The organism is Corynebacterium sp. HMSC04H06 (assembly GCF_001815935.1).
Lineage (GTDB): Bacteria > Actinomycetota > Actinomycetes > Mycobacteriales > Mycobacteriaceae > Corynebacterium.
The window spans coordinates 387-48,769 of the sequence record NZ_KV823425.1 but is presented as its reverse complement, the minus strand read 5'-3'; the positions used below and the strand labels follow the sequence as shown (position 1 = coordinate 48,769).

Sequence of the window (48,383 nt, the reverse complement as noted above, 5' to 3'; positions counted from 1 at the left end):
TCGGCTCATCCCCGCTTGCGCGGGGAACACACTTCGCGAGCAGCGAAAACTCGAGCCGACTATCTATAGTACATACGACTTCACATGCCTAGAGGCTGAGCACCCCCGCAACACTTCGGCATGCGCAACAGATCCCTACTATGCCTACACCCCTCACTCTTGCACTGGCTTTCCCATCACAACTTGTCGGGCTAATTGAGGTAATTCTGAAAATTGTTCACATTGCCTTTTAGCCGGAAATTTTCCGGAACGTATGCGGCCCCAAGAGGACTCAGTCGAGCATTAAAATCTTCATCAACCATACAAGAGAGACGCTCATACCCGAGCACCTATTTCCCATAGACCCGCTTATCCTCTCATTCGATGCACCCCCAAAAAGTAATCCTAACTTAATTTTTGAATAAGGTTTTACATCTTCCCCAGCAAGCTTACTGCCACACGTGTAACATACCTCCCGAGTCCCACCCCAGGTTTTACTAGGCACGCTAGGATGAAACATGCTTGCGCGCCCTTTACTTCTATTGCAAAGGATTTCCATGTCGAAAGCTCACGTCGCATTCGTCGGGCTTGGCTATATTGGCCTGCCCACTGCCGTTGTTCTAGCTAATTCTGGTGTAGAAGTCACTGGTGTCGATGTCAACGGTCCGAACGTTGACCGCATCAACCGCGGCGAGGTAACCATCGTTGAGCCGGGGCTGGAAGAAGAGCTGCGCTCGGCACTCGAGTCTGGCCGCTTCAAGGCCACCACGGAGCAGGTACACGCGGATGCCTACATCATTGCGGTGCCCACGCCGTTTACTAAGTCTTACGACGTCGACATGAAATTCATCTACTCGGCAGCTGAGGCCATCGCGCCGCAGCTGGAGGGCGATGAGCTGGTCATCTTGGAATCCACTTCCCCGCCGCTGACCACCAAGAAGATGGCCGACAAGATTCTCGAGCTCCGCCCCGACCTTGTCGCCGACGGCACCGATAACCCTGAGGGCAAGCCGGTGGTCTACTTCGCCCACTGCCCAGAGCGCATCCTTCCGGGCAAGGCTATGGAAGAGCTGCGTACTAATGACCGCATCATCGGCGGCCAGACCCCGGAGGCAACGAAGCGCGCCACCGCTATCTACTCCTCCTTCTGCAAGGGCGAGCTCTTGCCGACCAACGACGTCACTGCGGAGATGGCCAAGCTGACTGAGAACTCCTTCCGCGACGTCAACATCGCCTTCGCCAACGAGCTTTCCCTCATTGCTGACAAACTCGGCATCGACGTCTGGGAGCTCATCGAACTGGCGAACCACCACCCGCGCGTCAACATCCTGCAGCCCGGCCCCGGCGTCGGCGGTCACTGCATCGCCGTGGACCCGTGGTTCATCGTGTCTGCGGATCCGGAAAACTCCAAGCTCATCCAAACCGCGCGCAACGTCAACGATGGAAAGCCGGCCTGGGTTATCAGCAAGGTGAAGGAAGCCATCGAACGCACCGGCGCGTCGAAGATCGCCGTCCTCGGCCTCGCCTTCAAAGCAGACATCGACGACCTGCGCGAATCACCGGCCCTCAACATCGCGGTTGACCTCGCCGAAGAGCTGGAAGACACCACGTTCCTGGTCGCTGAGCCGAACGTCAACGAGCTGCCCAAGCACCTCAAGGGCTTCGACAACGCGCAGCTTACCGAGTACACCCAGGCAATTAACGACGCCGATGTCATCCTGTTGCTGGTCGACCACAAGGAGTTCAAGGACCTTGAACCAAACCGACTAGCTGGAAAATATATCGTGGACACAAAGGGTATTTGGCGCAACTAGCCTTTTCAAAGCCGTACGAGTGTAACTAGCGAAAGACTCATCAATGGAACTTCTCAGAAAGCCTAAAACTCAAATCAGCGTAGTAGTAGCGCTATTTGTTGCCGCGATCATCTTTTTGATTTTGGACACTCTAACGCACCTCACGGGCTTCCAGGTTCTGTTCGAAGCAACTTCTGTCCTCCTACTCGCCGTAGCCAGCTTGTCGACGATCCGAGGAATGAACGCAGCAATCAAGTCGTTCCATCAGTTGCGTCTTGTGGCGGATAGCACTCAGGACTTAGAGAATTCTCTAGGAGCCGTCAATTCGAAGATTGAGAAAAATACAGAAGAGCTCTCGGAAGTAACGCGTAAAGTCGCGCTACTAAACCCAATTATTCGCAACACCGCTGGCTCAGTCGGGCGAATGGCTCCTCTGGTACGAGGACTTTCTCAGGGAGATTCTTCCCAAGCAGCCGCCCTTACTAAAGCAGTCGGAGCTCCAAACACTCCAGCACAGAGCACGACGGAGACGACCCGTTCGCAGGGAAAGATTACTTTTCCTCCGGTTAGGCCAGTTAAACCGGCTGCTCCCTCTTCTGACATTACCGCAATGGTGATTGCCGATCCCTTTACCGCCGAGGCCTTTGCGTACGAGTGGAACCAAATCCTGCCGACAAAGACTTCTTGGAAACAGATTCTCGACGAACAGCGCATCGATTTACTTTTTGTCGAAAGTGCTTGGGAAGGCAACAATGGGGAATGGAAGTACCAGTTCACTGGTTCTCTAGCACCCCGAGCTGAAATTGTTGCTCTCGTGGAAGAATGCAAGAAGAGGGGGATCCCGACTTGCTTCTGGAACAAGGAAGATCCGCCGCACTTCGAAGACTTCCTAGACACCGCGAAGCTTTTCGACTACGTTTTTACGACGGATATCAATATGGTCCCTGAGTACCGCAAGCGACTGCGACACGACAGAATCGAAGTCCTTCCGTTTGCCGCTCAGCCGCGCATTCACAATCCTGCGAAAATACGCGGCGTTGCTCGCGACAAAGACGTTACCTTTGGTGGGATGTACTTTCGGGACAAGTACCCCGAGCGCCGCGCCCAGATGGATTTTCTGCTTCCGGCCGCCGCAAAATTCAACTTCGATATCTTTTCCCGTCAGCTCGGCGGTGCACCGCAGTACCAGTTCCCAGCCCAATATGACAAGGCAGTACGGAACAGCCTCCCCTACGACCAGATGCTGACTGCTTACCATGCGTACAAAACTGTTCTAAACGTAAATTCAGTTACTAACTCTGCCAGTATGTGTGCACGCCGTATCTTCGAGGCAACAGCTTGCGGCGCAGCGGTGGTGTCCGCTCCTAGCCCCGCTATCTCACAGTTTTACCCAAATGACCTCGTTACAGTCGCGGACGACGAAAAATCCGCATACCAAAAGCTCCGTATTTTGACTCGATCTGACGAGTTCCGGGAGCGTCAGGTACATCTGGCCCAACGCCTAACTTGGAGCCATTACACCTACGAAAAGCGCGTCGATACAGTACTCGAGACGATTGGAATTACTCCTGCGAGGAAACGTCAGACGATCTCGATCATTAGTCCGACTATCCGCCCTGAAAACCTTTCGATCATCTTCGAAAATTTTGGTCGCCAATCCTACGGCGATAAACAGCTGCTCATCTCTTGCCATGGTTTTGAACCCGATGAGAATCAACTTAGAAACTTGTCAACGAAACATGGCATCGACAACTGCAAAGTTGTAGCTTCGCCGCCGGAGAACTCTCTAGCCGATAACCTTAACGAGCTAATTGAACTTGCCGACGGTGACGTCATCGCTCGAATGGACGACGACGATTGGTACGGTGAGAACTACCTTCTTGACTTGTACAACGCGCTGGTATTCTCACAGGCCGACGTAGTCGGCAAGGCGGCCAGCTACATCTACTTCGAAGAACCAGACATGACTGTCTTAACGATGCCTCAGATGGAGCACAAGTACACGGAGTTTGTTCGAGGTGCGACCTTAATGGGCTTGAAGTCCACGTTTCTGCAGTTCCCTTTCCCTAATGGAACGCGCGGAGAAGATAGTGACTTCCTGACATCGCTTGTAAAAGCGAATAAGCTTATCTACAGCGCCGATCGTTTCAATTTCTCCGTTACCCGAAACAAGTCGAAAGATTCTCACACTTGGAATGCAGCGGATGATTTCCTATTTGGAACCGGTGTAATGAAGTACATAGGACGGTCCATAGAGCAGATTTCGCTGTAGGTCCTTGGGGTTCGATACCGAGTCGAGGGCCCAAGCTCTACAGCGACTTCACCGCAGGGATTTGACTTGTACACCTGCAGGATTCGGAAGAATCAAGAATGCACGCTATATTCCTACGGCTTAATTGGTTTAATAACACCAGCGCCGACACGGCAAAGAAGTCATGTTTCGGTAAACACGCGAGTATTCATCCGCCACCGGGTATAAGTTCAGAGTTTTTTCCTGTCCCCAGATCAACCCGGTTGGTCGACCTTCCAGTTGGTCCATAGTTAACCGGGCTTTTGCCTGCAACCACTGCTCTCCCATAGCCTGGTTGTGCTCTTCGATATAAGTCTGAGTGCCACCTGGTGCCCGAGTGATTTCGCCGAATACTATTCCCCTATTAACTCGGTACAAATCGACTCGACAGAAAGGCAGCCCCATTGCTTTCGAAAGATGTCGCGCTGTCTCTGAGACTTCTCCGAAATTATCGGGAAGCGTCAACCCCTCATCGATGTTGACAGACGGATTCACCTTTCCCAGGTTCTCCCCATTTTCCCCGAAATAGGCTGACCTGACGGACTGGTCCAATCCATTCAACTTATCTACCCGTCGGACCAAAACTTGCATGATCTCACCGTAGGCCATATAAAATTTCAGGTCATCAGGGATAATCTCACCGTTGTCTTGTTCTAAGAATTCTTCCGCAAAGATAGGGCCATACGCTTGTCCTTTGCTGTACGCTTCAGAGAAAAAGGAAATTACTTCCGCTTCGTTAAGTCGCATCTGCCCGTCCATCGAGAGGAACATGCCGTCCTCCTCTTTTTTGAGAGCCAAAACTCCTCGCGCGGAAGACCCGCCGTCCGATTTAAGAACGAATTTCTGCGGCAAATTTGCCAAAGACTCAATCTTCCTGGGTGAAGACCAAACTGCAAATATCTTTGGGATTGAAACCCCATGGCTGGCAGCAAATTCGTACATCCGTAGCTTTCTTGGGATGCCCCGGAGTGGATGGTTCACGAAAGTTTTGTCCGCCCCGACTACGCTGATGAGCTGTTTTAGAGACTCGAGCTCTTTCGTGTAACTAGGGTGGTAGAGCTTCCTCTTTACGGATTTAAAGGAAGCCTTAAAATTATCTAATTCGCGTGACAATTCTTCTTCAGTCATAAATTCGATTCCGTTCATTTTTAGAATTCAATTTGATTGGCCGCTTCCGCCAGGTGTTCGATGTCAACGGACTAGAACGTATTAACAAATTCTCCTCAATCATACCCTTTTCAAGATGAACTCGAGAGTAAAGATCACTCTCTACGCTACGTAAGTACGGTCCCAGGCACCTGCTACCCGAAAACCACGTTCGGAGCCCGATACGCCGCGGTGACTTCCTGGAGGTACTCGTGCGCGGGGTCTTTGTTGTCCTTGCCCATCAGGCGTGCCCACTCATGGTACTGGGGAGAAACCACGTCGGTGGGGCCGTCGGCGATGATGTGTCCCTTGCTGATCCAGATGCAGCGCTTACAGTTCTTCTCTACCTGGCCGATGGAGTGGGAGACCAGGAAGAGATTGCCGGCGCGCTCTAGGACCTCGGCCATGCGCGCCTTGGCCTTGGCGCCGAAGGCAGCGTCGCCGGTGGAAAGGGCCTCGTCGATGAGGAGGATATCCGGTTTGACGGCGGTGGAGATGGCAAAGCCCAGGCGGGAGCTCATGCCGGAGGAATAGGTCGACATGGGGCGTTTGATGGCATCGCCTAGCTCGGTCCACTCGGCGATGAGCGGGATCTGCGCGCGGGCCTCGTCCGGCTTCATTCCCAGGGCCAGGCAGCCCAGGTAAATGTTTGTCTCCCCGGACAGGGACTTTTGCAGGGCGGGGCTGACGCCCATGAGCATCGGCTGCGAGCGCACCAGGATCTTGCCGCTGGTGGGTGATTCGCCCCCGGCGATGAGGTTGAGTAGCGTGGATTTTCCGGAGCCGTTCAGGCCGATGATGCCGACCGACTCGCCGGGTGCTGCGACCAAGGAGGCATCGGTAAGCGCGTCGACGACCATCTTGTTCTTGCCCGCCCGCACGGTTCGGGCGTCGTCGGAGCGGGACTGGCTGATGACGTAGCGCTTAGAGACGTTCTGGACGACGACGTTTGCTTCCTCCACGTAGTCGACCGCACCGTCAGCGCCTGCTTGGTCGGTCTTATGCAAGTCGGACATATTTGTGCTCCGCTCCCCAGAAGTAGATAAAACCCACCACGAAGGTGCCGAAGGTCCAGGCCAGTAAGGTCAGCCAGGTGGAAAGGTCCGGGCAGGTGCCATAGATGGTGGAATTACGAATCGCCATGAGAAAGATATACGCCGGGTTGTGCGACATTACTTCCTGGACGACCGGCGTGTGCGAGAAACGATCCAGCGAGAACATCACGCCGGACAGGAAAAACCAGGCCTGCGTAACAATCCCCATCAGCGCCTTGACGTCGGGGATTTCCGCGGTCAGGCGCGCCGAAATCATCATCAGCCCGCAGCCGAAGATGTGCAGCATCAGGTAGAGCGGCACCACCAGGATGATGGTCCAGTTAGGTGGCGTGCCCCACTGCGCTAAGAAGGCTAGGATCATGCCGATGAGTGCGGGCAGGAGGTTATCGATGCCGGCGCGCAGGGTCTGCGAAAACGCCAGCGAGGCCCGCGGGAAGGCAAAGGTGCGGATCATCCCGCGGGACTTGGTAATCAGGCCGCTGCCGGCGGAGAACAGGCCGGTAATCATGCGCATGAACATGATACCAAGGATGAGGTAACCAATGAAGTTCTCGATGCCGCGGGAAGTCTTGAACAGGTAGCCGAACAGGAAGCCGTAGAAGGCCACGTCCAGGATCGGGTTGGCCACCAGCCACAGCTTCCACAAGCGGTAGTCGCGCGTGGAGCGCAGGGCCTTGGAGCGGGCTTCCGCGATGACGAAAAAACGGCGCTCCCAGAGCTGCTGGAGGTAGATCGACAGGCTGGGTCGGGGGTTGAGCGGTTTCAGCCCCTCCGGGGACACGATCTGGACCGGGCCGTCGGAATGGGTGATCTGCTCGTTGAGCTTCTGGAAATAATCGACGCTCCGGGAGTTCTCCCGCTTTCGGTGACGACTCATTTACTTCGGCCCCCTTTCCGTTGCCTCATTGTCTTAACGTACCTCTTTGTTTTCACTTGAAACTTCAACCAGCCTAGTCAACTTCCCTTAGCAAATGATAAAGGGTTTTTACTATCGCATCCGTGTCGCCGGATTGGCTGCGATAGTCCAGTGGCAGCCCCGACAGCGGTGAGTCGGCGGCGACGATTCCCCACACGGGCGTGGTGGACGCAGAATAATCGGAGTACTTCGACGGCAGGAACGGGTTGACGGTAAAGGCGGACCCGGTCGTCTTCGCGTCGTTGACCAGCAGGACGTCGTAGTCCTCCGTAGTAGCCAAAAAGTCCAGGTAATCCGCATAAGGGTAGGCGCGCACATCGACGGGAGCGCCTGGCGCCTCGGCGGCCTGCTGCCACCAGAGGGCATCGACAGCCGCAGGGTCGCCGCAATAGATGTGCAGGACAAAGCGCTGGCGCGCGTTATCCGGCAGGGTGGCCAGCGCCTGCAGAACCGGGCCCATGCCGCGGTTGGCGTAGAAGTTGCCGAAGTAGGCGATGTTGATGTTGCCCGGGACTGCCTGGGCCCGCGAGGTACCCAAGGAAAACAGCTCGCGCGGCGGCGGGGTGTGCGGCCGGATGACGGACTTCGCCCGGGCTTCTTCTTGTAACCCCTCCGGGTACGGGGCCAGCATGACCTCGCGCTGGTTGGAGTTGGTAAAGACCAGACGGTCGGCATGGAGGAGGGTTACGGCCTCCGTCAGGGCGAAGTGGGTATCCAGGGTAATCCCCGGCCACCGGCTGGACGAGACCGCCCGCCGCAGCTCCAGCGTGGTCAGCCCCGGGGTGATAGCACCCTCCCGCGGCTGGCCATCAACGCCGAAGCGCAGGGGATCGGAAAACTCCGCCTCCCAGTAAAGCCCCGGGTGCTTCAGTTTGACCAGGGCTGCGGCCACGTGGGAGCCGGACCACAGGGCACGCGAGTACAGCTGCTCATAAGGCGCGGCGGATGCCATCCGCTTGCCAGCCACCCGCGCGGCCTTCCGGGCGAAGCTGGAGATCAGCGGCCACGCCGCGAAGGAAGGATCGACCCGGATTTCGGTGTGCTGAGCCAGGTAGGGCTCGACGATAAGCTGCGTGGAGGAATCCTTGTCCCGCACGCGGGACATATCCGCAAAGATGGCGTCGACCAGCTCGCCGCGTGCGGCAATGTGCTTGGCCACGACGTTAGCCGCGGTATCCGCATACGGCGGGAAGCAATAGGAGATCACCAGCCGGCGAGCCTTCTCCGTGCGCAACTCTGCCCACGGCAGGCCCGGCACCTTGAGGTCTACTGCCTCCGAGATTGCGCTGTCCACGTCCCCCGGGTTGGTTTTCAGGTAATCGCGGACGAAGGAGAACTGGGCGGCCTCCAGGCTCTCGCGCGCCTGGGCGGAGGCCTCCGGGACTTTGATGCCGCGCAGGCTAGCGATGCAGGCCAGGCGCTGGCGCACGCTAAATTCGTACGAGCTGGCCTGCCGGCTGACCGACCCGGCGCGCTGGGTACGCAGGTAGGCGGCCCCGGCGAGCTCTTGCGGCACGCGCAGGGCCAGGTCCGGGTGCTTGAGCAGGTGCGCGAAGAAGACCACGTCCTCGCCGGAGTCCAGGCTTTCGGCGTAGCGGTAGCGGGTCAGGACCGCGCTGGGGACCACCTTGCAGGCGTTAAAGCCCAAGGCCCAGGCGGTGCCGCGCGCAAGCTGCGTGGTCCCCGCCAGGGCTTTGATGCGCACGCCCAGGCTCGTGGATTCCTCGCGCTGCCCGGCGCGCACGTCCACTATGGGCAGCAGCGCGCAGACTCCCGGCCCGGCCATGCCCACCCCCACCTCGAGGAATCGCGGCTCGAGGCAGTCGTCATCGTCGAGGAAGGTGACGTATTCCCGCCGCACCGCGGCCAGGCCGAGGTTGCGGGCGCGGCTGGCGCCTGGGGCATCGCTAGTCAACACCCGCAGGTTCAGCCCCGGGTGTTCCGCGCGCGCCTGGGCTAGGACCTCGTAGCTGCCGTCAGCCGGACCGTTGAGCACCACGATGACCTCGAAGAGCTCCGGCGCAAGTGTCTGGGCCGACAGGGATGCCACCATGGCCGGCAAACGCTGGCAGCCCTGGTATGAGGGCACGATGACGCTGATGCCCGGCTGGAATGCTCCGCGGCTCATCGCAGCTTCTCCAATCCCTTGTAGAGGTAGGCCACGAGCGTGGCCGGTAGGTACTGTTTGATGGGCTTAGCCAGCGGCACCACCTTCTTAACCACCAGCGAGCCCAGGCTGGGCTCCGACAGCGTCGGCTCGGTAGGCTTCGGCTCGCGCTCCACGCTAGCCCCTGCCTGGGCGGCCAGCCCCCGCACGAAGTCCTCGCTGGAGCGGGTCGGGCTCAAAGCCGTGCCCAGGCGCAGGCGCAACCAACCTTCGTCAGCGTCGAACCCGGTTACGCACACCTGCTCTTCAGGAACGTCTGTCCGCAGCAGCCCCACCATCCGCGCCACGTGTTCGTGATCTACCCAGAACTCCGCCTGCTCGTGGCCGGTGCTGAGCCACCGCGAGACGGCGTCCAGGGTGAGCGGCTCGGGAGTGTTGACCAGAATGAGCCGGCTGCCCTCGGCGGGCCACGTGTCTGGAAGCCCCGACAGGAAGATGGTATCCCCGGCCACGGATGCCAGGGAGACCGGTGCCTCGGAGTCATCCAGCACGACGACTGGCCGCGCGGGTTGCGCGGTGGATCGCTCTGGGGCTTGGGTGTTAGTGCCGTATGCCGCCTGGTAGGCGTCTAGGCTGCTGATACGCATGGTGAATGTGCCGCCTACCTGGTCGAGTTCTGCGGGTTGCGCTTCATGCGGGCGTTGTTGCGCTCGATCCGGTCGAGGATGTCGAGCAGGTTGTCCGGCACCACCTCGTCGCGCTGGTGCTCGACCCAAGCCCTGCCGGCCTCCCCGACCTGGAGCATCTCCGGGTTCTGAGCGAGGCTAAGCCACAGGTCCGCCAGGGCCTGCGGGTTCTCCGGCTCCACGACGTGGCCGGCGTGCAGCTGGTGGATGAGCGAGGCGGCCTCCCCGGCCACGGCCGCGCTGATATGGACGCCTAACTGCATGAGCTCGTAGGTCTTGGACGGGATGGCGCGTTCCAGGGCGTCCCAATCGGTCAGGTGCACCAGGGCGGTATCCGCCCACTCGTAGTATTCCCGGAGCTGATCGGCCGGCAGCCGGTGGTGGAATTCGACGTCGAGGCCCAATTCTTCCGCGCGCTCGTTCAGAGCGAACCAGGTAGCGCCATCACCGATCATGCGCAGGTGCACGTCCAGGCCCTTGTCCCGGGCAATCTTGGTGGCCTCCAGGGCGTTTTCCAGCTTCTGTGCCCGCCCCAGCGTGCCGGCGTACAGCACGTTCAGTCCGCCTTCTCGCGGTGCCTTGACCTGCCGGTCGTAGTCCGATCGGGGCGCGAAGACATTGCGGATGGTGGTCAATTCCGGTTTCGGCCCAGGCATAGTCCGGGCGAAGTAGTTGGCCAGGTAGTCGCTCTCCCGCTGGGTGGTGGTGATGACCCCGGCCGACTTGCGCAGCGCCGAGTACATAACTTTCTCGGTGGCCTTGGTCAGCACTTGCAGCGGGCCGCGGCTCAAGATCTTTTCGCGCAAGGTCCTCCGGCCTGTCCCGGAATTCCAGTCGCGGCTCTCGCGCAGTAGGTCCGGCCAGGCGTCACGCAGGTCGATGACGTAGGGCACGCGATGGATCCCCGCCACCAGCCGCGTCACCGCCGAGGTCGGCAGGGCCGGCACGGTACCGATGACCAAGTCCGGCCGCAACTTGCGGACCTGGTGCGAGGAGTTCAGGTGCATCAGCACCATCGATGCCGCCACCGAAGCCTGGTTGAAGATCCGCTGCGTCAGCGAGCGACCCGCGGGAAAGAATCCCGAGCGGATGACCCGCTCCCCTGCGGGACCTTCCTCGGTGTGGCGCGCGGAACGGAAGCTGCGCTGGTCCACCCACTGCCGGAGCGGAATCTTGCGCTGGTAGTGCGGGGGCGGCGCGATGACGGTGATCTGGTGCCCGTTGCGAATCAGGATCCGCGAGAGCCACGCCCACCGCCGCTGCGGTACCCCGTTTTCCGGATACCAATACTGGGAAAGGACAAGGATCTTCACGGCAAAACTAGGTGCTTTCTCTCACGGCGGGATGTCGGGCTCTCTGCGCCTCCGGGCTCTTGGCCCAGAGTATCTAAGATTATCTAGATTTCTTGGTAGCCACTTTGTCTACTTTAGTTCCGATTGCTCGCTCGGAAAGCTCAATTCAGCACTCCGAAGGAAAAACGGGAGAGATTTGCCGAAACGGCGCACCCCCAGCCCCACCACGCGGTAGCCGTCTGGGAGGAAAACCTCCACCGTGCTTGACCCGTTCCCCGGTCGGGAGTCCAGGTATTTGTAGTAGCCCACCTCTGCTTGCACGGACTTCGGCACGCCCGGCAACGAGGCGCCGCCGGGGACCGGGTGGCCGTCCGCGGTCTGGATGTCCAAGGTGACCAGCCCTTGGTGGGGCCTGGCAGTCGGCGCGAAAAAATGGTCAAGCTCCAGGCGGAAGGCCTGCAACGGCCGGGGCATTTCTAGCCGGGCTGCTGCCCACACCAGAGTGGGCCGGGGCAGAGCATTGGCAGTGTGCTCATCCACGACCAGCGGCGCCACCGTGGGGAACAGGCGCTCCAGGGTGTCGCCGTCCTCGAAGCGCGGGTATTTGGACATCGCCTTGACCAGGCTCGACATGGAGGGCCCGTCCTTGGCGCGCAAGGCGTTGTCCTGGGACAGGTGGTTGAAGCGGACATAGCCCAGCTTGCGCGAATCCAGGATGACCGGGCTCTTCCGGTCCACCATGTTGTGTGGGGCCGGGCGGGGAGATTGCAGCTTCCCTCCCTCGCCAAACTGGCAGACGTACATCAGCCCCATGGAATTCATGGGGAAATGCGCCTGCCGCAGGTTCGTCACGCGCCCCCGGTGGAGGATGCCCTCCACCCCGAGCGGCAAGCTGACGGCCATCCCGCAGTACTCCGGCCGCACGTAGCGCGCCATGGTGGCGAAGTACTCGGTGCTCAGCACGTCGTCATCGTCGAGCCGGTACTGTCCGAAGGCCTCGCCCGCGGCCACGTGCTCGCGCGCGATATCTGCCAACGGGGTCCCAGCCTTGCCGTCGGGCCGCTTGTCGAGGTGCAGAAAATCGTAGCGCTGCGCCGCCGCGGCGAGACTGCGCTGGTATTTTTCCGGCAGCGACTCCGAGTAGGAGACCACGTGCACCACGTCGAAATCCCGCGCGGCCGCAGCCAAGGCCGGCAGCGTGTGCTGGATGAAGATCTCCTCCCGCAGGTCCAAGCGGGCCGGGGCGTAGAGTTCTTTCTTGTAATTCTCCACGCTCTTGGCGGTTTTGGCAGGGGATTTGGCGCCTGTGGTCGCGGCGCCGTCCTGCTGGGTCAGCCGCCACGACGTCGAGGTCGGGTTGAACAGGCTGTACCGCGTGCGTCCGATGAAAAACATGTTGTGCTTTCCCTGCCCTAGTCCTCGTCTGCTTCCCGGCCCACGAAGACGTGGTCCCGGTTGAGCCCGTAGCTTTCCACGATCCCGTTGCGCTTGAGCGTCGAGGCCTCCACGTCCCAGGTGTGCCCGTGGGCGGCGCGGACCTGGATGTAGTTGAAACGGTCGGCCGAGTAAATCCTGCCGCCCGCGGCGGCCACGTCGCGCAGGAACTGGGTGTCCTCGCCCCTGCCGAGCTCCCGGAAGGGATGATCCACGAAGGTCTCCCGCCTGCCGGTCAGCGTCGCACCTAAGACCAAGTCGGTCCACAGGTGCTCGCGCCACGGTTTACGCAGCACCAGCTCATCGGTGCCGGCCAGGTACAGGTAGGACGCCTGCTTGCCCACGACCTCGGCCCCGGAATAGCGCAGGGCGTTGACCTGGTCGCGCAGGTAGTCCGGCCCGTAGCAATCGTCATCGTCCATCTTGGCCACGTAGTCACCGCTCGCCTCGCCTACCAGCCCGTTGAGGACCTCGCCCAGGCTCGCCTCCGCGGGAAATTCGCGGAAGAGCACACCCGCCGGGGCCTGCTCCGGGGCAGCAATCCCGTGAAGTCCCACCAGGACCTCCAGCTCGATCTCGCGCTGCGCCACGATCTGCGTCAGGGCCCCTGTCACCCGTTCCGGCCGGTTGGTAGCCATGATGACCGTGACCTTCGGCCGGCCGGTCCAGCCGTTGGCCGCAGGCAGGCCTACCGCTTGGATGATCTGCTCGGCGCGGTGGGTATAGGTGTGCCCCTCCCAGATGATCCGCTGGGCCTTATGCACCATCCGGTCCCGCGCGAGCGGGGAACGCACTAGGGCCTCGATGCTCGCGGCCGCCGCATCGATGGCGTCCTCCGCCTCCTCGCCCGGCTGTTCCGCGGGGCTGTCGATGGTCAGGGCCTCGCCGGGGCCGAACAGGCGGGATATCCCCGCCGCCGGCGTGGTCGCGACCGCGGTGCCGGCGGCGAGCAGCTCCACGACGCGGCGGGAAAACATGGTCGGGCTATCTGTGACGGTGTTGACGTTGAGGAAGACCTTGTAGCCGCGGTAGGCGCTGAGCATCCGGCCGTAGGGCAACGCGCCTACGACCCACTCATCAAACGGCGCCGGGAAGGTGTACTTGTCGTCCACGTCCTGGTTGCGCGAATAGATGGTGAGCGCCGAATGCAGGTTGTCGCTGGCTAGCAGCCCGGCGCGCAGGATGAACTCCATCTGCCGGGCACGGTCTGGGAACTTGTGGCGGAAATAGGTTCCGGCAAAGCAGAGGTCCCCGCGCTGGTAGCGCCCGCTGACCGCGGTGCGGATGGGATTGTGCACCCGGGGCTGGGCGGCGAAGGGGGCGACCACCACGCGGCTACCCGGCAGCGCCGCCTGGTAGCGGGGCGCGCAGGCGGCATCGGTAGTAGCGACGACCTCAAAAAGCTCCGCGGAAGCGAGGAAGTCGTCGAAGTGGGCCGGGTCCTCCTTGTTCCAGAACACCGTGGGGATGCCGGATGCCCGGCAGTGCGCGACCAACTCGCGCAGGTTGTCCGAGGGGGCGTTGCTGCCGACGACCTGGTAGCGCCAGGCCCCGGAGTTTCCCTGCCAGGCGGACTCAACCAGCAGGAAATCAATACCTTCAGCGATCTCCTCGCGCCAGCTCTCCGGGGACAATGGCACCAGGTCGAATTCCCCTCCCCAGGCCAGGTGCGAGAAATCATCCAGGATGGCGCCCACCCGGTAATGGCCAAAAGGCTTGGGCCGGGACGTGTTTTCCGGGAACTCCTCAAAATCCAGCGGATCGAAACCGCGGAGCTCGGCGCGCTTCATCTCCTCTACCCGCTGCTTATCCGCCGCGTCCTGCGAGGCCTTCAGCCGGAGATTCTCCCGGTGCTCCAGGTGCCTTCCCAGCTGCCGGAAACCGCCCTTGCGCAGGTGCCACAAGGCGGTCCGTAATTCGGAAAGGTTCATCGCTGGACTCGTTTTCGGTTCGGGGGATAGTTGGGTTTTCGGTGGGTTTCCGCTGGGTTACAGCGCCACAGAAAAATGTTAACTGCGAACATCTTAAACGAAGCCCGCTCACTTCCGCAGGGTTGTGGCTTAAGCCTGCACCCGTTTTCGCGAGCGTGTACAGGGTGGGACACGTGGACGCGGCAAAGCGCTAGACTTGTGCGCATGCCTTTCGTCAGAAACTACCGGCGCTACCGCGCGGATACCGTGCTTCACCGGTCCCTCGACGATTTTTGCCACGCTGCGCTCACCCCCGGTATCCAGGTCATCGGTTACGAGGACGCGCTGTTGGAACTGATGGTGGTCGACCGGCAGGCGGCCACCACCATCGTGGTCTTCCACGCCGCCGCCGACCCGACGACGACCAGTCTGCCGCTATTTGTGGGCCAGCAGTTGACCGAAAACCTGGACGCCAACCTTATTTTTGTCTCCGATCCGATGCTGGGGCGCAGCACCGCCATCGGGTGGTTCACTGGGTCGCCGTCCCTGCCCCTGCAGGACGACCTAGTCCGCGCCATTTCCCACATCCAGGACGGGCTGGACAATGCAGAAAACCTCATCTTCTACGGCTCTTCCGCCGGGGCCTTCGCCGCGTTGTACTACTCCCACCGCTTCCCCGGTTCCCTAGCCATCGTGGCGAACCCGCAGACCACCATCGCCGGCTACTACCCCGGACACGTCAAGGCTTTTCTGGACAGCAGCTGGGCGGGCGCGCCGATTGAGGACATCCCCGCCGTCACCGACGTCACCCCGCTCTACGCCGAGTCCTTTCCGAACCACGTGGCCTACCTGCAGTGCAGCGACGACGATCTGCACCTGACCCAGCACTGCCGGCCCTGGAAGGACGCTACCGCCGACCACGCCGCGCGCCGCCGCTTCCTGGTCGGCGACTGGGGCTCGGGGCATGCCCCGCCCCCGTTTTATCTCCTCCAGGGAATCCTGGAATTCGCGGTCTCCCTGGGCGGGCATTGGGACGAGCTGCTGGCCGACGACATGTTCAGCGACAGCATCACTGGCTAGCCCGCCTGCTTGGCCTTGAAGGCCTGCCAGTAGCGCAGGAACTCCGCGTTGGCTTCCGCATCCTGGGCCGAGTAGTACTCGATGCCGGCCTGGTCCAGCCCCGCGGTCAGCATGGCGTGCAGCGGCTCCGGGTAGTTGCGGTACATCCGCCCGTCTGCCTTGCGCATGAAGTCAAAATCCATGCCCCGCACGTCACGCACGATCTGCTGGCTGAACCCGCGCACCAGCTGCCGGGCCAGGTCGGGGCGCCCCAGCCAGCTCAAATACATCGCGGTCAGGTCCGTGGTGAAGTTGTCTCCGAACGTGAAATAAGGCTCCGCGGGCATCTCGATGCGCGGGAGTGTGACCGGCGTGCCCGCCGCCGCCAGTACCGCCTCGACGAGCGCCCGCTTGCGCACCAGCTTCTCCTCGCGGGGTCCCGCCAGGGACTGCAACGAATCTGCCAGCAGCTCCGGCGCGTTGTGCGCGAGCACCAAGACCGTGCCGGCCTCGGTCAGGCCCAGCGTCGGCGCCGCATTCGTCATCCCCGCCGCCGCAAACGGCGGGAACGTGAAGTTGTTCTCATAGGCGCTGCCCCGCTTGAACCTGGTCGATTCCAGGATGGAGCCAAACGAGCAGTACTCCGCGCGCGTCGTGGCCACGGTCAGCAGGGTGCCCAGGCCGATAAACGACCACGAGTTCGCCCACAGCGGGGTGCGCACCACATTGGTCTCCACGCGGATCGGGTCGAAGCGTTGAAAGAACTCCCGCTCGCGGCTAAACCTCCCACCGAAATCCAACGAGACCAACGCATGGTCTTCCGGCAGCAGATAGCGCGCCGCCAGCGAGTCAAACCCGCCGGAAAAATTCAGCACCACCTTGCCTGGGGTAGGTTCCGCCACCCCACCCGGCGCGGCCCCCTCCCCGCCAGGCACGCCTTCGGCGTTGACCTCCGCCTGCGTCCACTCGGCTATCGCCTCCCGCACACCCGCGGATACCTCGAAACCGAAATCGATGCGCTCGAAGTTCTTGCCCGTCAGCGTCGATAGCGCCAGCGCCAAGCCATCACCCGTGACCGCGACATCACGATTAAACGCGAAGCTCACGCGCACCGGCCGCTGCGCCCGCGCGGGAAGCAGACGCCACAGCTGCTCCGGCCCCCATTCCCGCGGCCCCGGCAGGTCCGTGTGCACCACTAGGGCCCGCTTGGTCCACGTGTGCGGGTGAAAACTAATTCGCGAAGTCACCCCTCTAATCTACCTGCCGCAACCCACTCCTTCCGCGCCGCCAAGACAATTCCAGAAAACCTCGACTGCCTGGCGATTTGTGTTCTTCGGAGGTTTCCTAATATAGTTATGTCTCGTTGCAGCGAGCAGTCGTTGCAGCGAATGGATATTCCTCCATAGCTCAGTTGGCAGAGCATTCGACTGTTAATCGAAGGGTCACTGGTTCGAGCCCAGTTGGAGGAGCAATTTCATCGCCCCGCTGGCTAGTGTTTTACTAGCCAGCGGGGTTTTGTCGATCCAAAGACACTAACCAACTTGCCCCACCCCAGTTCTCCGACCACAAAAGAAAACACAGTATGTCTGGCCCATGAGCAAATGCCTGACAGCATTTGAGAAGGCGGTGAACTCATACGTGAGGCGACTGTTTCCAGAATGGAAAATGTTGCCCTTAAACAGGGACGATCAGTGCGTTCTCAAATCGAGTTTCAAGGTCGATTCAAGCGCGGAGCAGACAAACTTCTAAAGAAGACAAATGAGGAGTGGGACTCCTACCTAGCTGCACGGGATACCCAAGTCACTGAAAAAGACATGGCTCAGCTATCCCGGGAAGTCAAGGCACTGAAAGCGAGCCACCGCGACGAGTAAGAACTTCATCGGTGGGGCAGCCCGCCTACTCAATAATCGATCTTGCACTTGGCTCCTGCCCCCAAGGCCCGAGAAATCAGGAATACAACCCCACCGATGGTTTCTATTCGGGGCAACCGCGTTTACCCCGTGATTACCCCCGGTATAGGGCATTGTTGCAGCATAGGGGTGTGTGAAAGCGTTAGTGGGCAAACGTAGAGTGCAATAGACATATTCGCCTGGTTTCGGTGCAGGGTAAAACGCAAAGTGGGTACGGCGCGTGGGTGGCTTCTATACGCTGGGCCGTACGACCTTGGATTCCGCAGTCGCGCCTTCGCGGGTGAGCCAAGGAAGCTTTTCGCCGCGAGCCCGCAAGCGCGCTCAACACAGAAAGCAGGCCCATGACAGCAAGTGAACAACCTGATCCCCGCATAGACCTCATCTGGTTGTCCGAACAAGACATGATCGACGCCGGCGTGACGGATGCCGCCAAGTGCGTCGAAACGATGGAAGAAACCCTCATCCTGCTCGACAAGGGTGACTACCGCATGGCTGGTGCCTCCGCAAACAGCCACGGCGCGCAGATCAACTTCCCCGATGACCCGGAGTTCGAGGGCATGCCGGCCAACGGCCCCGACCGCCGCTTCATGGCCATGCCGGCCTATATCGGCGGCCGCTTCAACAACACCGGGGTGAAGTGGTACGGATCCAACGCGGACAACCGAAACCACGGGCTGCCGCGTTCTATCCACGTCTTTGTCCTCAACGACACGGTCACGGGAGCGCCGAAGGCCATCATGTCCGCGAATTTGCTCTCGGCCTACCGCACCGGCGCCGTGCCGGCCGTTGGCGTGAAGCACCTGGCCCTGGACAATGCCGAGGAGGTCGGCATCATCGGGCCGGGCGTGATGTCACGGACGATCCTGGCTTCCTCGATTACCCAGCGCCCGTCCATCAAGCGCGTCAAGATCAAGGGGCGCACGGCAGCCTCCACTGAGCGCACCGCGAACTACCTGCGCGAGCAGCACCCGGATATTGAGTTCACCGTCGTCGACAGCGAGCAGGAGGCGGTGGAAGGTTCCGATATCCTCATCGCGGGCACCTCGACCTCCCAGGACGGCCCGCAGGGCTTCCCGTATTTCAACAAGGACTGGCTCAAGCCCGGCGCGCTGGTGCTGGCCCCGGCCGCCGCCCGCTTCGACGATGACTTCGTCGCCTCCGGCGGCGCCCGCCTCGTGGTGGACTACAAGGGCCTGTACGCCGAGTGGTTCAACGAGAACGGCCCCGACGTGACCTACGAGCGCCTGCTCGGCATTCCCGGCAACCGCTGGTGGGACATGGTCCAGGAGGGCAAGCTGGAAGAGTCCGACATTGCCAATATCGGCGCCATCGCCGACGGCCAGGCCCCCGGCCGCACCAACGACGACGAAATCTTCTTCTACTCCATCGGCGGCATGCCCGTCGAGGACGTCGCGTGGGCCACGGACGTCCTGGAGCAAGCCCGCGACAAGGGCTTGGGCACACCGCTCAACCTCTGGGACGTGCCGGCGCTGTCCTAGGGCGTCGGTGCCAGCCCAGCCTCATCTATGTCCCATTAATTCCCATCCCCAACTACACCCTAAGGCGTGTTTTCCCCAGTGAGCTTGCAAGCTTCCTCAGTCCACGATGTCATCGACTTCATCCAGGCGGAGCAGGTCCGCTACCTCGATATTCGCTTCAGCGACGTGTTCGGTGCCGAGCATGCCCTGACCGTGCCCGCCCGCCTTCTGACAGAGCAAACCGCCCGCGAGGGCTTCGCCTTCGACGGCTCCTCCATCCCCGGTTTCGCCACCGTTGATAAGTCGGACATGACGCTCATCCCCGATCCGGGCACGGCGTACCTCGACCCCTTCCGCGCCCACAAGACGCTGAACATGCAGTTCTTCGTCCGGGATCCCCTCTCCCAGGCCTCCTACTCCCGCGACCCACGCTCCATTGCCCAGAAGGCGGAGGCCTACCTGCAGGAGACCGGCATCGCCGATACCTGCTCCATCGGCGCGGAGGCGGAGTTCTACGTCTTCGACTCGGTCCGCTACTCCTCCGGCGTGAACCACTCCTTCCACCAGGTCGACTCCGACGAGGGCTGGTGGCGCTCGGGGGAGGAAACCATGATGGACGGCAGCCCGAACCGCGGTAACCAGATCCGCATCAACGACGGCTACTTCCCGGTTGCGCCCTACGACAAGACCATCCCGGTGCGCGACGACATCGCCTACAACCTGGAGCTCATCGGCTTTGACGTCGAGCGCTTCCACCACGAGATCGCCACGGGCGGCATCCAGGAGGTCAACTACCGCTTCGCCAACCTCCTCAAGGCCGGCGACGACATGCAGGCCTTCAAGTACGTGGTACGCAATACCGCGGAAAGCCACGGGCAGACAGCCACCTTCATGCCCAAGCCTTTGGCCGGCGATGGTGGCTCCGGCATGCACGCCCACCAGTCGCTGTGGAAGGACGGCACGCCGCTCTTCTACGACGAGACCGGCTACGCCGGCCTGTCCGATACCGCACGCTACTACATCGGCGGGCTGCTCAAGCACGCACCGGCCGTGCTGGCGCTGACCAACCCCACGGTCAATTCCTACCGCCGTTTGTTCTCCGGCTTCGAAGCCCCGGTCAACCTGGCCTATTCCCAGTCCAATCGCTCCGCGGCCATCCGCATCCCCCTGAGCGGCGAAAACCCGAAGGCCAAGCGCATCGAGTTCCGCGCGCCCGATCCTTCGGCCAACCCCTACCTGGCGTTTACCGCGCAGATGATGGCCGGCATCGACGGCATCCTCAACCGCATCGAGCCCGGCGAGCCGGTGGACAAGGACCTGTACGAGCTCTCCCCGCAGGAGCGGAAGGACATCCCCCAAGTCCCCCACTCCCTGGAGTCCTCGCTGGCGGCCCTCGAGGCCGACCACGAGTTCCTCACCGCCGGCGACGTCATGACCGAGGACTTCCTCGAGGCCTACACCCGGCTCAAGTTCGACCGCGAAATCCTGCCCCTGCGACAGGGCCCGTCCCCGAAGGAATTCGAGCTGTACTACAACGTCTAATTCTTGGAAGACCACCCTGTGCCGGGCTTTGTATTCCCTAGGACAGTTGGTTACAGCACTGCCGAAGAACTGGTTTCGTGCAAAAGCAAACGCCCCACTTTTCAAGTGGGGCGTCGCGATAAGTACGGTAAGTGTTACGGTATGGGATCCGCTTTTCATGGGTAATGAGTCTGAGACTCGGCCCATCGGGCGCTTGCTTCTAGTCTGAGACTAAGGCTTCAGCGCCTGATTGGATCATACCCCACCCCTAAGTTCTGTCAAGGACAGCTCATGACTTGTTTGGAGTTTCAGCAGGTCAGTTCGACAGTCTTTAAAACACGTTTCACCCAATGCAGCCGCAATATCTTTCGCCAATCGAGCCTTAGGTGTTTTGTCGTCAAGAAAGTGCTCCAACCCATTGTCTTCAATCTTCTTTCTCGCGTGAAAGACCGCGCTAGCCAACAAATCAGCGATTTGCAGTGGAGGGCAAGTCCTAGAATCGAGACTAACTGCGGTGACTACTCGCTTGTTTCCAAACCTCTTATTTAAACCGGCAGCAAGCTCATCACCATACGAAATCCCTTCCGGGACATCAATGTGATCCACCATCAGCACACTCACTTCGCGCCGAGTTATAAGCCCTCGAAGCAACCGGTCGGTGGCAAATCGGTGTCCCTGCCACTGATCCCTGTTAGACCACGGGTCAAAATGCCGTTTATCTAAAACAAACGCTCCAAAGGTGCACCCTGCTGACACTGCTTCCGAAAATAGCTCAGCAAGTATCGGCTCGGAATTCTTTGTCACCTTGGAAAATTTTATTTCTTCGGCTTTCGTAAAATTATTTCTATCGCGACAGGCTTTGATAGCCCTAGAGAGCTTGTCCGGATCAGAAGTCCTCACCGCGGCTGTCACAAAGTGTTTCCCAAGAGAGCCCTTACTCCCAGCCTCATCCACGAAGTACGCTACCCCCTCTGTAGACAAAGGAAGGTGGACTTGAGGAGGGCTCTTGGGAGACAAGCTATCCATGAGTTCAGTTTACCGAAGCCATCCGGATCGAATTGTGTATTCTACCGAGCCTGAAACTCCGCAGTCTCCAACACCAGCAAAATCCGCCCTGGGGTGGTCTCCCAGGGCGACGCAAAAGCCGCTAGTCCTGCGGGTAGAGCCCCTTAGCGGCGCTCAGCTGCGTGGCGGGCTGGCTGGGATCGGCCGGCGCGTCGTCGTCCGGCAGGAGGCCGGGGCGCACGTACTCGTCGGCGGCGTCGATGAACTCCTGCGGCGGGGCGAAGAAGTTCGCGCCCGTCAGCGGGGTGGAGAAATCAAGGATACGATCGTAGTTGCCGCGGGGCTCGCCTAAGAACATGCGGCGCAGCATCAGCTCGGTCACGCGGACGTCGTTGGCGTAGCTCATGAAGAAGGTGCCTTGCTCGCCGGTGCCCTTGCCGAAGGCCAGGTTGTCGCGGACGATCTCCAGGGAGTTGCCGTCGGCGTCCTCCACAGAGTTCAGGAAGACGTGACTGTTGTGCGGCTTCTCGGCGTCGTCGAACTCGATGTCCTCGGCCTTGGTGCGGCCGATAACGCGCTGCTGCTCCTCGACGCCGATCTTCTCCCAGTCCTTCAAGTTGTGGGTGTATTTCTGCTCCACGATGTAGCTGCCGCCGGCCCACTGGCCCTCGGCAATCAGCGCGGCGTCGGCGCCGGCGCGCCCCTGCGGGGACTCGGTGCCGTCCACGAAGCCCAGCGGGTCGCGGAAGTCCATGTAGCGGAAGGCGTGGACCTCGTCGAGGGTTTCCACCTCGTCGCCCAGCAGCCCCTTGATGCGGCGGGTCAGCTCGAAGGCGCGGTCGAATTCGTCCGAGCGGATGTGGAAGAACAGGTCCCCGCCCGTCGAGGGCGCGGAGTGCTTGTCGCCCTCCAACGGCACGAAGTCGTGCAGCCCCTCCGGCTTCGGAGCGGTAGACGGGTCGAAAAGCCGGTCCCACAGCTGGGAGCCAATGCCCACCACGGCGCTCAGGTGCGAATGCGGATCGCGGAAGCTGACGCCATCGACGGTGCCGGACAGGCCGGTCAGGGCATCGATAGCCGCCTGCTCCTGGCCTGCGGGCACCTTGAGGTTGATGAAGAAGGCCACCTTGGTCTGCGGCAGGATGATCGTCTGGGAAAGCTCATGGGGTTGCATGTAACCCAGTATAGAAGGTCGGGTGCGCCCCAACCGGCGGAACGCGGCGGCAAAATTTACGCCGCGGGACGGGCGCCCTAGTCCGCGGCGGACGGCGCGAAGTCCGGCAGGCGCTCGCCCAGGCCGAACAGGTTCGCGATGGCGGCCACCGAGCGCGCCGCGCCCTGGCCGTCGCCGTAGGGGTTGACCGCATTCGCCATGGCGGCGTAGGCGGCGTCGTCCTCGAGCAGGAGTCGCGCCTCCGCGGTGATGAGGTCGCGGTCGGTGCCGACCAGCTTGACGGTGCCGGCCACGACGGCCTCGGGGCGCTCGGTATTCGAGCGCATCACCAGCACCGGCTTGCCCAGCGCCGGGGCTTCCTCCTGGACTCCGCCGGAGTCGGTCAGGATAATGCTCGCGCAGTTTTGCAGCTGGGTAAACTGGTCGTACGGCAGCGGATCCGTGATGATGACGTTGTCCAGATTTTCGACCTCCGGCAGCACCGCCTGGCGCACCTTCGGGTTCAGGTGCAACGGCAGGGCAAAGTAGGTGTCTGGATATTCTGCGGCCAGGTCGGCGACCGCGTCGCCGATATTCTTCATCGCGTCCAGGTTCTCCCGGCGGTGGGTGGTCACCACGACCAGGCGCTTATCCGTGGCCGCGGCGGCCTGCAGCGCCGGGTCGGCGAACTCGGTGTCCCAGCCGGCGGCCTCCAGCAGCGCGTCGATGACGGTGTTGCCCGTGACTACGATGTCCTTCCTGCGGAAGTTCTCCTGGCGCAGGTTTTCCATCGCACCTTCGGTCGGCGCCAGGTGCAGGGCCGCGACCTGCCCGATGAGCCGGCGGTTGGCCTCCTCCGGGAACGGGGAGGAAATATCGCCGGTACGCAGGCCGGCCTCCAGGTGGATGACCTTGACGCCGCGGTGGAAGCCGGCCAGCGCCGCGGCCATCGCGGTGGAGGTATCCCCCTGGGAGATGATCGCGTCCGGGTTCTCCTGCGCGATGACCTCGTCCAGACCCACCAGCGCGCGGGAGACCAGTTCGTTCAAGCCCTGCCCCGGCTTCATCAGCCCCAGATCATGGACCGGAGTAATCCCGAACATGGAGTTGACCTGCTCGAGCATCTCCTTGTGCTGGCCGGTGGACACCGGCACAGATTCAAAACGATCATCCTGGTCGAGGGCCTTGATGACCGGCGCCACCTTGATGGCTTCTGGACGGGTACCGTAGACCGTCATGATCTTCGGGGCAGGCATTACGCTCCTTAGGCGAATTTAGGAATACAAAATTAGTGGGTTAACTTGTTAATATCTTACCGAGGCCGAAACAATCCCGCTACCGTTATTCCACCCGCAGCAGGGTGAATGTCGCGCGCTCCCCCGCCGCGCCCGCACGGGCCCGTCGCCCGCGCCGTTGCGCGCGGTCTTTTCTAGGCCGATTCCTGCGAGCCCGCCAGCAACAAAGCGGCCCACGCCAGGCCCGCTGCGGTCTCATTAGCAGCGGGTACGGCCGGTATCATTCCCATGTCCACCCCCTAAATATATAGTGCCGAATGCATATACGGAAGACTAAGAAAACACTTCGCCACCCTCACCCCCGTTCGGGCGGGGAGGGAAAATAGGTAGGCTGGGAGCGTAAAAAGCACCACACCTATCGTCGATTTTTCGCAAGGGAGTAATCTACCGCCCATGATTCAGTTCGTTGTTGGCGCCGCAGCCGGGTACGTCTTCGGCACTAAGGCCGGCCGCAAGCGTTATCACCAGATCAAGGGTGCCTACCAAAAGGCCGTCAATTCCCCCGCCACCAAGTCCGCCCTGCGGTCTGCGCGCAAGGCCGTGGCCAACCGGCTGGACCCGGAGCCGCGCATGCGGGAGGTCAAGGACCTGCGTTCCCGCGGCACCCGGTCGACCGAGCAGCCGGATATCCCTCGGGATCGCATCTACGAGCCCGACGAGGACTAGCCTCGCCTAATCTCGATTAGCCCAGCACGCGCGCGGGCCCACCAGGGCCCGCGCTTTATCTGTGCCTTTCCAAGCCGTCCGCCGGAGGACGGCTTGGATTTGGGCGTGCTTTCGGTGGGCTTTCGGTGTGCTAGAGCGCGCGCTCGTTGAGCTCGCGGCGGGCCTGCTCCAAGGCGACCAGATCGGCGAAGAGGCTGTTGTAGGCGCGCTCGTCGTCGCTGGGGCGCATGCGTCCCAGGCGCGCCTTGAGCTGGGCGATCTGGTCGGCCACGCGGGATTCCTGCAGGCGGGACAGCACGGAGTCCGCGTAGCTTTCCAACGGGATATCGCCGGTGGGCAGGATGGTTTCCACGGCCAGCTCCGAGACAAAGTTGCGGCCGGTGAGATCGCGCATCTGGCCGGCGACGTCGGCGAGCCACTCGACGTTGGGCAGCTGCGCGCCGCGCACGGCGCCGCCCTCCGCGGCGATCGCCTCCCGCACGGTCCGGTAGGCGTCGTTGGTATAGGAATCCGCTGGCAGGCCATCGAAGTACTCGCCCACCACGGCCGGGTGCTGGAGGGCCAGCTTGAGGGCCTCGCGCTGCGGCCACAGGTGGGTCTCGTTGGGGCTCGGCGGGCGAATGGCCGGCACGTCCTGCTGGGCGGGCTGGGCCTGCGCGTTGTCGAAGCGCTTGGCCTGCATGACCGGCTTGCGCTGGGCGTTGGAGCGGTTGTCACGGGCGGCCTGGTCGACCTGGTGCATGACCTCTTCTGGCTCCGGCCAACCCACCCAGCCGGCCAGGCGGCGGGCGTATTCACGCTGCAGGGGCTTGTCGCGGATCTGCGCGACGACGGGGACAGCGCGGCGCAGGGCCTGCAGGCGGCCTTCGGCGGTATCGATCCGGTAGCCGGAAATCAGCGACTCGATGACGAACTCAAACATCGGGATGCGGTCGGCGACCAGCTCGCGCACGGCGGCATCGCCGCGCTTGAGCCGCAGATCGCACGGATCCATCCCGTTCGGGGCGATGGAGACGAAGGACTGGCCGGTGAACTTCTGCTCGCCCTCGAAGGCGCGCAGGGCGGCCTTCTGCCCGGCCTCGTCGCCGTCGAAGGTGTAGATGAGCTCGCCGTTGAAATAGCTGTCATCCAGCATCAGGCGCCGCAGCAGCTGCAGGTGTTCCCCGCCAAAAGCCGTGCCACAGGAGGCGACCGCGTTGGGCACCCCGGCGGCGTACATGGCCATCACGTCCGTGTAGCCCTCCACGATGACGGCCTGGCGCTGCTTGGCGATGCTCGACTTCGCCACGTCCAGCCCAAAGAGCACCTTGGACTTGTGGTAGAGCATGGTCTCCGGGGTGTTCATGTACTTGCCCAGGTTGTCGTCGTCGAAGAGCTTGCGCGCGCCGAAGCCGATGACGTTGCCGGCCATGTCCTTAATCGGCCAGAGCAGGCGGCGGTGGAAGCGGTCGATGGGTCCGCGCCGGCCCATCTTGGACAGCCCAGCGGCCTCCAGCTCCTCGTAATCGAAGCCCATGCGCAGCAGGTATTTGGTCAGCGTGTCCCAGCCGTCCGGGGCGTAACCGCACTCGAAGTCGTAGATGACCTGCTGGGAAAAACCGCGATCCAGCAGGAAGTTGCGGGCCGTGGCGGCCTCCGGGGTCTCTAGCTGCTGGCGGTAGAACTCGTGCGCAGCCTTGTTGGCCTGGATGAGCCGCTGGCGGGTGCCCGGTTTCACGTCGCGGGCGCCGGTGGTCCCGCCCTGGTAATTGATGTGGTAGCCGATCTTCTGTGCGACGGCCTCGACAGCCTCGGGGAAGCTAAGCTGTTCCATCTCCATCAGGAAGGTGAAGACGTCGCCGCCCTTGCCCGTGGAAAAGCAGTGGAAATAGCCGCGCTGGGGGCGCACGTGGAACGACGGGGTCTTTTCGTCCTTGAAGGGAGACAGGCCTTTCATGGAGTCGTGCCCCGCCGGTTTGAGCTGGACGTATTCGCCCACGATCTCCTCAATCGGTGCACGCTCTCGGATCTGCTGAATATCGCTTTCCGGAATCCTGCCTCGCGCCATGTGTAACAGCGTACCCAGCGCGGCAAACCGGCACCCAATTTCGGTATCGGCTGGCACACCTGTTACAACTTAAAGCCATGAAAAGCGGTAGCTCCCAAAAATCGTGGCCGGTGGCCTTAGGCGGGCTCGCGGTGGTTCTCATCGCGGGCTACTTCGGCCTCGACTTCGGCAGCAATAGCTCCGGCTCGGGTGCGGGCTCGGAGACCGGTTCCGGCGGCACGGGGAGCACAGGAAGCTCGGCGACTGCCGCGTCGGCAGAGAATGATACGTGCGAGCTGTCCACCCTGCCGGGCGAGGCCGCCGAGACCGTGGAGACCATCCAGGCCGGCGGGCCCTACCCGCACCCGGACAACGACAACCAGCGCTTCGGCAACTACGAAGGCGTGCTGCCGGACCAGGCCTCCGGTTACTACCGCGAGTACACCGTGGAGACCCCGGGGCTTAACCACCGCGGCGAGCGCCGGATCGTGACCGGCGGCGGCAGCGAGACCGACCCCGAGCACTGGTACTACACCTCCGACCACTACGAAAGCTTCTGCGAGATCCCAGATGCCGAACACTAAACGCGTACTGATAACGGACCGCTTGCGCAGCGAGGCCGACTTCTACCGGGCGCTGGGCAACCTGCGCCAGGCCGGCGAGCGCCCCGCCCCGCGCAACCTCGACGCCCTAGCCGACTTCCTGCGCGAGCTCGGCCTGGATTCCATCGTCTGCGCCGACTGGTGCGTGCCCGAGGCCGACTCGCGGCGGCTGCGCCGGGTGCTCGACGACCTCGGCGTGCGCCTGCTGCGCTAGCCGCGCCTATTCGCGGCGAGTTCTACCTGGTTGTTCCTTGGTCGCACCTGGTCGCACCTGGTCGTGGCTAGTCGTAGAAGCCGGCCAGGTCCGCGGACTGGCGGGCCAGCCGCTCCAGGCGGGACTCGGTCATGGACGCGATCTGATCCACGATGACGCGGCAGCGCTGCGCCGGGGTCTCCGCTTGGTCGTACCAGAGCCTGAACATCGGGTCCAGCGCCCCCGGCGCGCCGGCAGTCAGGTAGTCGAAGACGCGGTAGATGCGCTCGCGCTGCCTATCCTGGCGGGCCAGGTGGGTCGGCTCGTCCATGACGTAGAGGACCGCGATGGTTTTCAGCAGCCGCACCTCCGCGTCCGCTAGCGGCGGAACCACCAGACGGCCGTGCTGGCGGCCCAGCTGGTTGCTGGCCAACAGGTCCGCGTTGGCCGCCCGCGTGGCCTCCACCGTCGCGCCGACGTAGCGGCCCACCAGCTCCGAGGTCAGCTGCTTGAGAGCGACGTAGTCGTCCAGGGTGTGGTTGAAGTCCGCGGCGCGGTTGACCACCGGCAGGCGGCGCAGGGAATCGGCAGCAGCCAGCAGCTCCTCGGCCGTGCCGCCGAAGGCGTCCGCGCCCTTGTCAGCCAGGGCGGCCAGCTCCACCAAGTCCCAAAGCACCTGCAGCGAAATGCGGCCGGAGACCACCCCGTCCTCGACGTCGTGGACGGAATAGGCGATGTCGTCCGAGAAGTCCATGGCCTGGGCCTCCATGGAGGGCAGATCGTCGGCGTGCCCGGCGCGCAGCCACTCGAGCGTGGCCGCGTCCTCGTCGTAACAGCCGTATTTGCGGTTGGTCGTGCCGTCCGGGTTGGTCTTGGTGCGCGGGTACTTACACGCCGCGTCCAGGGCCGCGCGCGTCAAATTGAGCCCGTAGGAGGTCTCGCTTTCCGCGCCGCTCCCGAGGATCTTCGGCTCCAGGAAGCTCAGGATGCGCAGGGTCTGCGCATTGCCCTCGAAGCCGCCGCAGTCCGCGGCGACCTCGTTGAGCGCGTTCTCGCCGTTGTGCCCGTAGGGCGGGTGGCCGATGTCGTGGGTCAGTCCGGCCATGTCGCACAGGTCCGGATCCAGCCCCAGGCCGGAGCCGATGCCGCGGGCGATCTGCGCGACCTCCAGCGAGTGGGTCAGCCGCGTGCGCGGAGTGTCCCCGTCGTGGGGGCCGACCACCTGGGTCTTGTCGGCTAGGCGGCGCAGCGCGGCCGAGTGCAGCACGCGGGCGCGGTCGCGGGCGAAGGCGCCGCGGTGGTCGGCATCGGCAGCGCTGCCGGAAGGAAAGTTCGAGCCCTTGGTCCCTTCGGGGCTGCGGCGCTCGCGGTCGGCGGGTTGGTAGCTATAGGTCACCCTGCCAGTCTAAACGCCGGGCCGGGCCGCGGCCGGTTGGCTAATCGGCGCGTAGGAAATGGTTGCGGCGGGCGCGCGAGGGCCGCAGGCAGTTTTCGATGCCGTGCAGCACCCCTCGCAGCTGCCGCGCCCGGCGGGGCCCTACGGTCATCTCCGCGCCGAGGACGGCCAGTCCCCCGCCCTCGTGGGCGGCCGCGCGCCACCAGGAACGGTGCGGGAAGCGCTGCGGGCAGTCGCGCGCCCCGCAAGTGCTAGCACGCAGGCCGGCCCGCCGGGCCAGGGCGGCAGTCCGCGCGCGGTGCAGCGGATCGGTGACGATGACGCCGTCGCCCAGCCCGTGCGCGGAGACCTCGCGGGCCAGCGCGGCCAGGGAGCCGGCCGTGTCGTTGCCCTCCGGCAGCGCCGTGACCCGGGCGCTGTCGATGCCGCCTGCCACAATGTCCCGGGCCGCCACGCCGGCCTCGGTGAAGCGGTCGCCGGGCAGGTTGCCGCCCAGGGTGAAAACCGCGGCGGCCGGGTGCCTATGGGCGAGCTGGATGGCGGTGGCGATGCGCGCAGCGAGCACACGGGAGGCCACCCCGTCGTATTGCGCGGTGCCAAGGACCGCGATCCAGGCCGGCGCGCCATGCGTGCGGAAAGGTTGTGTTGCGGCTGGTTTCACCGTGCCCAGTATGCCAGCAACACGGTATTCTGGTGACCATGACAAAGCGCGTTCACCTGCCCCACCCCGTCGCAAACTCCCGGCTGCCACTGCGGCTGTCAGCCATTTCCGCCGCCGCGCTGGTGGCCTGCGCCGCCCCGGTCGCCCTGGAGGCAACGGCGGCGCCAGGCGAGCACGGGCCGGTCCTCGCGCTGGCTCCCAGCCAGATGCGCCAGCCGGTCACGGACGAGGCCGGCGTGCTCTCTGATGCCGAGGTGAGCCAGCTTTCCGAGCAGATTTCGGAACTGCAGACCGAGCAGCAGCGCCTTCTCTACATCATCTACTCCAACGACCTGTCCGGCCTGCAGGCCCAAGACTACGCGCAGCAGGTGGTCAACTCCCGCGGGCAGAACACCGCCGCCTTCGTGGTCAACGTGGACGCCCGGGACGCCGGCGTCTACGTGGGCAGCGAGTGGAACCAGAGTGATATCGACCGACTCTACGACGCCGCCTATACCCGCCTGGCCGCCGACGACTTCCCCGGTGCGGCGCAGGCCGTCGTCGAGGAAGCACTCAACAAGGGGCACGGCGACGAGGGCGCCGGCGGCACCGGCTGGTTGCTGGGCGGCGGGGCCGCACTCGCCGCGGCCGGCGGCGGCATCTGGGCCTATTCGCGCCGCAAGACCAAGAAGCAGTCGCAGGCCACGCTGACCGATGCCCGCAGCATCGACCCGGCCGACACCCGCCGGCTCGGCGCCCTGCCGCTCGAAACCCTGGAGGAGCGCGCCCGCGAGGAGCTGGTCTCCACCGACGAGTCCATCCGCCGCGGCAAGGAGGAGCTGCAGCTGGCCCAGGCCGAGTTCGGGGCGGAGCGCACCCGCCAGTTCACCCGCGCGATGAACCACTCCACCGCCACGCTGCGCAAGGCCTTCGACATCCGCCAGCGCCTGGATGATTCCATCCCGGAATCCGAGTCCCAGCGCCGCCAGATGCTGGTCGACATCATCTCCTCCTGCGGGCAAGCGGACCGGGCCCTGGACGAGCAGGCGGAAGAATTCGCCGAGATGCGCAACCTGCTGGCCACCGCGGACAGCAAGCTGGACGAGCTGACCCAGCGCGTGGTCGACCTGCGCGCCCGCCAGCCGCAGGCGCAGGCCACCTGGGAGTCGCTGCAGGCCAACTACTCAGCCGAGATGCTCGAGTCCATCGCCGACAACGTCGAGATGGCCGCGGTCAGCCTGGACGAGGCGGACAAGGACTTAGAGCGCGCCCGGGGAATTGCCGCCCAGCCGGCGGGCCAGCAGGGCGGGCTGATCGACACCATCCGGTCCTGCGAGCACGCCCTCGAGGTGGCCAACCGCCTGCTGACCGGCGTGGAAAACGCCGAGACCAATATCGCCACCGCCAAGTCCCAGCTGGGCGCGTTGATTGCCGAAGTCGACGAGGAGCTGGCCGAAGCCGAGCGCCTCAAGCAGCAGGGCCAATCCCAAGGCACCGCCGCCGACTGGGCCGCCCTGGACGAGCTGATCGGCCGCGCCCAGCGCTCCCTCGAACGCGCCCGCACCGAGGGCGAGGCCGATCCGCTGGGCTGCTACACAGAGCTGGCCACCATCGACACCGAGGTCGATCAGGCCTTGGACCGCGTCCGCGAGGTCACCTCGACCCACGCGCGCCAGCTGGCGCTGCTGGACCAGCAGCTGAACGCCGCGGCCGCGCAGATCCAGGCCGCCGAGGATCTCATCTCCTCGCGCGGGCGGCTCATCGGCGCCTCCGCGCGTACGGCCCTGGCGGATGCGGAGCGCCTGCACGCCCAGGCGTTGCAGTACAAGAAGTCCGATATCCAGCGCGCCCTCGATTCCGCCCGGCAGGCGCTGGCCGCCGCCCAGGCCGCGCTGCAACGGGCCAAGAGCGACATCGACGACTACCGCCGCTCCCAGCGCCGCGCGCAAGCCGGCAACGTCGCCGGCAACGTGGTCACCGGCATGGTCATCGGCCAGATGCTCGGCGGCGGCAACCACGGCGGTTTCGGCGGCGGCTTTGGCGGCGGTGGCTTCGGCGGGGGCGGCGGCTTCAGCGGCGGTGGCCGCGGCGGCGCCTTCTAGCCTTTCTAATTTTCCGCCCTGTCCCTCCCGCTCGCGGAAGGGCTAGATGCGCCGGGTCTGGCGCGGCAGGTCCACCAGGCTAATCCCCCAGGTCAAAAAGGCCAGGTCCGCCAGCGGGAGGGCCTCGCCGGCCGGGGTGCGGGTGATCACAAGGTCCCCGCCCAGCTCCGGGCTGGTGCGCGCGATGGTCACCGGGGCGTCCTCCCCCGCGCCCAGGACCTTCACGCAGCGTTCCCGCTTAAAGGGCCGGGTCCGCTCCAGGATGTAGCGGTGGGGCCCGCAGGTGGCGGACAGCCGGGAGACCGAGAAGGTGGTCTGCTGGAGGTTGAAAAACGTTCCCTGGGAGGACGTTCCGCGCAGACGGAAGCACATCTGGCTGCCCAGGTTCTCTAGCAGCAGATGATCTTCGGCCACGGTGAGGACCTCGTCGTTAGCCCTGGCGATGACGCCGTCTGCCTCATCCAGCAAACGACCACCGCTCCAGCGCAATTGGGCCTCTACCCGGTGGCCGGAGTGCCCGTTAAATACACCCGCCTTGTCATTCACGGATGCAGTTTAAATCAGAACCGCCAGCACCGCCACCGCAGAGAGCAAAACCAAGGTGCCGATGATGGCCACGGAGCGCTGGGACAACCGGTTCTCCAGGACGACGCGGCTAAACCAGCTCAGCGCCGCCACCTCCTGGCGGCTCAACTCCAGCGCGGAGTCCGGGTCGGAATCATCCTCGTCGTTTGCGAATTCCAGGATCGCCTCGCGCACGCCGTTGTTGGCGCCGCTGAACTGGGCGACCTTGTGGTCATTGACGTCGAAGATGACCCAGTTGCTGCCCGACTCGTTGACCAGGCTGAAGGTGCGACCCTCCAGGGAGGCCTGTAGGGTCTTGTCCTTTTTCAGGTTGCCGGCCAGGCGGTAGGTGCGCCCGTCGTCCGAGGTGGCTGAGGCTCCCAGCTGCTCATCGACTTCGGTGCGCCAGTGCTGGCTATCGACCTCCGCGCCGGAGGCGGTGAAGGAGGCCAGCTCCTCCGGCCCGCGGCCCACCAGCAATGTCGGCCGCTCCTTGTCGCTGCGGTCCCAACTGGTGAAGTGCATGGTTGCGCCTTCTCCCTCTTAGCAGCCGATGAGGCGAGCGGCCAGGTAGGCTTCCAGCTCGTCAATTTTGACGCGCTCCTGCTCCATGGTGTCGCGCTCGCGCACGGTGACCGCGCCGTCCTCCAGGGAGTCGAAGTCGAAGGTCACGCAGAACGGCGTGCCGATCTCGTCCTGGCGGCGGTAGCGGCGGCCGATGGCGCCAGAGACGTCGTAGTCGATGTTCCAGTGCGCGCGCAGCTTGTCCGCCAGCTCCTTGGCCGGGGTGGACAGCTCTGGCTTCTTGGACAGCGGCAGGACCGCGACCTTGACCGGCGACAGGCGGCGGTCCAGGCGCAGCACGACGCGCTTGTCGGTGCCGCCCTTCGCGTTCGGGGCCTCCTCCTCGTGGTAGGCGTCCACCAGGAAGGCCATCATGGAGCGGCCCAGGCCGGCGGCCGGCTCGATGACGTACGGGATCCAGCGCTCGTCGGCCTGCTGGTCGTAGTAGGACAGGTCCTCGCCGGAGCCTTCCGCGTGTACGCGCAGGTCGTAGTCCGTACGGTTGGCCACGCCCTCGAGCTCGCCCCACTTGGAGCCGGTGAAGCCGAAGGCGTATTCCACGTCCACCGTGCGCTTGGAGTAGTGGGACAGCTTCTCCTTCGGGTGCTCGTACAGGCGCAGGTTCTCCGGGTTAATGCCCAGATCGACATACCAGTTGTAGCGGTCATCGATCCAGTACTGGTGCCACTGCTCGTCCTCGCCCGGCTTGACGAAGAACTCCATCTCCATCTGCTCGAACTCGCGGGTGCGGAAGATGAAGTTGCCCGGCGTAATCTCGTTGCGGAAAGACTTGCCGATGTTGGCGATACCGAACGGCGGCTTCATACGCGCCGAGGTCAGCACGTTTTTGAAGTTGACGAAGATGCCCTGGGCGGTCTCCGGGCGCAGGTAATGCAGGCCCTCCTCGTCGTCGACCGGGCCCAGGTAGGTCTTCAACAGGCCGGAGAAGGCCTTCGGCTCGGTCCAGTTGCCGGGCTGGCCGGTCTCCGGGTCGTTGATATCGGCTAGGCCGTTTTCCGGAGCGTGGCCGTGCTTTTCCTCGTAGGCCTCCAGCAGGTGGTCCGCGCGGTAGCGCTTGTGGGTATAGAGGGACTCCACCAGCGGGTCCGTGAAGACCTCGACGTGGCCGGAGGACACCCAAGTCTGACGCGGCAGGATGATGGAGGAGTCAATGCCCACGACGTCGTCGCGGGACTGGACCATGTGGCGCCACCATTGGCGCTTGATGTTTTCCTTGAGCTCCACCCCCAGCGGGCCGTAGTCCCACGCCGAGCGGGAACCGCCATAGATTTCACCCGCCTGGTAGACCAAACCACGTCGTTTACACAGGTTAACTACGGTATCAATGACGGATGCCATGAGTGTTTCTGACTCCTCTAGTCGGGATTTCAATCCCCGGCCGGCTGCAGGGGATATAGGTCACCCATAGTCTAGCGTGTTGGCGATCCCGACTCGCAGCGGGGGCACTCTGGGACCACCCAATCCAAACAATGTGGACGGGGGTAACCATCTATTATTTCGGCCGCCTGTTAGACGGCCAGTTTATCATTGTGACTACACTAAGCAATATGGATTTGGTATATCTTGGCGTTGCAGTATGGCGATAATTTATAGAAGTTAGCCCATCATTGGTCTAATGCAAGAGTAAAAATTTCCTATACCCCGCGCCCGCAGGAGAAAGAACACCCGCACATGTGTAGAAAGCAGGACGCCGCCGACGTTGAACCCGCGGTCCGGGTTCTCAGCGCGCTCGATTCACCGCTCAGGCTCCACATCCTCCTCCTTCTCCGCGAGCGCGAACACTTCGTCCACGAGCTGGTCGAGGCGCTCGACAAATCCCAGCCGCTCATCAGCCAGCACCTGCGCGTACTCAAGCAGGCCGGCCTGGTCCGCGCCGAGCGCTCCGGGCGCGAGGTCACCTACCGGCTCGCCGCCGAGGAAATCCTCGACATCTACCGCCAGGCCGCCGCGCTCAGCGCCACCCTCGAGGCCGAAGGCTAACCGGCGGGCCGGGCCAACGGCGCGCTCTGCCTAGTCGTAGAGATAGTTGTAGATGTATCAACGCTGGTAAACTAGCCGGTATGGCCATCCAAAGCAGTATCCCCAAGCTGGGCGCCCGCAACACCCGTCAGCGCACCGCCGTCATCGAGGTCCTGCGGGACATGGAGAAATTCGCCTCCGCCAAGGACATCCACTTCGCGCTCCAGCAGCGCCAGGAAAAGGTGGGCCTGACCACCGTCTACCGCACCCTGCAGTCCTTGAGCGATATCGATGCCGTCGATGCCCTCCACATGCCCAACGGCGAGACCCTCTACCGCCACTGCGACTCCGACGCGCACCACCACCACTTGGTCTGCACCAAGTGCGGCCGCACCGAAGAAATCGACGGCGGCCCCATCGAGAACTGGGCGGCGCGCATCGCCAAGGACTACGACTTCGAGCTGACCGGCCACGACGCCGAAATCTTCGGCACCTGCCGCCAGTGCCGCCTAGCCAATAAGGGCAGCGAAGCCGACGCCGAGTAGGTAGGTAATCCCGGCCGCGCCCAGCCCGATAACAAGCTGGCGCAGCGCCCGCTTCAGCGGCGGCTTGCCGGAGATTACCCCCACCACGCCGCCGGTAAACATCAAGGCGATGGCCACCAGCACTAGCGCGACCACCGCGCCCACGGTGGTCGAGGCCCCGAAGAGGAACGGGATGATCGGGATAAACGCGCCGGTAGCGAAGAAACAGAAGCTCGACAGCGCCGCCGACCAGGCCTGGCCGATGACCCCCGGCGCCCCGCCGTCGGCCTCACCCGCGGCGTCCGCAGCCGGCAGGCCCATCGCGCCCAGCCCCGCCGAGGGGTGCGCGGCGCGCTGGCGGGCCTGCATCTTGTCGAAGACCTCCTGGGCCTTGGTCTCCGCGGCCTCTGCGCCCATGCCGCGGGCCCGGTAGATGAGCGCGAGTTCGTTGGCGTTGACGTCCAGGTCCGGCACCAGCGTGTGGGCGTCCGGCGCCGGGCGGGAGGCCTCCAGCAGCTCGCTTTGGGACTTCACCGAGACGTATTCGCCCGCCGCCATGGACAGCGCGCCGGCCAGTAGGCCGGAAATTCCCGTCAGCAGCACCGACGTCGATGCCGCGCCCGAGCCCATCACGCCAATGACCAGCGCCAGGTTGGAGACCAGCCCGTCGTTGGCGCCGAAGACGGCGGCGCGGAAATTGCCCGACATCTTCTCGCGCCCGCGCGTGGCCAGCCCGCGCACGACCTCGGCGTGGACGTGCTCGTCCGCGGCCATCTGGTCGCTGGCGTCGATATCGTCCGTATAGGGAGTACGCGTTTCCGCCGTCTGCATCAGCGCCAGCGTGAACACGGATCCGAAGTGCTGCGCCATAAAGCCCAGCGCCCGCGTGCCCAGGTCCGGCTTGCGCGGGAAACCGACGGCATCCCCTAACTTGTCCCGCCAGTACTGCTCGTGCCGGGATTCCGACTCCGCCAGCTGCAGCAGGATGGAGCGCTCCTCGCCGACCTTCTTGCGCGCCAGCTCGCGGTAGACCGCCGCCTCGGCGCGCTCGTTGGCCAGGTAGCGCCGCCAGCGGTTGATCTGCTGCTTGGTCGGCTCGCCCGGAACAGCCACTACTTCGTCCCCCCGAAGCGACGGTCGCGGCGCGCGTACTCCTCTACGGCGGCGAACATGTCCTCCGGCGTGAAGTCCGGGAAGAGCTTGTCCTGGTAGATCATCTCCGCGTAGGCCGACTCCCACAGCAGGAAGTTCGAGGTCCGCTTCTCCCCCGACGGGCGCAGGAAAAGGTCCACGTCCGGCATGTTCGGGTCGTAGAGGTACTGGGCAATGGTCTCTTCGTTAATCTCGCGCGGGCGCATCTCCCCACGCGCGACCTTGTCCGCAATGACCCGCATGCCGTCGACCAACTCGGCCCGGCCGCCGTAGTTCACGCACATCACCAGGGTCATCCGCGTGTTGTCGCGGGTAAGCTCCTCGGCCGCCTCCAGCTCACGCACCACGCTGCGCCACAGGCGCGGGCGCCGCCCGGCCCAGACCACGCGCACGCCCTTCTCGTGCAGCCAGCCGCGCTGGCGCCGCAGGACGTCACGGTTAAAGCCCATCAAAAAGCGCACCTCTTCGGGGCTGCGCCGCCAGTTCTCCGTGGAGAAGGCGTAGGCCGACAGGTAGTCCACGCCCATGGCCAGGCAGGCGTCGACGGCGTCCAACAGCACCGCCTCGCCGCGCTTGTGCCCCTCGGTACGCGCCATGCCGCGCTCCTGCGCCCAGCGGCCGTTGCCGTCCATGACGAGCGCGATGTGCTTCGGCATAAATTCGGCAGGGATCTGCGGCGGGTGCAGGACTCGGTTCGGATCGGGAGTAATCACAGCCACCCATTCTACTGCCTGTACACCGCCTTGCTGCAAGCGGTGCGGTTAGCTCTGATCCATCACCGACAGCGCCGTGACCTTGTGCTCGATGTGCCACTGCAGGTGCGCCCGCGTCAGCTGGTGGGCCTGGGCCCCACGCGTGGGCACCGCGGCTATCGATGCCTCCGCCTGCCCCAGCCGGTCATGCGCCAGCAACCACATCACGTGCAGGGTCTCCGGGTCCACCTCCGCCGCCCCGGGCGGGCGGCACTGGTGGCAGGCCGCTCCGCCGACGGCGGGGTGGAAGGCGTGGTGGGGTCCTGGCGCCCCGCACTGGGCGCAGTCGAAGAGGCTAGGCGCCCAGCCGGCATGCGCCATTGCCTGCAGCAGGAAGGAATCCAGCACGGCGGTGGGATCGGCATCGGTCTGCAGCAGGCTAAATGTCGCGCGCAGGGCCTCATACAGGTACGGGTCAGTGTCCGTGGCGGCCAGGCGCTCAGCGGACTCCAGGGCCGCGCAGGCCGCGGTGTAGCGGTCGTAATCATAGGTGATCTTGGCCCCGTAGTACTCCACGGTGTCGGCCTGGGAGATGGTGGCCAGGTTGCGGCCCGGGTAGAGCTGCACGTCCAGGTTGACGAAGTGCTGCAGCCGGGACCCGAACCGGGACTTGGCCCGGCGCACCCCCTTGGCCACGGACCGGACCAGCCCGTGCTCGCGGGTCAGCAGCACCACCACGCGGTCGGCCTCGCCGAAATCGTAGGTGCGGATGACCCAGGCGCGGTCCCGGTACGACGCCCGCGACATGGCCTAAAAGCCCAGCCGGCCCAGCGACTTCGGGTCGGACTGCCAGTTCTTGAGCACCTTGATGCGCAGATCCAGGTAGATGTTCTGGCCCAGCAGGGAGATGATTTCCTTGCGGGCGTTGCCCACGATCCGGCGCATCCGGCGCCCGTCCTTGCCCTCGATGATGCGCTTTTGGCCCGGGCGCTCCACGTACAGCACGGCGTGGACGTCGAGCACGCCCTCGCGCTCCGGATCGGGCAGGATCTCGTCGACCTCCACGGCCACCGAGTGCGGCAGCTCGTCCTTGAGCCCGGACAGCGCGGCCTCGCGGATGAGCTCCGAAATGCGAGTGTCCCGGTCGTCGTCGGTGACGTGGTCGTCCGGGTAGAACTTCGGGCCCTCCGGCAGCGCCTCGGTCAGCACGCCGATGAGCTCATCGATCTGCGTATTTTCCCGCGCGGAGACCGGGATGACCACCGCATCCGGGTCGTCCTGGCTAAGCAGCTCGTGCAGGGCCAGAAGCTGCGCGCCGACCTGGTCCTTGGTGGCCTTGTCCAGCTTGGTCACGATCCCGACCACCGGGGTGCGCGGGGCGACCTTTTTGACGTTGTCCAGGATCCAGCGATCTCCCGGGCCAATCTTTTCGTCCGCCGGCACAGTCATGCCAATGACGTCGACGTCGGCGTAGGTGTCCTTGACGGCCTCGTTGAGGCGCTCGCCCAACAGCGTACGCGGCCGGTGCAGGCCGGGCGTGTCCACCACGATGATCTGGGCATTATCGCGGTGCACCAGCCCGCGGATCGGGTGACGCGTGGTCTCCGGCTGATCCGCGGTGATGGCGATCTTCTGCCCCACCAGCGCGTTGGTGAGGGTGGACTTGCCGGTGTTCGGGCGGCCGACGAAGCTGACGAACCCGGAGCGGAAGCCCTCCGGGGTGCCGGCCGTGCCGGCCAAGAATGTTTCATTAGTCATCGTGGGAACTATCCTACAAGGTCACGCGCGGGGGCAGGAAAACCTAGAGTTCGTCCACGCTGAACTGCAGCTGCGGGTGGGCAAAGCAGTCCTGAGCGGCGATGAGCTCCAGCTCGCGCGAGTCCGCCTCGTAGGTGGTGCGCAGCAGATCGTAGACCTGGGAGGCCGTGGCCTTCAGCGCGGCGTGCGCGTCTTGGTGGCGCACGTAGTGGCCGGTGAACAAGGCGGCGGTCACGTCGCCGGAGCCGTTGTACTTGACCGGCAGGCGCGGGGTGGTCACCGTAAAGGCGCGGTCGCCGTCCACGGCGATCATCTCCACTTTATCCTCCGGGGTTTCGGGCCGCTCGACGGAGGTCACCAGGACCACGCGCGGGCCGATCTCCTGGGCCACCTTGACCGCCTGCAGGGTCTCGTCCAGCGTGCCGGTCGGCTGGCCGGTCAGGTAGCCCAGCTCGAACTGATTCGGGAAGATGATGTCGGCGACCGGCAAGATTTTATCGCGCAGCAGCGGCGGGATCTCGTCGGAGACGAAGCAGCCGGACTTCTCGTTGCCCATCACCGGGTCGCAGGCGTACAGCGCCTGCGGGTTGGCCTTCTTGACCCGGCGCACGGCGTCGATGATGACCTCCGCGATATCGGAGCCGCCCTGGTAGCCGGACAGCACCGCCGCGACATCCGGGAAGGCGCCGCGGCGCTCGATGCCGTCGATGATCTCCGTGACCTGCGCGGCCGGCAGCTGCGGCCCGCCCCAGTCACCGTAGCCGGTGTGGTTCGAGAAATTAACGGTGTGCACGGGCCAGACCTCGTGGCCGGCGCGTTGGAGGGGAAAGACGGCAGCGGAGTTCCCCACGTGCCCGTAGGCCACATGGGACTGGATGGAAAGGATACTCATGGCAGATAAGTCTAGTCGTCGTCTACGTCACTGTTGTCCGGTTTGGCCACCGGCTCCCCCACCGGCGGGATGCCACCGGCGGGCACCTGGCGGTCCAGGTCCGCGCGGTCGGCCGCGGAGGGGAACGCCCGCGGGCCGGTCGGCTTGGGCTGGTAGCTCACCCCGCGCGCGGACAGGTCGTCGTACCAGTTGGCCAGCAGCTCGTTCTGCAGGCCGAACATCTCCTTTTCCTGCGCGGGGGTGGCGTGGTCGTAGCCCAGCAGGTGCAGCACCCCGTGCACGGTCAAAAGCGCCAGCTCGTGGCCCAGCGAGTGGCCGGCGGCCTGGGCCTGGCGCTCGGCGAATTCGGGACACAGGACGATATCGCCCAGCATCGCCGGGCCGAAGCCGTCGGCGGCCGCCGGCGCATCCGGGCGCAGGGTGCCGGTGCTCGAGCCCGGGGTGACCTCGTCCATCGGGAAGCTCATCACGTCCGTGGGCCCGGCCAGGTCCATCCAGCGCACGTGCATGTCCTCGATTGTGGCCAGATCGACCGCGGAGATGGTCGCCTCGGCCTCCGGGCTGACGTCCATCTGCGCCAGGGCGAAGCTGGCGACGTCGCCCAGCATTTCCTCGTTCACGCCGGCGTAGCCGGACTCGTTGACAAATTCAATGGCCATGGTTTTTCTACCCCTCCTGCTTCTGGCGGTCGCGCTCGGTGGCGGCATCGTAGGCATCGTAAGCATTGACAATCCGCCCGACCAGCGCGTGGCGCACCACGTCGTGGGAACCGAGATCCGCGAAATAAATATCGTCCACCCCGTCTAGGATGCGGCGCACGGTCTTCAGCCCGGAGACCTGCCCGCGCGGCAGGTCCACCTGGGAGACGTCGCCGGTGACCACGATGGTCGAGCCAAAGCCTAGGCGGGTCAAGAACATCTTCATCTGCTCGGGCGTGGTGTTTTGAGCCTCGTCGAGGATGACGAAGGCATCGTTGAGCGTGCGGCCGCGCATATAGGCCAGCGGGGCGACCTCGATGATGCCGGCGTCCATCAGCTTCGGAATCATCTCTGGGTCCAGCATGTCCCGCAGCGCGTCGTAGAGCGGGCGCAGGTAGGGGTCGATCTTGTCGTTTAAGGTGCCGGGCAAAAATCCCAGCTTTTCTCCCGCCTCGACGGCCGGGCGGGTCAGGATGATGCGCTGGACCTGCTTGTTCTGCAGCGCCTGGACGGCCTTGGCCACGGCCAGGTAGGTCTTGCCGGAGCCGGCCGGGCCGATGCCGAAGACCACCGTGTGATCATCAATGGCCTGCACGTACCGGCTCTGCCCCACCGTCTTCGGCCGGATGGTCTTGCCGCGACGCGAGATAATATCCGCAGCCAGCGCCTGGCTGACCGACAGCGGTGCCTCCGTCTCGATCATGGCCACGGTGTGCTTGACCGTCTCCGGGGAGATGGCGTGCCCGCGGCGGGCGATGGCCTCCAGCTCGTCGAAGACCTTGACCGCCCGGGCGATCTCGAAGTCGGGGCCCGTGACGGTCACCGTGGTGCCGCGGGCGAAGAGGTCGGCATCCAGCTGGTCGTTGAGCACGCGCAGCGTCGCATCCGCCGTGCCCAGCACGGCGTTGACGTAGACTGGGTCGAGCTCAATTTTTTGGGTATCAATAGCCACGCCCATAGGCTACCAGCGCTCGGTTAACGCCCCGATAGCCGCCAGGGCCACCATGGCCGCGGATGCTGTCCGCAGCACCTGCGGCCCCAACTTGATAGGTTGCGCCCCGGCCTGGGTCAGGCGTTCCAGCTCCGCGCTGCCGATGCCACCTTCCGGCCCCACCAGCAGGTAGACCGTGCCGGACAGCTGGGCCTCGCGGATGCTGCGGGTGGCCTCCTCGTGCAGGACTAAGGCGTGGTCGGCCTGGGCCAGCAGCTGGGTCAGCTCGCCGGTGCTGACCGGGCCGCGCACCTGCGGGATGCGCGCCCGGCGGGACTGCTTGGCCGCCGCCTGGGCCGTGGCCTCCCACTTGGCCAGCGCCTTCGGGATCTTCTTGCCTTCCCACTTGGCCACGCAGCGGTCGGCCTGCCAGGCGATGATCTCGTCCGCGCCGGCCTGGGTGGCCAAGTCCACGGCGAGTTCGGCGCGCTCCGATTTCGGGATGGCCTGCACGACGACCACCTTCGGATGCGGGGCCGGTTCCGCGCGCACCGCGGTAACGGCGGCGTCCAGCTGGTCCTTTCCGGCGGTGGCGGTGACCTCCGCGGTGACCACGCGGCCGGTGCCGTCGGTAAGCTCCAGCTGCTCGGTGGGTTTGAGCCGCTTGACCGTCACGGCGTGGCGGCCCTCCGCGCCGTCTAGGTGGACGCTCTGGCCGGGCGCGGCGCCGCGAAGGTCCGGGTGGATGAATACGGGCAGCGACATTAGCGGCGGAAGTGGCCCCGCAGGCGGGAAAACAGCGACTCGTCCTGGCCGTCGCCCTCCTCCTTGACGGTGGCAGAGTCGTTCTGGCGGTCGCGGATCTTCTCCAGCGCCTCGCGGGTCTTCTTGTCCAGGTTGCGCGGGACCACCACGTCCACGTGGGCGTACAGGTTGCCCGCGCCCTCGGTGCGCAGGCGGGTCATGCCCTGGCCCGGGATCTCGATGGCCTCGCCCGGCTGCGTGCCGGCGGCCACGTCCACGGTGACCTCCTCGCCGCTTAGGTGCGGCAGCTTGACCTGGGTGCCCAGGGCGGCATCCACCATGGGCACGCGCAGGGTCACGTGCAGGTCGTCGGCGTCGCGTTCGAAGACCTTGTGCGGGCGGGTAGCAACCTCCACGTAGAGGTCACCGGCCGGGCCCCCGCCGTGGCCGACCTCGCCCTGGGAGGCCATGCGGATGCGCATGCCGTTGCCAATGCCCGCCGGGATATTGACCTTCAGATCCCGGCGCTTCTTCACCCGGCCGTCGCCGCCGCAGTGGTTGCAGGGGTCCTCGATGATTTCGCCGTAGCCTTGGCACTGCGGGCACGGGCGCGAGGTAAGAACGTTGCCCAGGAAACTGCGCTGGGTCTCCTGGATTTCACCCGCGCCGGAGCAGGTCGGGCAGGTCACCGGCTTGGCCTTGGACTCCGAGCCGGAGCCCTCGCACTTGTCGCAGAGCACGGCGGTGTCCACGGTAACCTGCTTCTGCAGGCCGGTGAAGGCCTCCTCCAGGGTGATGCTGGTGCGCAGCAGGGCGTCGTTGCCCGGCTGCACGCGCGAGCGCGGTCCGCGGGAGCCGCCGGCCGCCCCGCCGAAGAACTCGGCGAAGATATCGCCCAGGCCGCCGCCCCCGAAGCCGCTGAATCCGCCCGCGCCGGCACCGGGCCCGCCGCCGCGCTGCTCCATGGGATCTCCGCCCATGTCCACGATCTGGCGCTTCTGCGGGTCCAGCAGGACCTCCTGGGCCAGGGAGGCCTCGCGGAACTTCTCCGCCGCCTCGTCGTCGCCCGGGTTCACATCCGGGTGGTACTTGCGCGCGAGCTTGCGGTAGGCCTTCTTAATCTCCGAGTCGGACGCGGACTTGTCCACGCCCAGAATGCCGTAATAGTCACGAGCCACGGTAAATTGCGTCCTTACTTGCTTAGTCGATAGGGGTGTTTAAAAATCTGTAGCGGCTTTCCAGCCTACTAGCTGCTGCAGCGGCTATTTCTCCCCGGCCAGAATTTCGCTGACATAGCGTGCAACAGCAGAAACCTTAGCGATTGTTCCCGAGTAATCCATAAACGTCGGCCCCACCACGCCGAGGCCGCCCAGCGTCTCGCCGTCCGTGCCGTAGGCGGTGGTCACCACCGACGAAGTGCGCAGGGCGTCCGCCTCGTGCTCGTCCCCGATGACCACGGAGACGTTGCCCATATCCGGCACGCGCGCCAGCAGCTTGAGGAAGACGACCTGCTCCTCGAGGGCATCGATAATGCCCGGCAGGCCTTCGGGAAAGTCCCGGGCCAGGCGGGTCAGGTTGGAGGTGCCGGCCAGCAGCAAGCGGTCGGCCGGCTGGTTGACCAGGGTCTCGATCAGCGTCGTTGCGCTGTTAAGCACGTGCCCGCGCATATCCACCGGGGCGACGTCGACCAGGTCGGCCAGGGACTGGGAGGCCTCCGTGATGGTCTTGCCCGCCAGGGCGTTGTTGAGCAGCTCGCGCAGACGGTGCGTCTGGTCCGGATCGATGACCGCGTCCAGCGCCACGTTGCGCTGTTCCACCCGGCCGGTATCCGTAATCAGCACCAGCAGCAGGCGGACGGGGCTTAAGGCCACGACCTCGCAGTGCTTGACGCGGGAGACCTGCAGGTTCGGCATCTGCACCACCGCGGCCTGCTTGGTGACCTGAGCCAAAAGCTGCACCGAACGCGAGAGCACGTCCTCCAGGTCCACCCCGCCTTCCAGAAAATTAAGCATGGCCCGGCGCTCCGATGCGCTCAAGGGTTTTAAGTCGTGGATGGCGTCCACGAAGAGGCGGTAGCCCTTCTGCGTGGGCACGCGCCCGGAGCTGGCGTGGGGTTGGGTGATAAGGCCTTCGGATTCCAGCGCCGCCATGTCGTTGCGGATGGTCGCCGATGATACCCCCAGCTGGTAGCGCTCCAGCAGGGTCTTCGAGCCCACCGGTTCCTGGCTGGCAATATAGTCCGCGACGATGGCACGCAGGACTTCCTTGCGGCGCGCATCAGTAGTGCTAGACATACCTTTAAGCCTACCCGCGGTCTTCGGCCACCAAGATATCGGTGATGATCCCGTCGGCCAGCAGGCGGCCAGCGTCCGTGACCTTTAACCGCCCGTCGGCTTCTTCCAGCAGCCCGCGCTGCCGATGCCGCCCCACCACCTCGTCGGCAGCCTGCGACACCCAGTCGCGCGGGATGCCCTCGCTCAACCGCAGGCCCAGCATGATGGCCTCGGTGTGCCGGTCGGCGTCGGTGAGGGTTTCTTCGCCGGCGATGGGCAGGGCGGCATCGGCAAGCAGGCGGGAGTAGCGGGCCGGGTGCTTGACGTTGAAAAAGCGGGTATTACCCAGGTGGGAGTGGGCGCCGGGGCCGGCTCCCCACCAGTCGCCGTCGCGCCAGTAGATGAGGTTGTGCCGGCAGTCCCCGCCCGGCTTCGCCCAGTTGGAGACCTCGTACCAGCCGTAGCCCGCCTCCTCCAGGGCGCCGGCGATGAGCTGGTAGCGCCGGGCCAACACGTCCTCATCGGGGGCGGGCAGCTGGCCCTTGGCGACCTTGCGGGCCACGCGGGTGCCGTCCTCCACGATGAGTGAATAGGCGCTGACGTGGTCCACGCCCGTGGCCAACACGCGGTCCAAGGTGGCACGCACGTCGTCGTCGGTCTCGCCCGGGGTGCCGTAGATCATGTCCAGGTTCACGTGCTCGAAGCCGGCGGCTAGGGCCTCGGCGGCCGCGTCGAAGGCCCGCCCCGGCGTGTGGGCGCGCTCCAGCACCGTCAGCACGGCCGACGATGCCGACTGCATCCCCAGGCTCACCCGCGTGAACCCCGCCTCGCGCAGTCCGGCGAAAAACGCCGGGTCCGTTGACTCCGGGTTGGATTCCGTGGTGACCTCTGCGCCTTTGGCCAGGCCGAAGGTCGCGCGCACGCGGTCCAGCACGCGGGCGAGGCCGTCCGCCCCCAGCAGCGACGGGGTGCCGCCGCCGATAAAGACCGTCTCCGCCGGACGCTGGACCTTCGCCGCTGCCAGCTCGAGTTCCTGGTCCAGGGCGTCGAGGTAGCTGGCCTGCGAATTCGGCGCGCCCAACTCCCCGGGCGTATAGGTGTTGAAATCGCAATACCCGCAGCGTGTGGCGCAAAACGGGACGTGGATGTAGAGCCCAAAGGAATCCTGCATGGGCATCAGCCTAGCGAAAGCGGGAACAAACTTGGGGGCCAGGGCGGTTATACATGTAGTCTAAGAAGGTAAAAAATCCCCGTCCCCAAGGAAAGAAAGGCTACTTTGGTGGAACCTCCCAGTCGATGTCCCCGCTACCTGTATCTAGGCGGTGGGGTCTAAACCATGTGGTCCGCAGCTTTGATGCTCTTAGCGGGCATCGTGGTCATCGCTCTCATCATTGTGGCCAACGCGTATTTCGTCGCGCAGGAATTCGCGTTCATGTCGGTCGACCGCACGCAGCTTCGCACCGCGGCCGCCCGCGGGGATAAAACCGCCCAGCGGGCCCTGCACATCACCGAGCGCACATCCTTCATGCTCTCGGGCGCGCAGCTGGGCATTACGATTTCCGGCCTGCTCATCGGCTACGTCGCCGAGCCGCTCGTCGGCGAGGCCCTAGGCGTGCTGCTCGGCGGCGTCGGCGTGCCGCGGTCGGTCTCCGTCACCGTCGGCACCGTGGTGGCGCTGGCGCTGTCGACCATCGCCAGCATGCTCTTCGCGGAGCTGTTCCCCAAGAACTACACCATCGCCGCGCCGATGAAGTCGGCCCGCTTCCTGGCCGCCTCCACGCAATGGTACCTGCGCATCTTCGGCTGGATTATCCACTTCTTCGAGTATTCCTCCAACGCCATCCTGCGCCTGTTCCGCGTGGAGCCGGTCGACGACGTGGATTCGTCGGCCACCACCGACGACTTCGAATCCATCGTGGACGCCTCCCACGAGGCCGGCGACCTGGACCAGGACACCTACATGGTGCTCGACCGCCTGCTGGACTTCCCCGAGCACGACGTCGAGCACGCGATGATCCCGCGTTCCCGCGCCGACGCCGTCGACCCCGAGACCACCCTCGGCGAGGTCCGCGCACTCATGGCCGCCAACCACACCCGCTACCCCGTCGTCGACGAGGAACACAACCCCATCGGCGTCGTCCACCTCATCGACGTCCTGGGCTCCGAACTGGCCGCCGATGCCCCCGTCACCCAAGTCATGCGCGAGCCCGTCGTGGTCCCGGAGATGATGCCGCTGCCGGATCTGGTCTCCGAGCTGCGCGGCCAGGACCAGAAACTGGCGTGCGTGATTGATGAGTACGGCGGGTTTGTCGGCATCGTTACGCTCGAGGACCTGGCCGAGGAAATCCTGGGTGATGTCACCGACGAGCACGACATCGAAGAGTCCGAGGAAATCACCGAGCAGGGCGACAACCACTGGATTGTCGACGGCGACACGCCGCTAGACGAGGTCGAGCGCGCCATCGGCCACGACCTGCCCGAGGGCGACTACGAGACCATCTCCGGGCTGCTGATGTCCCAGACCGGAGCGCTGGTCGAGGCCGGAGAGGTCCACACCATCGACCTGGAGGCCGAGCCCGAGGACTGGGTCGACGCCGACGATGCCCCACTGCGCCACCTCAAGGTGCGCGTCGAGGAGATCGACCGGCACGTGCCCTCGAGCCTCGCGCTGGAGCTGGTCGAAGAGTACCGGGAGGAGGAGAAATAATGGACAACTGGGTTTTTAACCTACTGGTGACGATCGTCATCATCGTCGCCTCCGCGTTCTTCGTGGTCATCGAGTTCTCCCTGCTGGGCGCGCGCCGCAACCGCCTCGAGGAGATGGCCGAAGACTCCCGCAGCGCCCGGGCCGGCCTGCGCAGCCTCAACGAGCTAACGATGATGCTCGCCGGCTCCCAGCTCGGCATCACCGCCGCCACCTTCATCCTGGGTGCGGCCACCAAGCCGTGGTTCCACCACCTGCTGATGCCTGTCTTCGAGGCGCTGAGCATGCCCGCGCGGATGGCCGACATCGTGGCGTTTATCGTCGCGCTGTTCCTGGCGACGTTCCTGCACCTGGTCATCGGCGAGATGGCCCCGAAGTCCTGGGCGATTACCCACCCGGAGACCGCTTTGCGGCTCATCGCCATCCCCGCCCGCGCCTTCATCTGGGTTTTCCGCCCGCTGCTGGCCTGGATCAACCGGATGGCCAACCAGCTGGTGCGCTTGGCCGGCGAGGAGCCCGTCGACCGCGCGGCGGCCGCCGGCTACAACGTCGAAACGCTGCGCAGCTTGGTCGAGCACTCCCGCGAGACCGGCGCCATGGACGACGAATCCGCCTCCCAGATCACCGGCGTCATCGAGCTCGAGTCCTCGACCGTCGCCGAGCTCGCCCGCGAGCACGGTTCCGCCGTGATCCCCATGCCCAGCGACACCACCGTCCGCGAGCTGCAGGACTTGGTGCTGCGCAAGGACATCATGCGCGTGCTCGTCTTCAGCAAGTCCTCCCGTGTACCGCGCCTAGTCCACGTCCGCGACACCCTACTCGCCGACCCGGAGACCCCGGTACTCGAGTTCTCGCGCCCGTGCCTGACCGTTGCCGGCGCCACGACCGTGCAGCACACGCTGAACCACATGCGCGCCCGCAACGAGCAGCTCGTGGTGGTCGGCCGGGCCGACAAGGACAACGCGATGTGGGTACTGACCTGGGACGACATCATGGGTCAGCTGTGGCCGCAGATTGCCGAGAAGCTTGACCAGGTCACCGAGATTAAGTAACAGTTCTACCCGCCTTCCCGCAGCCTGGGCACATTCCTAGTCTGCGGGTCTTTTTCGCAGGTGAAGCCGTAAAAACGGTCGTTTTGGGCCTGTGGATGGTTTGCGCAGGTCGGTTAGCTTGCCCCGAGTTATCCACAGGCGCGGGATCGTGCCCTTGTTGGGGTTGACGCTGGCTTCTAGCGTGTGAGTCATGACAACGAC

42 protein-coding genes and 1 tRNA gene are annotated in these 48,383 nt (G+C 64.2%); 14 read left to right on the top strand and 29 right to left on the bottom strand.

Translation table 11 applies throughout. The features are described 5' to 3' along the window. Positions 1-536 precede the first annotated feature (536 nt). Positions 537-1,793, top strand: coding sequence for a UDP-N-acetyl-D-mannosamine dehydrogenase (wecC, locus tag HMPREF3067_RS06145; RefSeq protein ID WP_070768849.1), 1,257 nt, complete (start codon positions 537-539; stop codon positions 1,791-1,793). Positions 1,794-1,836: 43 nt separating this feature from the next. Further along, positions 1,837-4,044, top strand: coding sequence for a glycosyltransferase family protein (locus HMPREF3067_RS06140; RefSeq protein ID WP_246819252.1), 2,208 nt, complete (start codon positions 1,837-1,839; stop codon positions 4,042-4,044). A 129-nt stretch (positions 4,045-4,173) separates the two neighbouring features. On the opposite strand, the gene HMPREF3067_RS06135 is transcribed toward HMPREF3067_RS06140, so the two are convergent. The 8 genes from HMPREF3067_RS06135 to HMPREF3067_RS06100 form a co-directional block, all read right to left on the bottom strand. Then, the gene (locus HMPREF3067_RS06135; protein WP_070768847.1) at positions 4,174-5,208 is read right to left on the bottom strand and encodes an ATP-grasp domain-containing protein; all 1,035 of its coding nucleotides are present in this window, start codon (positions 5,206-5,208) and stop codon (positions 4,174-4,176) included. A gap of 155 nt (positions 5,209-5,363) precedes the next feature. Next, complete coding sequence (locus HMPREF3067_RS06130; protein ID WP_070768846.1) at positions 5,364-6,224, bottom strand: ABC transporter ATP-binding protein; 861 nt, start codon at positions 6,222-6,224, stop codon at positions 5,364-5,366. Then, positions 6,208-7,140, bottom strand: coding sequence for an ABC transporter permease (locus tag HMPREF3067_RS06125; protein ID WP_083319167.1), 933 nt, complete (start codon positions 7,138-7,140; stop codon positions 6,208-6,210). The genes HMPREF3067_RS06130 and HMPREF3067_RS06125 overlap by 17 nt, the downstream gene beginning before the upstream one ends. 73 nt (positions 7,141-7,213) lie before the next feature. Continuing rightward, a complete protein-coding gene (locus HMPREF3067_RS06120) occupies positions 7,214-9,307 on the bottom strand; it encodes a glycosyltransferase (RefSeq protein ID WP_070768845.1) in 2,094 nt (697 codons plus the stop codon). Beyond that, complete coding sequence (locus HMPREF3067_RS06115) at positions 9,304-9,933, bottom strand: hypothetical protein (RefSeq protein WP_070768844.1); 630 nt, start codon at positions 9,931-9,933, stop codon at positions 9,304-9,306. Before HMPREF3067_RS06115 ends, HMPREF3067_RS06120 begins: the two co-directional genes overlap by 4 nt. 14 nt (positions 9,934-9,947) lie before the next feature. After that, positions 9,948-11,285 (bottom strand): glycosyltransferase family 4 protein, encoded by a 1,338-nt coding sequence (locus HMPREF3067_RS06110; protein WP_070768843.1) that lies wholly within the window; start codon positions 11,283-11,285, stop codon positions 9,948-9,950. Positions 11,286-11,393: 108 nt separating this feature from the next. Beyond that, positions 11,394-12,659: a glycosyltransferase gene (locus HMPREF3067_RS06105; protein WP_070768842.1), complete on the bottom strand. Its 1,266-nt coding sequence runs from the start codon at positions 12,657-12,659 to the stop codon at positions 11,394-11,396. Positions 12,660-12,676: 17 nt separating this feature from the next. Further along, complete coding sequence (locus tag HMPREF3067_RS06100; RefSeq protein ID WP_070768841.1) at positions 12,677-14,629, bottom strand: glycosyltransferase family protein; 1,953 nt, start codon at positions 14,627-14,629, stop codon at positions 12,677-12,679. 204 nt (positions 14,630-14,833) lie between these two features. Between HMPREF3067_RS06100 and HMPREF3067_RS06095 the strand changes: the two genes are divergently transcribed. Beyond that, positions 14,834-15,688 (top strand): hypothetical protein, encoded by an 855-nt coding sequence (locus HMPREF3067_RS06095; RefSeq protein ID WP_070768840.1) that lies wholly within the window; start codon positions 14,834-14,836, stop codon positions 15,686-15,688. On the opposite strand, the gene HMPREF3067_RS06090 is transcribed toward HMPREF3067_RS06095, so the two are convergent. Next, entirely contained in the window at positions 15,685-16,914 is a 1,230-nt protein-coding gene (locus HMPREF3067_RS06090) for a hypothetical protein (protein WP_141759341.1), read from the bottom strand. The two genes, HMPREF3067_RS06095 and HMPREF3067_RS06090, sit on opposite strands and share 4 nt — an antisense overlap. 149 nt (positions 16,915-17,063) lie before the next feature. Between HMPREF3067_RS06090 and HMPREF3067_RS06085 the strand changes: the two genes are divergently transcribed. The 3 genes from HMPREF3067_RS06085 (at position 17,064) to glnA (ending at position 20,597) form a co-directional block, all read left to right on the top strand. Next, positions 17,064-17,136: transfer RNA gene (locus HMPREF3067_RS06085), tRNA-Asn, on the top strand. 782 nt (positions 17,137-17,918) lie between these two features. Further along, positions 17,919-19,076 carry a tyramine oxidase subunit B gene (locus HMPREF3067_RS06080; RefSeq protein WP_070768838.1) on the top strand — a complete coding sequence of 386 codons (1,158 nt, stop codon included), beginning with the start codon at positions 17,919-17,921 and terminating at the stop codon, positions 19,074-19,076. A gap of 78 nt (positions 19,077-19,154) precedes the next feature. Further along, positions 19,155-20,597, top strand: a complete 1,443-nt coding sequence (gene glnA, locus HMPREF3067_RS06075; RefSeq protein WP_083319166.1) for a type I glutamate--ammonia ligase — start codon at positions 19,155-19,157, stop codon at positions 20,595-20,597. A gap of 234 nt (positions 20,598-20,831) precedes the next feature. Here glnA and HMPREF3067_RS11005 read toward each other — a convergent pair whose 3' ends face one another. The 3 genes from HMPREF3067_RS11005 to wecB form a co-directional block, all read right to left on the bottom strand. After that, positions 20,832-21,602, bottom strand: a complete 771-nt coding sequence (locus tag HMPREF3067_RS11005) for a DUF3800 domain-containing protein (RefSeq protein WP_141759340.1) — start codon at positions 21,600-21,602, stop codon at positions 20,832-20,834. 121 nt (positions 21,603-21,723) lie between these two features. Beyond that, a complete protein-coding gene (locus HMPREF3067_RS06070) occupies positions 21,724-22,755 on the bottom strand; it encodes a Dyp-type peroxidase (RefSeq protein ID WP_070768837.1) in 1,032 nt (343 codons plus the stop codon). Between the two features lie 77 nt (positions 22,756-22,832). Then, positions 22,833-23,990, bottom strand: coding sequence for a non-hydrolyzing UDP-N-acetylglucosamine 2-epimerase (wecB, locus tag HMPREF3067_RS06065; RefSeq protein WP_070768836.1), 1,158 nt, complete (start codon positions 23,988-23,990; stop codon positions 22,833-22,835). A gap of 432 nt (positions 23,991-24,422) precedes the next feature. Between wecB and HMPREF3067_RS06060 the strand changes: the two genes are divergently transcribed. Further along, positions 24,423-24,695 (top strand): hypothetical protein, encoded by a 273-nt coding sequence (locus HMPREF3067_RS06060; protein WP_070768835.1) that lies wholly within the window; start codon positions 24,423-24,425, stop codon positions 24,693-24,695. A gap of 130 nt (positions 24,696-24,825) precedes the next feature. On the opposite strand, the gene dnaG is transcribed toward HMPREF3067_RS06060, so the two are convergent. Next, positions 24,826-26,742: a DNA primase gene (gene dnaG, locus HMPREF3067_RS06055; RefSeq protein ID WP_070768834.1), complete on the bottom strand. Its 1,917-nt coding sequence runs from the start codon at positions 26,740-26,742 to the stop codon at positions 24,826-24,828. Positions 26,743-26,819: 77 nt separating this feature from the next. On the opposite strand from dnaG, the gene HMPREF3067_RS06050 reads away from it, so the two are divergent. Together HMPREF3067_RS06050 and HMPREF3067_RS06045 are read left to right on the top strand one after the other, a co-directional pair. Beyond that, positions 26,820-27,305, top strand: coding sequence for a guanyl-specific ribonuclease (locus HMPREF3067_RS06050; protein ID WP_070768833.1), 486 nt, complete (start codon positions 26,820-26,822; stop codon positions 27,303-27,305). After that, on the top strand, positions 27,292-27,537 hold the full coding sequence (locus HMPREF3067_RS06045) for a hypothetical protein (RefSeq protein WP_070768832.1): 246 nt from the start codon (positions 27,292-27,294) through the stop codon (positions 27,535-27,537). Before HMPREF3067_RS06050 ends, HMPREF3067_RS06045 begins: the two co-directional genes overlap by 14 nt. Positions 27,538-27,604: 67 nt before the next feature. Here the strand turns inward: HMPREF3067_RS06045 and HMPREF3067_RS06040 are convergent, their stop codons facing one another. Next, positions 27,605-28,912, bottom strand: coding sequence for a deoxyguanosinetriphosphate triphosphohydrolase (locus HMPREF3067_RS06040; RefSeq protein ID WP_070768831.1), 1,308 nt, complete (start codon positions 28,910-28,912; stop codon positions 27,605-27,607). Between the two features lie 40 nt (positions 28,913-28,952). Further along, complete coding sequence (locus tag HMPREF3067_RS06035; RefSeq protein ID WP_070768830.1) at positions 28,953-29,573, bottom strand: YdcF family protein; 621 nt, start codon at positions 29,571-29,573, stop codon at positions 28,953-28,955. 38 nt (positions 29,574-29,611) lie between these two features. Between HMPREF3067_RS06035 and HMPREF3067_RS06030 the strand changes: the two genes are divergently transcribed. Then, complete coding sequence (locus HMPREF3067_RS06030) at positions 29,612-31,654, top strand: TPM domain-containing protein (protein WP_070768851.1); 2,043 nt, start codon at positions 29,612-29,614, stop codon at positions 31,652-31,654. 42 nt (positions 31,655-31,696) lie between these two features. Here the strand turns inward: HMPREF3067_RS06030 and HMPREF3067_RS06025 are convergent, their stop codons facing one another. The 3 genes from HMPREF3067_RS06025 to HMPREF3067_RS06015 are packed head-to-tail and all read right to left on the bottom strand — an operon-like array spanning position 31,697 to position 34,141. Further along, positions 31,697-32,200, bottom strand: coding sequence for a hypothetical protein (locus HMPREF3067_RS06025; RefSeq protein ID WP_141759338.1), 504 nt, complete (start codon positions 32,198-32,200; stop codon positions 31,697-31,699). A 9-nt stretch (positions 32,201-32,209) separates the two neighbouring features. Further along, positions 32,210-32,743 carry a hypothetical protein gene (locus tag HMPREF3067_RS06020; RefSeq protein WP_070768828.1) on the bottom strand — a complete coding sequence of 178 codons (534 nt, stop codon included), beginning with the start codon at positions 32,741-32,743 and terminating at the stop codon, positions 32,210-32,212. An 18-nt stretch (positions 32,744-32,761) separates the two neighbouring features. Continuing rightward, positions 32,762-34,141: a glycine--tRNA ligase gene (locus tag HMPREF3067_RS06015; protein WP_070768827.1), complete on the bottom strand. Its 1,380-nt coding sequence runs from the start codon at positions 34,139-34,141 to the stop codon at positions 32,762-32,764. Between the two features lie 333 nt (positions 34,142-34,474). Between HMPREF3067_RS06015 and HMPREF3067_RS06010 the strand changes: the two genes are divergently transcribed. Together HMPREF3067_RS06010 and HMPREF3067_RS06005 are read left to right on the top strand one after the other, a co-directional pair. Next, positions 34,475-34,783, top strand: coding sequence for an ArsR/SmtB family transcription factor (locus HMPREF3067_RS06010; protein ID WP_070768826.1), 309 nt, complete (start codon positions 34,475-34,477; stop codon positions 34,781-34,783). An 80-nt stretch (positions 34,784-34,863) separates the two neighbouring features. After that, positions 34,864-35,307: a Fur family transcriptional regulator gene (locus HMPREF3067_RS06005; RefSeq protein WP_070768825.1), complete on the top strand. Its 444-nt coding sequence runs from the start codon at positions 34,864-34,866 to the stop codon at positions 35,305-35,307. Here HMPREF3067_RS06005 and HMPREF3067_RS06000 read toward each other — a convergent pair. From HMPREF3067_RS06000 to hemW, 11 genes are all read right to left on the bottom strand, one after another. After that, positions 35,272-36,399 (bottom strand): VIT1/CCC1 transporter family protein, encoded by a 1,128-nt coding sequence (locus HMPREF3067_RS06000; protein WP_070768824.1) that lies wholly within the window; start codon positions 36,397-36,399, stop codon positions 35,272-35,274. The two genes, HMPREF3067_RS06005 and HMPREF3067_RS06000, sit on opposite strands and share 36 nt — an antisense overlap. Then, positions 36,399-37,151 carry an isoprenyl transferase gene (locus HMPREF3067_RS05995; protein ID WP_246819251.1) on the bottom strand — a complete coding sequence of 251 codons (753 nt, stop codon included), beginning with the start codon at positions 37,149-37,151 and terminating at the stop codon, positions 36,399-36,401. Before HMPREF3067_RS05995 ends, HMPREF3067_RS06000 begins: the two co-directional genes overlap by 1 nt. Before the next feature lie 48 nt (positions 37,152-37,199). After that, positions 37,200-37,937 carry a DNA repair protein RecO gene (gene recO / locus HMPREF3067_RS05990; RefSeq protein WP_070768822.1) on the bottom strand — a complete coding sequence of 246 codons (738 nt, stop codon included), beginning with the start codon at positions 37,935-37,937 and terminating at the stop codon, positions 37,200-37,202. Positions 37,938-37,940: 3 nt separating this feature from the next. Next, positions 37,941-38,888 carry a GTPase Era gene (gene era, locus HMPREF3067_RS05985; protein ID WP_070768821.1) on the bottom strand — a complete coding sequence of 316 codons (948 nt, stop codon included), beginning with the start codon at positions 38,886-38,888 and terminating at the stop codon, positions 37,941-37,943. A 43-nt stretch (positions 38,889-38,931) separates the two neighbouring features. Beyond that, entirely contained in the window at positions 38,932-39,780 is an 849-nt protein-coding gene (gene pdxY / locus HMPREF3067_RS05980) for a pyridoxal kinase PdxY (RefSeq protein WP_070768820.1), read from the bottom strand. An 11-nt stretch (positions 39,781-39,791) separates the two neighbouring features. After that, a complete protein-coding gene (gene ybeY / locus HMPREF3067_RS05975) occupies positions 39,792-40,439 on the bottom strand; it encodes an rRNA maturation RNase YbeY (RefSeq protein ID WP_070768819.1) in 648 nt (215 codons plus the stop codon). A gap of 7 nt (positions 40,440-40,446) precedes the next feature. Next, positions 40,447-41,430, bottom strand: coding sequence for a PhoH family protein (locus tag HMPREF3067_RS05970; protein ID WP_070768850.1), 984 nt, complete (start codon positions 41,428-41,430; stop codon positions 40,447-40,449). A 9-nt stretch (positions 41,431-41,439) separates the two neighbouring features. Then, positions 41,440-42,174 (bottom strand): 16S rRNA (uracil(1498)-N(3))-methyltransferase, encoded by a 735-nt coding sequence (locus tag HMPREF3067_RS05965; protein WP_070768818.1) that lies wholly within the window; start codon positions 42,172-42,174, stop codon positions 41,440-41,442. Continuing rightward, positions 42,174-43,331: a molecular chaperone DnaJ gene (gene dnaJ, locus HMPREF3067_RS05960; protein WP_070768817.1), complete on the bottom strand. Its 1,158-nt coding sequence runs from the start codon at positions 43,329-43,331 to the stop codon at positions 42,174-42,176. Before dnaJ ends, HMPREF3067_RS05965 begins: the two co-directional genes overlap by 1 nt. Before the next feature lie 84 nt (positions 43,332-43,415). Continuing rightward, positions 43,416-44,447 carry a heat-inducible transcriptional repressor HrcA gene (gene hrcA / locus HMPREF3067_RS05955; protein WP_070768816.1) on the bottom strand — a complete coding sequence of 344 codons (1,032 nt, stop codon included), beginning with the start codon at positions 44,445-44,447 and terminating at the stop codon, positions 43,416-43,418. A 10-nt stretch (positions 44,448-44,457) separates the two neighbouring features. Next, positions 44,458-45,597 carry a radical SAM family heme chaperone HemW gene (gene hemW, locus HMPREF3067_RS05950; protein ID WP_070768815.1) on the bottom strand — a complete coding sequence of 380 codons (1,140 nt, stop codon included), beginning with the start codon at positions 45,595-45,597 and terminating at the stop codon, positions 44,458-44,460. Positions 45,598-45,762: 165 nt separating this feature from the next. Between hemW and HMPREF3067_RS05945 the strand changes: the two genes are divergently transcribed. Beyond that, positions 45,763-47,133: a hemolysin family protein gene (locus tag HMPREF3067_RS05945; RefSeq protein ID WP_070768814.1), complete on the top strand. Its 1,371-nt coding sequence runs from the start codon at positions 45,763-45,765 to the stop codon at positions 47,131-47,133. Continuing rightward, positions 47,133-48,182, top strand: coding sequence for a CNNM domain-containing protein (locus HMPREF3067_RS05940; protein ID WP_371259777.1), 1,050 nt, complete (start codon positions 47,133-47,135; stop codon positions 48,180-48,182). The genes HMPREF3067_RS05945 and HMPREF3067_RS05940 overlap by 1 nt, the downstream gene beginning before the upstream one ends. The last annotated feature ends 201 nt before the right edge of the window (positions 48,183-48,383 follow it).

What these genes read in the sequence shown, in the direction of transcription:
- wecC (WP_070768849.1), top strand. Translation starts at nt 537, where the DNA reads ATGTCGAAAGCTCACGTCGCATTCGTCGGGCTTGGCTATATTGGCCTG.
- HMPREF3067_RS06140 (WP_246819252.1), top strand. Translation starts at nt 1,837, where the DNA reads ATGGAACTTCTCAGAAAGCCTAAAACTCAAATCAGCGTAGTAGTAGCG.
- HMPREF3067_RS06135 (WP_070768847.1), bottom strand. Translation starts at nt 5,208, where the DNA reads ATGAACGGAATCGAATTTATGACTGAAGAAGAATTGTCACGCGAATTA.
- HMPREF3067_RS06130 (WP_070768846.1), bottom strand. Translation starts at nt 6,224, where the DNA reads ATGTCCGACTTGCATAAGACCGACCAAGCAGGCGCTGACGGTGCGGTC.
- HMPREF3067_RS06125 (WP_083319167.1), bottom strand. Translation starts at nt 7,140, where the DNA reads ATGAGTCGTCACCGAAAGCGGGAGAACTCCCGGAGCGTCGATTATTTC.
- HMPREF3067_RS06120 (WP_070768845.1), bottom strand. Translation starts at nt 9,307, where the DNA reads ATGAGCCGCGGAGCATTCCAGCCGGGCATCAGCGTCATCGTGCCCTCA.
- HMPREF3067_RS06115 (WP_070768844.1), bottom strand. Translation starts at nt 9,933, where the DNA reads ATGCGTATCAGCAGCCTAGACGCCTACCAGGCGGCATACGGCACTAAC.
- HMPREF3067_RS06105 (WP_070768842.1), bottom strand. Translation starts at nt 12,659, where the DNA reads ATGTTTTTCATCGGACGCACGCGGTACAGCCTGTTCAACCCGACCTCG.
- HMPREF3067_RS06100 (WP_070768841.1), bottom strand. Translation starts at nt 14,629, where the DNA reads ATGAACCTTTCCGAATTACGGACCGCCTTGTGGCACCTGCGCAAGGGC.
- HMPREF3067_RS06095 (WP_070768840.1), top strand. Translation starts at nt 14,834, where the DNA reads ATGCCTTTCGTCAGAAACTACCGGCGCTACCGCGCGGATACCGTGCTT.
- HMPREF3067_RS06080 (WP_070768838.1), top strand. Translation starts at nt 17,919, where the DNA reads ATGACAGCAAGTGAACAACCTGATCCCCGCATAGACCTCATCTGGTTG.
- HMPREF3067_RS11005 (WP_141759340.1), bottom strand. Translation starts at nt 21,602, where the DNA reads ATGGATAGCTTGTCTCCCAAGAGCCCTCCTCAAGTCCACCTTCCTTTG.
- HMPREF3067_RS06070 (WP_070768837.1), bottom strand. Translation starts at nt 22,755, where the DNA reads ATGCAACCCCATGAGCTTTCCCAGACGATCATCCTGCCGCAGACCAAG.
- wecB (WP_070768836.1), bottom strand. Translation starts at nt 23,990, where the DNA reads ATGCCTGCCCCGAAGATCATGACGGTCTACGGTACCCGTCCAGAAGCC.
- HMPREF3067_RS06060 (WP_070768835.1), top strand. Translation starts at nt 24,423, where the DNA reads ATGATTCAGTTCGTTGTTGGCGCCGCAGCCGGGTACGTCTTCGGCACT.
- dnaG (WP_070768834.1), bottom strand. Translation starts at nt 26,742, where the DNA reads ATGGCGCGAGGCAGGATTCCGGAAAGCGATATTCAGCAGATCCGAGAG.
- HMPREF3067_RS06050 (WP_070768833.1), top strand. Translation starts at nt 26,820, where the DNA reads ATGAAAAGCGGTAGCTCCCAAAAATCGTGGCCGGTGGCCTTAGGCGGG.
- HMPREF3067_RS06045 (WP_070768832.1), top strand. Translation starts at nt 27,292, where the DNA reads ATGCCGAACACTAAACGCGTACTGATAACGGACCGCTTGCGCAGCGAG.
- HMPREF3067_RS06030 (WP_070768851.1), top strand. Translation starts at nt 29,612, where the DNA reads ATGACAAAGCGCGTTCACCTGCCCCACCCCGTCGCAAACTCCCGGCTG.
- HMPREF3067_RS06020 (WP_070768828.1), bottom strand. Translation starts at nt 32,743, where the DNA reads ATGCACTTCACCAGTTGGGACCGCAGCGACAAGGAGCGGCCGACATTG.
- HMPREF3067_RS06015 (WP_070768827.1), bottom strand. Translation starts at nt 34,141, where the DNA reads ATGGCATCCGTCATTGATACCGTAGTTAACCTGTGTAAACGACGTGGT.
- HMPREF3067_RS06010 (WP_070768826.1), top strand. Translation starts at nt 34,475, where the DNA reads ATGTGTAGAAAGCAGGACGCCGCCGACGTTGAACCCGCGGTCCGGGTT.
- HMPREF3067_RS06005 (WP_070768825.1), top strand. Translation starts at nt 34,864, where the DNA reads ATGGCCATCCAAAGCAGTATCCCCAAGCTGGGCGCCCGCAACACCCGT.
- recO (WP_070768822.1), bottom strand. Translation starts at nt 37,937, where the DNA reads ATGTCGCGGGCGTCGTACCGGGACCGCGCCTGGGTCATCCGCACCTAC.
- era (WP_070768821.1), bottom strand. Translation starts at nt 38,888, where the DNA reads ATGACTAATGAAACATTCTTGGCCGGCACGGCCGGCACCCCGGAGGGC.
- pdxY (WP_070768820.1), bottom strand. Translation starts at nt 39,780, where the DNA reads ATGAGTATCCTTTCCATCCAGTCCCATGTGGCCTACGGGCACGTGGGG.
- ybeY (WP_070768819.1), bottom strand. Translation starts at nt 40,439, where the DNA reads ATGGCCATTGAATTTGTCAACGAGTCCGGCTACGCCGGCGTGAACGAG.
- HMPREF3067_RS05965 (WP_070768818.1), bottom strand. Translation starts at nt 42,174, where the DNA reads ATGTCGCTGCCCGTATTCATCCACCCGGACCTTCGCGGCGCCGCGCCC.
- hrcA (WP_070768816.1), bottom strand. Translation starts at nt 44,447, where the DNA reads ATGTCTAGCACTACTGATGCGCGCCGCAAGGAAGTCCTGCGTGCCATC.
- hemW (WP_070768815.1), bottom strand. Translation starts at nt 45,597, where the DNA reads ATGCAGGATTCCTTTGGGCTCTACATCCACGTCCCGTTTTGCGCCACA.
- HMPREF3067_RS05945 (WP_070768814.1), top strand. Translation starts at nt 45,763, where the DNA reads ATGTGGTCCGCAGCTTTGATGCTCTTAGCGGGCATCGTGGTCATCGCT.
- HMPREF3067_RS05940 (WP_371259777.1), top strand. Translation starts at nt 47,133, where the DNA reads ATGGACAACTGGGTTTTTAACCTACTGGTGACGATCGTCATCATCGTC.